The organism is Shewanella sp. MBTL60-007 (genome assembly GCF_019654915.1).
GTDB lineage: Bacteria > Pseudomonadota > Gammaproteobacteria > Enterobacterales > Shewanellaceae > Shewanella.
On the sequence record NZ_BPET01000002.1, the window covers coordinates 1 to 57671 of the forward strand.

Consider the following 57671-nt stretch of genomic DNA (forward strand, 5'->3'; position numbering starts at 1 on the left):
ATTCGGTTGCCATTCGACTAAATGAAAGAGATGAGTCCGTACAGCTTGTTTCTAGCGATTTTACAGCCAATAAAGAGCATGAGATTGTTTCATTCATCTTAACTCGGATTCATGAACTATCAAGTATTCGTGATTTACATATTACTTCTCAAGATGTACTGAAAGAACAGTTGTCAAGGCTTCCAGATATTCAAAGGACGCAAGAAGCTATAGTAAGCCAAAAGCCTAAACAGTTAATTCTGTCTCAAGGGGTCTCTGACTCTAAAAGATATGAAGAGTTATTTAGGTCTTACGAGAAATATGAAGAAGAGTTAAAAGAAGTAAATCAGAGTATTGATAACCTAAACGAAGTAAAATGCTATATTCCAAGTTACTCAGTTGCAATGAAAGACTTAAACTCAGAGGCTGAATTACAAACTACTTTACACCATAATAAATTAGAGAAAGAAACGGCTTTATCTGGGCTAAAATTATCTGTTGAACAATATAATGAAAACTTAAATACGACTAATAGCAGGAAGCTTAGCTTAGAGTCGCTTCTTAATAGTTGCGGCACTATTTATTCAGATATATCCATCAATCAAGTTACTTTAGCTTTCTTAAATAGTGAACTAGCATCCAAAACTACGACTTTAAATGTAGACCGCGCGGATCATGATAGAGTAAAAGAAGATATATCAAAAATATCAAACTTTAAGGTAGATGCTAAAACTTTACTTACTGACGATACAAGTTTTCTAAAACTTGATTCAGGAATAGTTGATAGATTTCAGGAAATAAGTGGTAGATTAAAAACTTTAGACATAAAAGATAACAATATCCGTCGAACCCAAAGTGCTTTAACTCAGCAAGCAGGGGTAATAGAGCGACTTGTTGCCTTAGGACTAGACTACCTTGGCGAGAATTTGACCAACATTTGCCCTCTCTGCCAAGCTAAACACGGCTCTCCCAAAGATTTAAATTCTGCTATAACAGAGAATGATTTAGTTTCGAGTTTGATTAAAGATAATGCATATGATTTGGAGCAATTAAACACACAGAAACGGGAGTTGGAAGGACAACTCAATTTAATATTGACGGATGTTCTTCAGTGTCAGAGGCAAAGAGTCACTAAACTTCAGCAAAAATTGAATGCTCTAGGGCTGAAAATCTCTGAATTAGAAAATGATGAAAAAACACTTCAACTTCAGATTTCTCAGACTCAAAAATACATTGAAGAGTGTAAGGTAAAGGTATGGAGCCTTGAGCAGGATGAGCTTATACGCAGAATTACAGCTGAAATAGCCACTCTTGTAACAAATCAAAGTAATACTCTTGAGCTAATTAATACTGCAAACGCCACGATCAATACTATAGCACTAGAGTTACCTAGTATTAATGTTAAGTTACAGAATTCACAGTTAAAAGTAGCAAATATATCATCACAAGCGCATTACCAAAAAGTAAAAACCTTCTTGGAAAGCAATAATTTGCAATATATTAATTTGATTACGTTTTGCACTAATGAACTTGATAGGGACAGTAAAGAACAAATAGAATTGATTAAAAGGAGAGACAAAACTGTCCTTGACTGCAATACCCTTAAGACTAAAATGATGGAAGCTGGAAATTGGATTGATTTTCCGACTTTGAATAAACAGTATGCAGAGATATCTTTGAATCTTAACAATCTTGAGCACACGGTTAATTCTTTCTATGTCTCGCTTGAGAGCTCTTTAGGTAAAACAGTATCTAGAAGTGTGGAACTTACTAGAAATACAATTTCTGAATCTATTGATATCGAAGCCCAAAAAAGTAACTATTTGTCTTCAAAAATTAGCGACTTTAACCTTCTATTAGCTCAGCTAAAAGCCTTTAAACCATACCTTCAGAGTTTAACTCTAAGAGAAACACTCGTTGATGTAGAAAGCAGACTTGCTGAACATCTGAAAGTTGAAGGTATACTGTCTAAAGAACTCGAAACTATACTAGAGAACCTTAGTGAGCGCATCAAAGCCTTCTTTTATACTGACCTCATTAACTCAATTTATAGTAAGATCGACCCGCACCCTTCTTTTAAGAACGTTGAATTTATAGCTGACTTTGATGATACGGAACGTCCAAAGTTAAATATTCTTATTACAAACGATAGTGGAGACACTATTTCGCCTAATCTGTTTTTTAGCGCAGCTCAGTTAAATATTTTGAGTCTGAGTGTTTTTCTAGCAAGAGCTCTTCATGCCAAAGATGATAAGGGAGACCCATTAGATTTGATAATGATTGATGATCCCATCCAGTCAATGGATTCAATAAATGTGTTAGCCATGATTGATCTTTTGAGAAACGTTTCAGTTAAGTTTGATAAGCAGATTATAATCTCAACTCATGATGAAAACTTCTTTGGATTACTTCAACGAAAAATACCTTCAGAGATATTCAATTCAAAATTCATGAGGTTAGAAAGTTTTGGTGTGGTTGCTGAAATGGATTCAAAAGCTATTTTTTAGAAATGTACCATTTAAAACAAGAGCAATATCTCTAAGTATTGCTCTTAGATTAAATTCAACATACTCAAATTAATCAAGTGTTAGGTTTAGTTTGAAATTTTTAAACAGCTCTCTCCTCTCCTCCTCTGAGAGCTGTTCTATCTCCTTCACTAGCTTATCCACCTTCGACTCAACCACATTCAATCCCATAAGCTCTGCGGTGGTAATACCAAGCTCTGCCCTTACCTGCTCAACATCTAAATGAGCATAGGTGCTGGCAGTAATACTGATATCGCTATGACCTAGCAGTTTACTGGTCATCTGAATGTTACCGCCGCGCATCACGCTCCAACTGGCAATGGTTCGCCGCAGATCATGAATAGTGACGTTTTGCTCCTTCTCATCACTACGCAGGCCAGCTCTTTCGGTTATGCGCCACCAAAAGCTGCCCTTACCTGATTTCTCGGTGATGTGACCTGTAAGACTGCGACTAGCAGGGAAAACGTATTTTTCGCCTCGCTCGGCTTGTGCACTTCGGCGTTTAAGAATATCCATCACCTCAACCGTTAATGGCACTGCATGAGGTCTTTTGGCCTTCATTTTACTGGTTGGAATTATCCAAACACCGCGCTCATGATCCACTTCGCGCCACTCCATACTGAATACACAGCTTTTACGTTGACCAGTCAGCAGTAGTAACTTAATCACATCTTGATAGATCTGCTCTTCATGATTGAGGGCTTCGAGCAGGTTTTTAACTTCAAGCTTGGTAAGCACACGTTCGCGTTTTACATCTGCGAGTTTTTTGATCTTGGTAAAGGGATTGGGTTCTTGTTCGTTAAACATCGATTTCATTAACGACAGGCATTTATTGCGGATTGGTACCGATTTACTAATGAGGATTTTTTTAAGTAGGTTATTGGCATCGAGTGGGCTTATATCACCAACTTGCAGCTCGGCAACTCTAGGTTGAAGATGGGCTTTCCAGAGTGACTGAATATCACGTAAGGATTTTGGTCGCCGTTCATTGGTCTTAACTTTTAACTTAAACTCGACCTCAAACACATCGAAAAGCTCTTGAACCGTCATAGACAACTCGCGTTCTAGTTCGGCTTCTCGCTTTTGTTCACGCTTAGCCTCGTTAGGATTAACGCCCTCAGAAAGCTCAACTGCAGTTTGTTTTGCTAGCTTTCTGGCGTTCTCAATCGTGAGGTTAGGAAACTCACCAAAAGTAACTGAAACGTCCCGTCCTAATCGCTTGCGGCGAAAGCGAAAAAACTTGCTGCCTGAGGGCATTATCTCAAGAATGAGCCCTTTTACAGAGTCTCTTTGGTTAGCATCTTGAATTCTATACCTTTTTTCAAGAGGCTCTAACTGCTCGAAACAACGTTTTGTGAAACTAATTTCTTTATCCATAAAGACTTAACCTCGAATCCTGTGCCGCCTATGTGCCGCCATAGGAGATAGTTTTTATCAATTTACAGTAATTTTCATTAAAGTCAAAAATCAAAATACTCATGTAAGATATTGATAAATAAAGATTCGTTAACTTTCGTCAATTTTGGTTAATGTCGCCAATCCTCGCCTGTGGGGAGACCATATACACTTCTTAGTATATGCAACTCATTAGCGTGTCATTGCCAGTAAAAACCGTTTCACCTCTGTATCCATTTATATTCGCAATATTTCATCCGTGCGATTTTCTCACCAGCTCTGAATCAAATACTGCCTAGCTTCGTTGCCACTTATCGACCACCAGCGCGGCAATAATATCGCCCTCAACGTTGACTGCGGTGCGGAAGGTATCCAGAGGCCTTTCAATAATCAGCAAGATCGCGATAGCTTCTAGTGGGATCCCTGCTGCCAGTAGAACCAGTTGCATTCCCGACATTGAGCCTGATGGCATGCCAGGTGCGCCGATTGAAGACACCATGGCCATGATAAAGATCATCACGATGCCTGTTGTGGTCAGATCCACGCCAAACAGTTGAGCTAGAAAAATTGCGGCAACGCCTTCAAACAGGGCTGTGCCGTCCATGTTCATCACAGAGCCGAGTGGCAACACCATGCTGCTTGTGCTTGGCGAAACGCCAAGCTCCTCGGCACTTTTCATCGACAGTGGTAAGGTTGCCGCACTCGATGAAGTGGCAAAGGCCATGGCTAACGGCGCGCTAATCCCTTTGAACAAGGTGATGAATTTTATTCCGGTGAGTAGCTTAGCTAAGCTAGGTAACACTATTAAACCGTGCAGCATAGTCAATGCGAAAACCAATAGAGCAAACATTGCTAATTGGCTAAATAAAGCGGTACTGCCTTTAAGGGAAAACTCCAGCACAATGGCGAAGATGGCGAGTGGAGACAATTTAATAATACCGCCCACCATAGTGTTGATGCCTTTGTTCAGGCCGGAGATCACCTCAAACAACGGATGCTTTTCAGGTAGCGCGGTTAATAACGATATCCCCATCATAAAAGAAAACACCACCACCGCCAGTAGGTTTCCGCCCGCGATGGCTGCAACCGGGTTAACGAGCGCCATATTCAATAGCTTAGTGGCAATCGCACCGCCACTTGCTGCTTGCTCACCGATTAACGTGGCCCCTTCAGCCAACGGGACGGCTTGGGTTAGCGGCTGCCAAGCTGGCAGTAATAAAGATGCCCCTAACCCCAAAGATACCGCGATCATAGTGGTAAAGGTGTAAAATGCTAATGTGCGCCCGCCTAAGCTTTTAAGCTTAGCGATTGCGCCTATGTTACTGATCCCCTCGATAAGCGATAGCATCACCATAATGCCGACGACCATCTTCAATAAACCGATATACACGGTTTTACCCAGCATTAAAAACTGATACCAAGCTTGCTGTTCAACGTCGGTTATAACGATGGTGGGAGCAACAGAGGTTAGCGAGGTAGCCAATAGCCAGGCAGCGCCTGCAGCCAAGACCAACTGCAGTGGCAAAGAGCCGCGAACTTTATTCCACATGAGGCGTTTCCAAATTAACTTAACGGGTTTGGCAGCTACGAGCTAATGCTCTATAGCGACGAGAGTTAGGGTTAAACAATTGACGAATAGCTAGTCAATCGCGATTCGATCTTTTGCGTACCTAATAGCTGAGTCTGGGGGGCGGGATTATAGGGAATAACGATAAATTGATAATTATCTGATTTGGTAATTAACTATTACCTGCTGGTAATAATTAATTTTTGAGGATAGAAGGCACCGAACGTTGGATTAAATACTTGGTAGCATCAGTATCATTGTTCGGTCACTGGTGTGTTTGATCCAATGATACTGATTTATCATCTAAGCTCTCAACTTCCTATGCTGATTAGTAGAAGCATCGCAATTAGATTTTTACGCAGGCAAATATAGCATTACCTGAGACGCCGTCCCAAGGCATTAGCCTGTCATAATCATGCTCTAAAATATGCACTTCAAAGTAAGGTTGCAGCAACAATTTAAGCTCGGAAAAACCGACGGCCACCATTGGATGTTCATCTTGCCAAGACTGAGTGACACCCGCTGTGGTTTTTTCAATACTTAGCTTCAATGCTTGCTTTTCACCGTCTCCCGAGTAATACCAACCTGAGCTAAACACAAACTTACTGTCTTCATGACTCGCGCTATGACTCACCACTGAGCTGTTATCTATTCTGCTCTTTTTTACTGCGTTAAAACAGAACATGCCGCCAGGGTTGAGCGCGGCATGAGCACTCCTAATACACTCTTTGAGCTTTTCTATACCATCACTGTAATGTATTGAGTAGAGAAAACAGGTGATAAGATCTAATGGCTCATCAACCGTAAAGTTAGCCATATCGTGGCAAATGAACTCGGCTTCAGGACAACGTAGCTTAGCGATATCCAACATCGGCTGATTGATATCGAGACCGCTACTTTGGTAGCCATTTTCAATAAAATATTGAACATGGGGTCCAGTACCACAAGCCAAGTCTAGATGGCGAATGCCTCTATTACCGAACAGTTGATGCAGGCGACGAATACAGTCACTCTGGGCTCGATAATTAATATCAGCACACATTAAATCATAATAACCTGATAGGTCGGTGTATAAGGCGTTGGTTTGCGTTGCAAGCAAGGGGGTTTACCGTGAATTTTTTGGGTGGCGCATACTATACTAATTGCCGCTATTTGCGAAGCAGATAAATTCATCATTTGAGGATTTCCTGAGCTGGGCAGCTTTATTATCCGACTCACCTTGTGTATCTATTGATTATAATTACAAAAACCTTTAGAACGGCGCTTTGTGCCCTTTTCATCCTCCTTAGTTTTATTTCCCAAAAACAAAGCGGGTACGTATAATACCGCTCACGTTTAATTAGCAGTAAATATTTCGAACACTCTGGAGATCATCGCTTGGCACATACTTATATTCCATTTGAACAGTACAAACGTAAATGGATTTTTAATCATAAAGATCTTCCGGTTAGTGATGAAGATAAGGCACTGATCCATCCCCTAGATCAGAAGTCATCGATGGAAGTTTGGAATAAGTGGATTAGCAACAAAAGTAGTCGCACAGAACAGTTTACTAAAGGTGACTGGGCAGCCAAAGACAGTGCGTGGGCGGTAACCGAACATTGGCAAAGCGCTTGGGATAGCGAAGATCCAGCTCTACCAGAAGGCTTTAGCGAGCACTTCGGTTGGGCCGATGAGGCAAGCGTTTATTTCTGCTACGAAAAATATCAAGTCATTGAGACTCGCTGGGACGTATTTGTTCGGAACTGGAAGTGCTTCCTATTCTTCGATGATGGCCCGTTGCTGATCTCACCAAAACAAAAACAAGCCGCGATCTTCCATCAAAGTGGTCAATTTCAGCTAGGTTCACGTGGGTAACTCTTACACTGTTTACTAAAGCCAAACGTGAGCTTTTTTCTATTACTATGAGGTTTTTATGAAGTCCCTCTCTACCCTACTACTCGCTTCAAGCGTCCTGTTATCATCGTCATTACAGGCTAAAGAAGTGTCTGGCGTACAACTTGCCGATTCTGTACAGCTTGAAAATCAAACACTGCAACTTAATGGCGCAGGTGTGCGCAGTAAGTTCTTTATCGATCTTTATGTTGGTAGCTTATACGTACCAACACACCTAGATACAGCACAGGCTGTTATTGATGCGCCGAGTGCGGCAGTGCGTCTGAACATCACTTCAGGCATGATCACCGCCGATAAGATGAAAGATGCCATCACCGAAGGCTTTGATGATGCAACTGACGGTAATACTGCACCGATTGCTGCAAAAATTGAGCAATTCATGGGGCTATTTAGCGCAGAGATTGTTGAAGGCGATCAATTTACCCTGCTGGCAGATAAAGCAACGGGTGTCACCGCTTATAAGAACGGCCAAGCACAAGCGACAATTGCAGGTGAAGAGTTCCGTCAAGCACTGCTTAAAATCTGGTTAGGTGCAGAGCCTGCTCAGGAAAGCTTAAAAGATGCCATGCTTGGCAAGTAAAGCATTAGCCTTTAACTAGAACCTTATCGTCACATCCAGGGCCGCAGCGCCCTGGTTATCGATATCCTCAGTTGTGTGTTGTGGATTAAGCTCTAACTCACCATTGAAGAAGTATCCCCCATAGGCGCTAAAACTCACCGACCGCGACATATCCCAACCGACTCTAACAAAACCCACCCATTCCTCTATCTCAGCCGTTACCTCGTCATCGGCAATTAAAAAGCGATTTGTACGTTTGGAAGTACCAATGCCCATATTCCAGTCAGAACTTAACTGATAACTCAGCTCTAGACCGGCCGGCCCACTAAAGCCTGCAGAGAAGGGGTTACCTAAAGATAGTTTATCGGTAATACGCCAATTGACGGCAATAAAAGGCACGGTTCTCACCTCATCGATATCGTTAAGGTAGGCCGCACCAAAGCCCAGCATATTGCCGGAATCAAATCGGTACATACCCGAAAGCACGACACCATAACTCTGCGCGTTACTCGATGATGCCGTATCTGCGTAGGCATATTGCAGCTTAGGAGCGAGAATAAACATCCAGTTTTTATTGGGCCGGTAAGAAACCGAGAGGCTAGCCCTATAGCGCTCAATCTTTTCCCATGCTTGAGTTGTATTACTTACGGTTGGCGAGCGCCAATCATAATCTAAATTATCATATCCAATTCCAGCACCTATCGACCATTGCCTATTAAGGGGCATGCTTGCTTTAGCATCAAACATCCACTGATCACGCTGTAACTCATTGCCCTCATCGCCAACGGATGCATTACCTGTCGTTATTCGAGAAACACCTAAACTAAACGGACTCGACCTGTTGGAAGGTTTTGCCTCTGGCTTGGCAATAACATTCGGCACAATAACCAAACTCGATATAGCAAGGATACTCATAAGCAAAGGCTTTTTCATCAAGCTAACTCCATTAGCAAAAGCTATAAATTAATTTTAGTTATCCCAATCAGTATAAAGATATGCTACCTCAGGTGTTGATTGGTATTTCTTTAGCTTACGTTTAAAAATTTCCTCTGGATCAATCTAGTACATAACAAATCAAAAAAGAGCCTTTAGCTTGTCTCAATTGCCTTAAACCTTATATGCCCGTAAGAACATCTCTACAGTGTCGTTAATATATTGCTCTCGAGTATCGAGAAGATCGCTGACGTCCAAACCAAGATCGAGTCGCATACGCATCTCTCCGAAAATCATCAAACAAAGTCGCACGGCGCAATGATGTGGGTTTGCGAAGTGATATACACCCAGCTCAGACACGCGGGCTAAATAATCTCTCAATAATCCTAAAATATGCTGTGGGCCGGCACTATAAAACAACTCAGAGATCTCAGGATGCGAGTCAGCTTGGGCGACGCAAGCCTTAAACACAGTTACCGCTTCGGGGCTTGTGATCACCTCTCCAAAATGTTTTGCAAATAGCATCACGCTCTCTTCAGGAAGCGAGGGATCGGAGAAAACGTCTTGATTAACACCATGAATTAAACACTTGGACTCAATCGATGCCACAAATAGGTCATCTTTACAGCCAAAATGTGAATACACGGTTTGTTTTGACACCCCAGCTAGTTTTGCCACTTCATCCATACTGGTATTAGGAAAGCCCTGCTCGCAAAATAGCTGTTTTGCAGCCTGTAGGATCTGTTCACGCTTCTGCTCACTGCGACTCAATACTGGTGAATCCATAACGGGCCCCACTCCTACCTTTTGCCAATGCCAATTACCAAGATGCTATTTAAGCATAAAAGAAACTACTCAGTCTATTTAGACTAAGTCAGACCAAATTAGACTAGACAGTCTAGTTTTACAACACTAGACTAACAAGTCTAGTTAACAATTTATTTACTCCAAAGACACTTTTGAATTAACAATACAGGCTAAACATAATGGATATTATGCGCGTCATCACTCATCGCAAACTGCTTATAGGCTTAGTGGCAGTCTCTTTTTTGCCAGCATGTCAAGACTCAGCCGTTGAGCAGCCTGTCACGATCAGTTATCAATCTGTTAATTCTGAACGGTTGATGTTTGAGGATAACTATCAATTCAACCAAGTGTTTTCAGGCACAATTCGAGCGGGTAATACCACAGGGATAGGTTTTGAATTAGCCGGAAAAATAGAGGCTCTCGCAGTCGATAGTGGTGATAACGTTAATCAAGGTCAACTGCTTGCAAAGCTCGATACGCGGTTATTGATGGCACAAAAAAATGAATTAACCGCCAGCCTCACACAGAACAAGGCCGACTTAGATTTAGCTAAGGCCACTTTAGACAGAAGCCTAGGCCTGCAAAAGCAAGGTTATGTCTCTGAGCAGCAACTTGATGAGTTAAAAGGACAACTCAATAGCTTACAAGCGGCGAAAACGCGCTTACATGCCTCGCTATTAGCCAATCAGTTAAAAATTGAAAAGTCTGATTTACTCGCCCCGTTTGACGGCATCATAAGTAAGCGTAGCCATAACTTAGGTGAGGTGATTGATGTTGGCAGCCCTGTCTACACCATTATTGAGCATAATAACGTGCAGGCTTATATCGGCGTCCCAGTACAGATAGCGAATAACCTAACATCCGGTCAGCAGGTCGACTTAAGGGTACGACAGCAGCATTATCGAGCCACTATCGCCGGCATCGGTGCCGAGCTCAACCCAGTGACTCGCACAGTAGAGCTAAGGGTGACTCTTCCTCAAAATGCTCAAGTGATAAACGGTGAGTTAAGCTATCTCTATTACAATAAGACGATTAGCAGCCAAGGTTATTGGGTGCCCCTTAGCGCCTTAACCGATGGCGTACGCGGACTGTGGAACATCTACGTGCTTAAGCAATCGGATGATACTCTTTATACACTCGAGCGCCGCGATGTCGAGATTATCTACACCGCTAAAGACAAAGCCTTCATTAATGGTGCTATCGCCCCAAATGAACAGTATGTTTCACAGGGCCTACATAAACTAGTCGCAGGTCAGCTAGTGACTAAACAGACTCAACTCGCGACGAGGTAAGAGAGATGGTTAAGTCATTAGTGGAAAACGGCCGACTGATAAGCTTAGTGATAGCCCTGCTGATCGTTGCAGGTTTTGGCGCGATTTCCAGCCTTCCACGTATGGAAGATCCTGAGATCACTAATCGCTTTGCCTCGGTGATCACTCACTACCCAGGCGCCTCGGCTGAGCGAGTCGAAGCCTTGGTCACCGAGGTGCTTGAGAGCGAGCTTAGGCGTCTCGAGGAGTTAAAGCTGGTGCAATCAACCTCTAGGCCAGGGATCTCCGTTATCCAGCTAGAGTTAAAAGATGATGTCACCGACACAGCCCCGGTGTGGTCCAGAGCCAGAGATCTGATAGCCGATGCTAAAGGCCTATTACCACCATCATCGCAAAACTCGACATTAGATGACCAACTCGGTTATGCCAACACCGCCATTCTCGCCGTTGCTTGGCGCGACGGTAGCCTTGTGCGTACCGACATGCTGAATCGCTATGCCAAAGAGTTACAGAGTCGACTTCGGCTACTCAGTGGTACTGACTTCGTTAGCCTTTACGGCCAACCTGCAGAGGAGATCTTGGTCCAGCTCGATGGCAACAAAGTCAATCAACTAGGGCTATCAGCGCAAACTATTGCACAGATCCTGCAAAATGCAGACGCTAAGGTCTCCGCCGGCGAGATCAACAACGATGACTTTCGTGCGCTAGTAGAAGTATCGGGAGAGCTCGACTCTATTAGCCGAATAAGCCAAGTTCCACTAAAAGTCACCGCCGATGGCCAGATTATTCGCCTAGCCGATATCGCTGCCATTAGCCGACAGCCAAAACAGCCGGCTAACAGCATAGCTGTTATCGATCAACAGCAAGGTGTAATGGTCGCAGCGAGAATGCTCAGTAATACCCGAGTGGATCTCTGGCTTGAGCAGGTCAGACACGCTGTCGATGAACTGCAAGCTAGCGTTCCTGCCAACATCGAAATTCAGTGGCTATTCGACCAAGAGGGTTACACCACAGAAAGGCTTAGTAATTTAATCGGCAGCTTATTACTGGGCTTTGTGATCATCTTAGCCGTATTGATGCTGACCCTAGGCCTGAGAAATGCCGTTATCGTATCGCTGTCTTTACCGCTAACCGCGCTATTCACCTTAGCCTGCATGAAATATATCGGCTTACCTATCCATCAGATGTCGGTCACAGGTCTAGTGGTTGCCTTAGGGATAATGGTCGATAACGCCATTGTTATCGTCGATGCCATTTCTCAGCGCCGTCAAAGAGGGATGAATAGACTCGATGCGGTAAAGCAGACCCTTGAACACCTTTGGCTCCCCCTAGCTGGCTCAACCATTACCACCATGCTCGCCTTTGCGCCTATTGTATTGATGCCGGGAGCTGCGGGGGAATTTGTTGGCGGCATCGCTATCTCGGTGATGTTTGCGCTATTAGGCTCATTTATCATCTCGCACACCCTCATTGCTGGGCTCGCCGGGCGCTTTGGCGTCGATGGTAAAGGCACACATTGGTACCATCACGGCATCAACTTGCCCCTAATGAGTAACGCCTTTAGAAAAACACTCGCTCTTGCCCTGTCTAGGCCACTCATTGCTGCCATTGTCATCGGCGTGTTACCTGTCATGGGCTTTATCGCTGCAGGTAAAATGACCGAGCAATTTTTCCCGCCTTCTGACAGAGACATGTTCCAAATAGAGGTCTACCTCGCGCCTCATGCCAGCATTGAGAAGACTAAGTTACAGGTCGACCTGATAGATAACCACCTACGAGCCGTAGCAGGTATAAATCGTATCGACTGGGTCGTTGGCGGCAATGCCCCCTCTTTTTACTACAACCTGCTTCAACGTCAACAAGGTGCCAGCAATTACGCTCAAGCAATGGTGAAAGTTGATGATTTTGCCACAGCCAATAGACTCATTCCCCAATTGCAGGTTGAGTTGGATAAAACCTACCCTGATGCACAAATCATCGTACGTAAGCTGGAGCAAGGCCCGCCATTTAACGCTCCGGTTGAGGTGCGGATCTTTGGTCCCAACCTTGATCAACTCAAGCTACTTGGCGAGCAGGTACGTAAGGTATTATCTGACACTCAGGATGTTATCCATACCCGCGCGACTCTTAGCGCAGGCGCTCCTAAGGTTTGGCTGCAGATAAATGAAGACGCCAGTCTGATGAGCGGGCTAAGTTTAACCGATATCGCTAAGCAGGTAGAGATGGCGACCACAGGCATTAATGGTGGTAGTGTTTTAGAGCAGACAGAATCTCTCCCCGTCCGAGTAAGGCTTAGCGATAGCACCCGCGAAGAGCAAACGAAACTGTCGGCAATTACGCTTATCTCAAGCCAAGGCAAGGGGATCCCACTATCGGCTATCTCCACCAGCGAAATAGAGGTTAGCCGCGGCGCAATTCCGAGGCGAGATGGGCAGCGCGTTAATACAATTGAAGCCTATATCACCTCAGGAGTACTACCCCAAACGGTAGTCGACAGTGCCAATGAGGCACTGGCTGGCATACAACTCCCTAGCGGTTATCGCATTGAACTTGGCGGCGAAAGCGCTAAACGCAATGAGGCTGTAGGTAACCTAATGTCTAATCTGGTGCTAGTGGTGACCCTATTACTGGCCACAGTTGTGTTGTCTTTTAACTCATTTAGGCTCACTGGCATTATTTTGTTTAGCGCATTGCAATCGGCAGGACTTGGCTTGCTTGCAGTCTATAGCTTTGGTTATCCGTTTGGCTTTACCGTAATTATCGGTTTACTTGGATTGATGGGACTTGCGATTAACGCCGCCATTGTCATTTTGGCTGAACTTGAACAGACACCAAAGACGCGTGCGGGTGATACTCAAATGATAGTGGAGTTAGTAACAAGCTGCGGCCGCCATATCGGTTCGACCACCATAACCACCATAGGTGGCTTCCTGCCTTTAATTATTGCTGGAGGCGGATTCTGGCCTCCCTTTGCAATAGCGATCGCAGGCGGAACTCTGCTCACAACCTTACTATCGCTAGTGTGGGTGCCAACCATGTATCACTTAATTATGGGTGCGAAAAAAACTAGCTCGGCAATTTCGAGTGGGCAACTAACTGCTGATACAACTGGTCTTTAAGCGCTGCCCGCTCGGCTTTTAATTCAATAAAGTGTTCATCACTGATGGGCACTTCATTGTTTTCTAAGCCTCGAATTTGATGATCGAGTTGATGATAGCGTTTTGCCATTTTACAAAATGCACTATTGGTCGATTTAAGCTCAATAATTGCGGCCAAATACTCAGGAAACTCTTGGGTTAATAAGTGGTTTTCGCCCAACATATGCCTTCTCCTTTGTGTTTTATTGCCATTATAGCTATTGTCATTGCCCTTATCTATCACAGTTTAATATTTAAAAGGTGAAGATTTCCATTAAGAGCGAACACTTCTAGACCTATATCAATTCTTTTTTTCAGTAAATCAATGAGATTGAACTTATCTAAAAAAGAGTTGAATTAAATATAAAAGTTTATTCGCTTTGCAAAGGGCAATACTGTAAAGTGTTCAAGTTAAACTTCAAACTGTTTAATAATCGAAAGCAATTACCCATGAATATAAGTATACATAAGATATATTCTCATACTGGTGAGTTTGTTTGCGAAGCAAAAAGTAACGAAACCGTTCTCAATTCATTACTTAACGCCAACATATTTCCGAACTTTTCCTGTGGTTCTGGTCGTTGCGGCCAATGTAAGATGACCATTAATAAAGGAAAGGTAGAATATAATCTTACTACACTGTAAAAGAACAAGTTTATGATAATGAGATTCTAATATGTGCGGTTTTACCTAAGTCCGATTTAGAGCTCGTATTGTCAATCTAATATACGTTAACAACATCAAAGGAATGAATATGTTTACTGTATTTAATGAAAAAAACACTAAGCTCTTTTCTTCTATAAAAGAAAATGCATCCGTGATAGCCGACAATGTTCTTCTTCTAAATTGGAAAGTCTATCCAGACAAGATTAATTATGAATCGTTTTGTATTTTCGTGAATAACCTACAACAATGGCTAGCTCCGACAGCATACAGATTATCTTTAGGTCTTAATCTGCTTCAAAATGAATCTGACCCTAAGTTTTCATCTGTAGTTGATGCTTTTGAACATAATATTGATGATGAATCTGGCGAAAGAGATATTGACCGTTCTCATGCTAAACTTTTTATTGATTCTTGCGAAACGACTTCTCAAGTTCTATACGGCAAATCGCTGCAACTCTCAAACTCACAACTCACTATTGAAACAATAAATTTACACAAACAGTCTACTTCACTTTTCAATAGCAATACATATAGAATGTTAGGTGCATCTGTTGCTCAAGAAACCCACGCATTGCCACAATTAGAAAATTTATATGCTGGACTATGTAAAGTTCGCGATAAGTTCAATGACAATGAGTGGTTTAAAGCTACAGAATTTTATGATATCCACCTAGATGGCACAGAAGCCAGACATGCCGAAGACTTAAATAAAACAATCTGGGAAATAATTGATAATGAAGAAAAAATGAATGAGTTTAAGCAAGGAAGCCAAGAATTTTTTGTTTTACTGAATAACTATTGGAACAAGCTTAACATCGCTGTTTCAGCTCAGTGTGTTTGATGTGCGTTGTAACATCATCAAGTGGTGCTATATTCAATAGAGTTCAATTAAGGATGATGTATGATTTATAGCTTTCTTTGCGCAACTTTTTGGGCATCTACTGGCATTTTCGTAAAGCTTATAGATGGATTAGATGTTGCGCAGATAATATGGGGCAGATTCATCATTGCACTTATTTGTAGCCTTATTTTGATAAAGTCCGGTCTAAGGCTAAAGCAGTTTATTCTTCATCAACATCCACTTATTGAACACTTACTTTCGGGTATGATGACAGCCTATTATTTTTTAGCTACCTTCGCATTTATTTACTGTCCTGTTGCAATGGCAGCGCTTATTATTGCATTGTCGCCTTTATTCACTTTCATCTTCCGGCTAGTTATTGAGAAAAAGTTCAGTTATTACGAAGTCTTTGGTTTTGCCGTTGCTTTTTTAGGGCTTAGCCTTTATTTCACAAGTAAAGATTATATACCCTCTGGTTATTCACTTCACCATATCTATATAGGAGCTGCATTTGCAACTGGGGCTGCATTCTTGAAAGCAATTTACTCCTACCTTTTACGTAACAAAGTGTTAAAAGGTGACGCTGTCGACTCTAGCTTCATAAATACCAATACTCTTACTCTTGGCGTCTTGCTTTTAGGTTTATACTTAACATTTACTGAGTCATCACTTAAATTATCCTTAAATAATTTTTACTACTTATTAGGCTTAGGGGTCGTAGCTACTTTTATACCTAATGTACTAAATACTATGTCGTCCATGAAATTAAACCCTACTATTCATAACATTATAGGTATGTCTACCCCTATTTCTGCTAGTTTATTGGGATGGATATTCTTAGATGAAAAACAAGATATTTTTTCTCTATGTGCCATGCTTATTACCGTTGCCGGTATCTTTCTTTCAATGCAAACTGGTAATAAAATTTTAAAAGTTCGGGTAACTCCCCAAAAATAATAGCAGCGGCTAAAAATAGAATGTTCTTGTAAGCTATACCAATCAGTATAAGAATTTGATCTACTCAGAGTGCTTTTATGCAACCTAATTCAAGGCGAATAACTGCAGTGATGGTTATTCACTTTACAAGTTATTAAACGCAGAAATAGGCAGCAAAAAACGCTCTAGAATGGGGCCAAATGTTTATACTGCTTCGTATAGGCTCAATAAGGACTGGCAAATACTCTGGAAACTCATGAGTCAATAAGTAGTTTTCGCCCAAAATATGCCTTCTCCTTTTTATTTTCATACCATTATCGCTTTTCTCATTGCCCTTATCTAGCACAGTTCAATATTTAAGCAACATGTAAAGGTGAAGATTTCTATAGAAAACGAACACTTATAGACCTATATCAATTCTTTTGTTTAGTAAATCAATTAGATTGGACTTACCCAAAGAAAGAGTTAAATGAATATGAATTATAAGAATTGGCCAATAGCCAAACAAATAGGCTTGCTCGCTTTAGTCCTCACCGTGCTCGTTTTTGGTGTCCTCGGTTGTGTATCCTACTTAACCGCCTCCGATGTCCTGAGAGATAAAGGGATCAGCGCGATGCAGGCGCAAACTGCAGGTACAGCAGATTTAATTGAGCTGCAATTTGAAAGCTTGCAATCACTCGCCGAGCGTAATGCCGATGTATTTCGCGCCATGTACCCTGGTGATTTCTATAAACCCAATAAGACCGTCAGAGTTATGGGGGTTGATACCCCAGCACTAAGGCATAATAAAGAGCAGATCAACGCCTCAAAAAGTAAGGTCGATCGCTACTCTAACCTCACTGGTGGCAACGCTACCGTATTTGTTCGCGATGGTGATAATTTCATTCGAATCGCCACCTCGCTAAAGAAAGCCGATGGCAAACGGGCGCTGAGCACCTATCTAGATAAAGATCATCCAGCTTACCGTGCTCTAATTCAAGGCAATAGCTACGAAGGCTATGCGCAGCTATTTGGTAAAGATTATATGACCATCTACCGTCCAATTAAAGACAGCGGCGGTGAGACTATCGGGATCATGTATATCGGTTTCGATATTAGCAATTCCCTCAAGCAATTACGTGAAGCGATTAATAAACTGCAACTCGAAGAGTCAGGCAGTTATCTGCTAGTGCGTAAATCAGATTTGACCATTATTGCTCATCCACAGCACCAAGCGGGAGGTAAGCTCACCTCTGAAATGCTGAATGGAATAAGTATCGAGCAAGCCCTCACCCATCAAGGCTCTTGGGAATACAGTGATAATCTTGGTAAAAAGGCGTATGCCTACAGCATCAATATTCCTGGCTGGAATTGGGCGCTTATCGGCCAAGTCGATGCCGCAGAGCTAAATGAAGAGAGCGTCACTCTGCTTAATATCAATATGGCGGTGTCTGTGATCGGCATGATAGTGATCACCTTGTTACTGTCACAGGTGTTGATACGAGCACTTAGACCACTTGGCTGTTTGCAAGGCCAGTTAGAGAAACTTGGGGCTGGCGATCTTTCTCAAACCTTCACTTCAATCGATTCGCAAAGTAAGAATGAAGTGGATCTGATCACTAATAGTACCTCAAAGATGGCCGCTAACTTAAGAGAGCTCATCTTGGCATTGCAGCAATCTGTTACTGCACTGCAAGCTCATTCTAGCCACACTCAAAAAACCGCTCGCCTTAATGGCGAAGAAGCACAATCCTTGATGGCACAGACAGACCAAATTGCAACGGCAATCGAAGAGATGTCAGCCTCTGTTCGTGACGTGGCTAACCATGCCAGTGAAGGCGCGACCATGAGCCAACGGGTAGATGATGCCGCTAAAGGAGGTCAGACGAACTTAAACGATCTGGTCAACGGTCTACAAAGCCTGAGTAGCCAACTAACTGACAGTCACAAGAGTGTCGAAATCGTCAATAAAGAGAGTCAAGCGATTAGTCAGGTCACCGAGGTGATTAACAGCATTGCCGAGCAGACCAATCTCCTCGCCCTTAACGCAGCAATTGAAGCAGCAAGAGCGGGTGAGCAAGGCCGGGGCTTTGCGGTGGTCGCCGATGAGGTACGTACGCTGGCACAGAGAACCCAGAGCTCTATCGCCGAGATCTCGCAGACCATCACTCAATTGCAATCTCAAGTAAAACTGACTGCAGCTCAGATGAACCAGAGTAATGAGCTAGGAGATGCGTCTGCAGCCCAAGGCAACGAGGCCATCTCTCAGCTAATCGAGATCAACAGCAGTATCGCAGAGCTAGCCACAACCTCCAGCAGCATTGCCAGCGCGACCGAGCAACAGAGCGCCGTTGCAGAGGAGATCACCCGTAATCTGCATCAGATCACCGAGCTTGCCAGAGATGGCGAGCAGCGTGCTGGTGAGAGTGTCGATTCAGCGGAAAGCTTAGCCGCAATCGCCAATGAGATTAACGCTAAGATCAGCGTGTTTAAGGCTTAGCCGCAACTCAATATGCTTAGACAAAAGCAACAGCCAATGGCTGTTGCTTTTTTAATTCAAAAATAAGGTATACAGCTGATTTAAGTGAATTAATACTTAAACCGCTATCCATACAACTGAACCTGATTTTATAATACGCGCCGCTTTTAACTAAACCGCACCACTTTCCATTTTCCTGTAATCAATAGAACACAGGTATAAAGAGAAAATATGTTACGTCACCTATTATTCGCGTCACTTTTTATCATCATGGCAGGCTGTGCTAGCCCACAGAATAACACTGTCGAGGGTAAGACCTTGCTTATTATCGCTGGTGAAGGCCTCAACACCGTTTACGAAGCTAGCCCTGCCGCTAATGGCTTTCTATTTGAAGTCGGTAGCACCTTTGCAACAGAGCTTGGAAAAAAGCTTGAGGAGTTTGGTTTCGAGTCTTACCTGTTTGTCAGTAAAGATTCGGGCACCTTCAATCAGCAGTATCAACGCGCCGTAAACAGCTTAATGACCGATGGTACCATCGATGGGGTTGCCGAAATTAAAGTGCTCCACACCAAAAATGACAAGGTCAATGAAATAGCACTCTATACAACTTACTTTACCACTGACCCTTTCACAAAAGGCTGCGATCTACGCACCTCTAAAAACTGCTATAGCGTCAAGCTACTCGATAAGATAGGCGTTCGAAAACACTTAATCGTTGACCAAGCCACGGAAAGCTTTAATGACACGCCTGTGTCTGAGATGGTGACCGATACCGCACTGTTTATCTATCGCGCTGAGCTGTAAATAATCTTGCGCTAGGCTTCTAAAGAGGCCTAGTCAAAGCAATCCTGTCAGCTACAGTATTTCAAATTATTACCGTCTCTTACCGTCTCTTACCGTCTGGCGTTATCATTAAAAATCTGATGGGCTAAAGCCCAACCTACAACAAACAGCAACAACTGTCCCTTAGCACTGCGATGCTTCGTTTTTAGCTTTCCATCTTTGTTTTTCCTAGAAGCGAAGCGCTCTCGAAGTGGCGAAGCCACGCCCTAGCCCCTAGCAGCGAAGCGCTCTTCTTTTCCGTAAGGCCGTAGGCCGCTCGATCGTCTTAGCTTTTCCTAGCTCCTGTTTTTCCTAGCTCCTAGTCCCTTCTTTTACCTTCTTTAAAACAAAAAGCCCCGCATTGCGGGGCTTTCATTTAGACCTATCTACTGGCTAAAGACTAATCTTCGCTATCAGCTTCACGGTCCATGTTCTCAGTTGTTTCAAGCCATAGGGCGTTGATGATACCGAAAGAACAGGCTAACAATACGCCTAAAATCCACGAGAAATACCACATAATCTAGGCTCCTTATTAGTAAAGTGAGGTCTTGTTCTTTTCGATGAAGTCGCGCGATAGACGACCAAACATCTTCAAGTAAGTCCAAACCGTGTAGCTAAGTACGATAGGTACGAAGATAATCGCAGCCCATGTCATAACTGTTAGTGACATCTGGCTAGCGGTCGAATCCCACATAGTCAAACTCACGTTTGGCTCTAGCGATGATGGCATAACGAATGGGAACATTGCCGCACCACAAGTTAGGATCACAGCTGCAATACCTAGTGAGCTAAAGAAGAACGCAAAACCAGAGCGGTTCAAACGGCTAGATAGCAATACTAGGATTGGCATTAACAGACCAAGCACAGGGAACAGCATAGTCACTGGGTACTTGTCATAGTTAGTTAACCAAGCACCTGCTGCAACTTCAACTGTCTTAAGAGTTGGGTCTGAGATACCATGAGTATCAATAGCTGAGGTAATCACGTAACCGTCAATACCATTAACCAACCATACACCCGCTGCGCCAAACAGTACGAATAGTGCAACCGCTAGCAACTGAGAGATCTTAGTTGCACGAACACGTAACTCGCCTTCTGTCTTCATCTGTAGCCAAGTCGCGCCTTGTAGCATAAACATGCTAACACACACTAGACCAGCCAATAGACCAAATGGGTTCAACAGGCCAAAGAAACCGCCGTGGTATGTCGCACGTAGATACTCGTCAAAGTTAAATGGTACACCTTGAAGCAAGTTACCAAATGCCACACCAATAATCAGCGGCGGAACGAAACCACCAACAAACAGTGCATAGTCCCAAGACTTACGCCATCTTGGATCTTCAATCTTTGAGCGGTAGTCAAATCCGACTGGACGCAAGAACAATGCAAACAGCGTTAGCATCATCGCCACATAGAAGCCAGAAAACGACACGCCGTAGACCATTGGCCATGCGGCAAACAGAGCACCACCAGCGGTGATCAACCAAACTTGGTTACCATCCCAGTGCGGTGCAATTGAGTTAATCATAATACGGCGCTCGGTGTCGTCTTTACCAATAATCGGTAATAAGGCACCTACACCCATATCGAAACCGTCAGTGACAGCGAATCCGATGAAAAGCACACCAATCAGTGCCCACCAGACAAATCTTAATATTTCGTAATCAAACATAATCAGATCTCCTGTTTAGGCATCAAGCTTTTCAAAGTGATAACGACCCGTCTTCAAACAGCTTGGGCCAATACGTGCGAACTTAATCATTAAGAACAGTTCAATCACTAGCAAGATGGTATAGAACAGCGTGATAGAAACGATACTGAACATCAGATCGCCAACCGATAGGCTAGAGGCGGACATGAATGTCGGTAACACTTCTGAAATCGTCCAAGGCTGACGACCATACTCAGCCACAAACCAACCACACTCAATCGCAATCCATGGCAATGGTAAGCTGTAAAGTGCAGCTTTAAGAACCCATGGTTTCTCTTCGATTTGATGACGTGTGCTCTGCCAAAATGCTGCAGCAAACACGAATAACATGATCATGCCCGTACCAACCATCACACGGAAGGTCCAGAACATCGGCGCTACGTTTGGAATAGAATCATTAGCTGCCGCTTTGATCTGCTCCTCTGTCGCATCTACAACTTTGTCGGTATAACGCTTCAGTAGTAGGCCATAACCTAGGTCGACTTTCGCTTCTTCGAATGCTGCACGTATTTCAGGTGTTTCTTCACCCGCACGTAGCTTTTCAAGTAAACCGTAAGCCACCATACCGTTACGGATACGTACTTCGTGCTCATCAATCAGATCTTTAATACCGGTAACTTGCTCATCGAGTGAACGAGTCGCAATAATCCCCATTGCATAAGGAATTTTCACCGCAAAGTCTGTTTCTTGTGTTTCCTGATTAGGGAAACCGACTGCAGTAAATGCCGCTGGAGCAGGCTCTGTGTGCCACTCAGCTTCAATTGCCGCTAGCTTAACGCGCTGTACTTCACCTACCTTATAGCCTGATTCGTCACCAAGAACGATTACAGACAGAATCGATGCCATACCGAAGCTTGCCGCGATCGCGAATGAACGACGAGCAAACGGTAAGTCACGCTTCTTAAGGATATAGTAAGAACTGATAGCAAGAACGAACATCGCACCGGCTACATAACCCGATGCCACAGTGTGAACAAACTTCACCTGAGCCACTGGGTTAAATAGTACGTCTGCGAAGCTTGTCATCTCCATACGCATGGTTTCGTAGTTAAATACGCTACCCACTGGGTTCTGCATCCAACCGTTCGCCACTAGGATCCACAATGCTGACATGTTAGAACCAATCGCAACTAACCAAGTCACCGCTAAATGCTGGCGCTTGCTGAAACGGTCCCAACCGAAGAAGAACATACCCACAAGAGTAGATTCTAGGAAGAATGCCATTAGGCCTTCAATAGCAAGTGGTGCACCAAAGATGTCACCTACGTAATGCGAATAGTATGACCAGTTTGTTCCGAACTGGAACTCCATTGCCAAACCTGTTGCAACGCCAAGTGCAAAGTTGATACCGAATAACTTACCCCAGAACTTGGTCATATCTTTATAGATCTGCTTATTGGTCATCACATAGAGTGATTCCATAATGGCTAGCAAGAATGCTAACCCCAAGGTCAAGGGAACAAATAGGAAGTGATACATGGCCGTCATCGCAAACTGAAAACGCGACAGCTCAACAACCTCTTCTAAAATCATTTGTAACTCCTTAGGTGGTGCGTCAAATCACTATCGTTAGATCCCCATCAACGAGAGTGATTGCCTATATAGGAATAATAATGCAGTAAATATAGTCGAATTTTGTTAACAAAAAGTCGACTTAACCGCGCTTCATTGTTTAATTCATAAATTTTGTAATTTAAAGCCTAAAACCCCAGCAAAAAACCGCTTGCCATCACGTTTTAATAAGCTTCCGTGACACCCGTCTCAAATATACAGATAAAAAACAAACAAATTAGTTAATATCAGTCACTTGCAATAAGAAACATAGCTGTCCGCCGGGATTTTATAACATTCAAAATTGATTCAAATCAATCAATCCATTCGGTTTCAATGGGTTTTGGGGGGCAGCACACAGTTCCATATGTCGCGCAATTGACAACATAATCCACCTATGGTAGGGAGGCTGCTTTTTTAGGCAAAAGCACTTTTTTAAGCTGTTAAATAAAAATATCAGCATAAAATCGGCAAAAGACCAATTGTTAACAATTTTAGCAACAGTATTCATAGTGCAAACTAATCAACATGAAAACATGGAAAAACACAAAAAGGATACCTTACAAGAACTTACATAAAGACATCTACAAGCGTAGAGGTAAAAATCTTTTTAAATGATTAGATTTACTAATGTCAAAATACAATTTTTCTCGTTTGATGAAAAACTAACACTCGCCTAAAATGTGCACCAAGTTAAGGAGATGGTCTGGCTAACCCGGTGAAGTAGCCCGGTAAAGACTCACTCCGCTTAAATCATCAATCTTTGTGGAGATACCATTATGACAAAATTATTCGAGCGTCTAGTTGTTAGCTATCAGCGTGTTTTCGTTGAACTTTATACATCTAGAGAGCTGTAAATATAGTTTCTAATGCAAGATTTATCTTGAAGTTTTGTTAGCGCAAAGCGGCCCTCCTTAGCAATAAGGAGGGCTTTTTTATAACTACACCTTTTTAAAACCACATTCATCACTTCTGCATTAAAATTAGTAATAACACTGTGTTCTCAATAAACTCTAAACATCACGGTCAAAAGGTTTTTATTTAGTATTACATGTAGCACTAAATAAAGATTAATCTATTGTTTCTTAATAGTTTTAGCGAGACTAAATTTTAAACAAAAAAAAGCCCCTACAATTTAGGAGCTTTTAATCAATGTATTTTGGTAATTTAGCGTTTAGCTAATTAGCCAACTGACTTTCTCACGTTACGGAACATTCTCATCCAAGGGCTATCTTCCCCCCAAGACTCAGGATGCCAAGAGTTAGCAACTGTTCTAAATACACGCTCAGGATGCGGCATCATAATCGTTACTCGCCCATCGGTAGAACTCAATGCTGTAATCGCATTAGGTGAACCGTTGGGATTTTGCGGGTACTGAGTCGCAATTTGACCATTACCGTCCACATAACGCAGTGCAATCGTGCCAGAGGCTTCTGCTGCGGCTAATGCTTCAGCTGATGCAAACTCAGCACGACCTTCACCATGTGATACAGCGATAGGCATACGTGAGCCTTCCATACCTTGGAAAAACAAAGATGGACTCTTCTGCACTTCTACCAAGCTGAAACGCGCTTCAAAGCGCTCAGAGCGATTACGCACAAAATGTGGCCACAACTCGGTACCTGGAATGATGTCTTTTAAGTTAGACAGCATCTGACAACCGTTACACACCCCAAGCGAGAAGCTGTCTTTACGCTCGAAGAACTGACTAAACTGCTCGCGAGCACGCTCATTAAACAGAATCGACTTCGCCCAGCCTTCACCCGCGCCCAGTACGTCACCATATGAGAAACCACCACAGGCCACTAAGCCTTGGAACTCTTCTAAGCTAATACGGCCACTTAGAATGTCGCTCATGTGAACGTCACGAGACTCAAAACCAGCACGATCAAATGCCGCAGCCATCTCGATGTGCGAGTTCACGCCCTGCTCACGCAAGATAGCCATCTTAGGCGCAGCGCCTTTTAGGATATAAGGCGCGGCCACGTCTTCACTTGGGTCAAAACTCAAGTCAACTGTCAGACCAAGATCGTTAGTGTTCTGCTTAAGCTCAAACTCTTCTTTCGCACACTCTGGGTTATCACGTAGTGCCTGCATGCGGTAGGTAGTTTCTGCCCAGATTGTACGTAGTGAGGTACGCGTCTCTGTTAGCACTTCACGCTCACCATCAAAGATGGCGATGGTATCAGCGTCAGTCAACTCGGCGACCTTGTGGCAAGGTACGCCTGCTGCAGCAAATTTGTCGCTGATCAGTGCAGCGTCTTGACGACGAACCTGAATCACCGCACCGAGCTCTTCGTTAAACAGACGCTCAACGTCAGTGCCATTTAGTGCACTCAGATCGATGTTCAAACCAGTGTGACCGGCAAACGCCATTTCAACTAATGTGGTGTATAGGCCACCGTCGCTTCTGTCGTGGTAAGCAATAATCGACTTGTCGGCAATCATTGGCTGAATGGTATCAAAGAAACCTTTCAGCGTTGCCGAGCTATCCAGATCTGGGGCTATGTCACCTAGCTCACTGTAAACCTGCGCTAAACAAGAGCCGCCTAGGCGGTTCTTACCCAAACCGAGATCGAGCAATAACAGGTCAGTGTCGCCTTTATCGCTGCGAAGCTCAGGCGTTACTGTGTTACGCACATCCTGCACCACACCAAATGCGGTGATCACAAGCGACATTGGCGAGGTCACGGTTTTCTGTACGCCGTTCTCTTCCCAAGCGGTCTTCATCGACATTGAGTCTTTGCCCACAGGGATTGTGAGCGATAAGTCAGGACATAGCTCTTCACCAATCGCTTTTACTGCTTCATAAAGACCTGCGTCTTCACCTGGATGACCCGCTGGAGACATCCAGTTTGCAGATAGCTTAATACGCTTGAATGAACCAATATCGGTACCGGCGATGTTCATGATTGACTCGGCAACCGCCATACGCGCCGATGCGCCGAAATCCAGTAATGCGAGCGGTGTACGCTCACCCATAGACATGGCTTCACCCGTGTAAGAATCGTAGCTCGATGCCGTTACTGCACAATCAGCCACTGGTACCTGCCAAGGACCAACCATTTGATCTCGGTTAACTAGGCCTGTTACCGTTCTATCACCAATAGTGATAAGGAAGGTCTTTTCAGCAATAGTAGGCAAACGGAGCAAACGGTGTGCCGCTTCTTTAACCTCAATGCCAGACTGCTCAAGTGCCGCAGAGTTAGCTTTAGCACTGACCACATCGCGGCTCATCTTAGGCGCTTTACCCAGTAATACTTCTAGAGGCAGGTCGATTGGGTGATTTTCAAAGTGCTCATCACTTAAAACCAGTTCTTTCTCTTCTGTTGCGACACCTACTACAGCAAATGGCGCGCGCTCACGCTGACAAATCTGCGTGAATAGTTCCATATTCTCTGGCGCAATCGACATTACATAACGCTCTTGCGACTCGTTACACCAGATCTCTAGCGGACTCATGCCTGGCTCATCAGACGGCACTCGACGTAGTTCAAACTTACCGCCACGGTTGCCATCGTCAACAAGCTCTGGGAAGGCGTTAGATAATCCACCCGCCCCCACATCGTGAATAAACTGAATCGGGTTAGCTTCACCCATCTGCCAGCAGCGGTCGATAACCTCTTGGCAACGGCGCTCCATTTCTGGATTTTCACGCTGCACAGAAGCAAAATCTAAGTCTTCGCTCGACTGCCCTGAGGCCATAGATGATGCCGCGCCACCGCCCAAGCCGATGTTCATTGCTGGACCACCAAGCACGACTAGCTTAGCGCCAACGGTGATCTCACCTTTTTGTACGTGTTCCTCACGGATGTTACCCAGACCACCAGCCAGCATGATTGGTTTATGATAACCGCGGACTTCGACGCCGTTGTGGCTATTCACTTCCTGCTCATAGGTACGGAAGTAACCGAGTAGTGCTGGACGACCAAATTCATTGTTGAATGCTGCGCCGCCTAATGGCCCTTCGGTCATGATATCAAGGGCGGTTACAATGCGATCGGGTTTGCCGTAATCGGCTTCCCATGGCTGAACAAAGCCCGGGATCTTAAGATTAGATACGCTAAAGCCAGTTAGACCCGCCTTTGGCTTGGAGCCGCGGCCTGTCGCACCTTCATCACGAATTTCACCACCTGACCCCGTTGCCGCACCTGGGTATGGACTAATGGCTGTCGGATGGTTATGGGTTTCAACTTTCATTAAGATATGCATTGGCTCCGTGTGGTAGCCATATACACCATCTTGTTTCGGGAAGAAGCGACCAGCTGTAGAGCCTGTCATGACCGCGGCGTTATCTTTATAAGCAGATAATACGTTGTCAGGTGTCTTCTCGAAGGTGTTCTTAATCATCTTGAACAACGACTTTGGCTGAACCTCGCCATCGATTGTCCAATCGGCGTTAAAAATCTTATGACGACAATGCTCAGAGTTCGCCTGGGCAAACATCATCAGCTCCACATCGTGTGGATTACGGCCTAAGCGGGTGAAGTTTTCAACTAGGTAGTCAATCTCATCTTCAGCCAGCGCTAAACCTAACTGAGTGTTAGCTTGTTCAAGCGCAACGCGACCTTTGCCTAATACATCAACACTGTTAAATTTCGCAGGCTCTGTACGCGCAAATAGTACCCCAGCGTCATCGAAACTCGGTAAAATCACTTCAACCATGCGATCGTGTAATAGTGCCGATAATGCTTTAGTTTGTTCGCCGCTTAACTCATCGCTAACAACATAGTAGGCAATACCACGCTCTAAACGCTTAACCTTATTCAGACCACAATTGTGGGCGATATCTGTTGCTTTTGATGACCAAGGAGAGATGGTACCAGGACGGGGTGTAACGAAGTGGAGATGACCTTCTGGCGTGTGCGCTTCGATAGCGGGGCCGTAGGTTAGGATTTTTTCAAGCTGTTGACTTTCTTTTTCATCTAGCGACTCGTTCAAATCGGCTAAATGGATAAACTCGGCATAGATTTGGCGCACTGGCAGTGCTGCCGATTCACAAGCTTGCATAAGCTTCTGTACTCTAAACGCCGAAAGTGCAGGGGCTCCGCGGATGATCTCCATCACGTCTTTTCACCTTATATATTATAATTGCAGGGTCAGATCTGGGCGCTATTATAGGGAAATGTTTGCCACAAATCATTAGCAGTCGCTGTAGAAAACAGTGTTTCCCGTATAGGAAAAAGCGCTCTAAATACTTTGCAACGACACCAAATTAATTCCAAGCAAAAATCCTATTTAGGTACATACTCAAACTAAGGCCTCTCATCTAAAAGGCAATTTTTTACGGCAACCAAGATTATGGTATAATCGACGGCTATTTCTTTATATTCTTAATAATTTAAGTTAAGCGCTAACAAAAAATAATCGATGAAAAGACTCTTACTTGTCCTATGTTGTATCACCTTGCTGGCTGCCTGCCAGAAGGTTGTCGTGGAACAAGAAAAAACCACTCCTCCGCCTGAACCGACCGAACTGAAGGTTGGCACACTATATGGCCCACAGATTTACTTTACCTCAGGTCAAGGAGACTCAGGTTATGACTTTGAGATGGCTCAGCGCTTCGCCGAGTACCTAGAGCTTGATCTCAATATGAAGCCATTCGCCAATATCAGCGATCTCTATACAGCATTACGTAAAGGAGAAATTGATATTATCGCCGCTGGGTTAGCCGATACCCCCGCTAGACGTGAACAGTTTAGACTTGGTCCACCACTTTACCGTGTTAACCAAATTTTGGTATATCGCCAAGGTACACCTATACCCAAAAATATTAATCACCTTAAAGGCGAAATTACCGTTACTACTGACTCCTCTTTTGTCGACACTCTAACTGAGCTGCAAAAGTCGAATCCGGATCTGGTGTGGAATCAAGAAAAAGACAAGGACGCCGAAGAACTGCTAACAATGATAGCAGCCGGAGAGATCCCCTATACCATTGCTGACTCAACCAGCTTAGATATCAACAGACGCTTCATGCCAGAACTGCGAGAAGGCCTTGTTTTAAAACGTAAGCAGCCGGTTGTGTGGTTATTGCCTGCCACCAACAGCGACAAGTTGATGAGTGAGTTACTCGCGTTTTGGCACATAGAGAAACGTAGCGGCACACTTGCCCACCTTAACGAAAAATACTTTGCCCACGTAGAGCGATTCGATTATGTCGATACCCGCGCCTTTATCCGCGCCATCGATAATAAATTGCCTAAGTATCAAGCTACATTTGAAAAGTACGCAGGAGATATAGACTGGCGCAAGCTTGCGGCTACCGCATACCAAGAGTCCCATTGGAACCCGAACGCACGCTCGCCAACGGGCGTGCGTGGTTTAATGATGTTGACCCTGCCAACTGCGAAACAGGTCGGCATTAAAAACCGTCTCGACCCTTATCAAAGTATCAAGGGCGGTGCTAAATATCTCAACAGTATGCTTGAACGGCTTCCAGCCTCGATCCCAGAGAGTCAACGAATGTGGTTTGCCCTCGCCTCTTACAATATAGGCTTAGGTCATGTTGAAGATGCGCGCAAACTGGCACAATCTCAGGGACTCAATCCCAGTGCTTGGCGAGATGTAAAGTCAGTATTGCCACTACTGCAAAAGCGCAAGTACTACAAGAAAACCCGCTATGGCTATGCCCGTGGCAATGAGGCTGTGCACTATGTAGATAATATTCGCCGTTACTACGACACCTTAGTGTGGATCGATAACCAGAATATACTACTTGAACTGAAGAAAAAGCCACTGCAGACAGCCGAAACTACAGAAGCAAAGAGCGAGGTTTCCCAGCCAGAACAACCTTAGATAAATGAACGCCTTACATCCAAACAATGTGTTAAGGGATAATTTTTAAGGAATTCATCAAAGATTAATCTCCCGCGCGTAGACTTTCACTGCGGGAGTTGCTAAAGGTTTTATATAAAGTCTACGTGAGGTCGATATGAGAAAAAGAACAATTAATAATGTCGCGGCGCGCCGTCGTTGCCAGTTAAAAACCCGTCATCTAAAGGTCCTTAATAGACAGAAGCAATTTTTTGTTTTTGTTAAGCCATCGGAAGACAGCCTCTTTAATCTTTAACGCCAGCATTTAGCGCTTGCTGCTTTGCCAAAGCTTTAGCAGCTTTGATCTCTTTTCTTCTGCGTTTGAAAAAAGCGCTAAGCTGCTCGCTACACTCTGTTTCAAGCACACCGGAACTGACATCAACCTGATGATTAAAAGCACTGTGTCGCACAATATCGATCACCGTGCCTGCGGCGCCGGTTTTTTCATCTTTAGCACCAAAAACCAAACGACCAATTCGAGAGTGCACTATGGCACCGGCACACATGGCACAGGGCTCAAGCGTCACATAAAGTGTGGTATCGAGTAAGCGATAGTTCTGCATTATTTGTCCTGCCTGACGCAAACACTGCATCTCGGCATGGGCGCTAGGGTCGTGTAAACCGATACTAAAATTAAAGCCAGCACTAATCACCTCACCGTCTTTAACCAGTACAGCACCTACTGGCACTTCGCCCTTTTCTTCCGCCTTGGTCGCCATATCCATCGCCATCTTCATGAAATGAAGATCCTGTTGCTCTTGTGACAATCTATGCCTCTACTCTTTAATCTAAAACCCATAATACTGCTAACAACAGGATAAAACGCCTAGGTTGTTGGCACGACAGTCGATTATATCAAGCTTTAACCCTAACGAGTCATCTATCGGGAATTTTCATTAATTCCAGTGACATTAAATACTCTCTAGCCATTTGACCTCATCGACTCGTCCACCAAAGAACATCGCGCCCGCCACCGTATGGTGGCCATAATCATAAAAATACTTCTGGTAGTCATTGTCTATGACATAACAGACTCGATCTTTCCGGTTACACACATAATCCATTCTATCGAGTAGCATCACGTCGGGATATCGGCTGGCGAGGGCCGCTAACGTGCGATTGGCCTTTTGAGTAAACGGCTTAAAACCGCGATGGGAAAACTGCTCGAAGTGCTTTTCATTGATCTTTGAGATATCTAGGCTGGAAATATTGTTAGCACCACGCTCCTGTGCCAACAGGTGAAACAGAAAGTCGGCATAGGTGCGCTGACCAAACTCCTCAAATTCATAGATATTCTTCACTAATATAAGCTTTTTATTATCGGCTAATAAGCGGGTTACTAATGTGTCGAGCTGGATGAGGTCTTGCTGTTTATATTGCGAGGCCAACATAATTGCATCGGCTAAACGGTAGTTTGGCGCGCTAAAAAATGACTCATCAATATGACCAATCTCTGTGCCAAATCGGGCTATTTGAAACTCTTTAATGGTTGCTTCACTACTAGAAAGTACATTGAATAGATCTTTTGAATGAGAGTTGCCAACAATCAATAACCTCTGCCTATGGTCCTCAATGTCGAACCATTGGATCCGATCGAATTGGTTCTTATCGACACCGTAATCTTGATCGCCGCTGAGAGTGCGTAAATATTGCCAACTATCGGCGCCCAACTCGCGATTATCGGGCTGATAAGATTTTACCATTAACTCTAGGTAAGCATCGTTAGATTTATACAGCTGATTACTATCAACCCATATACCGCCAGCGACAAATACAGCAGTCAGTGCTGCGCCACTGCTAAAGATAAATCGACGACTATAGGCCTGCTTATTCCTAAAGGGGATCTCGACATACCGCCAACTTAGGTAAGACAAACCCACGACAACGGCGCACAATGACAGCATCAGCCAGACCGAAGGCTCGGTAAAGCTGCGGTACTTAACAAATGCAAAGACTGGTTGATGCCATAAATAGGCACTGTAACTTATCAGCCCCACACCGACTAAAGGCTTGATGCTCAGACAGCGCTGAACCCAACTCCCCTCTTGGGCAAATACAATAATCAGTACCGTGCCGACTGTAGGAACTAGGGCGTAAACACTTGGAAACGGCACGCTGGCATCGAAGATGAAAATTGACAATACAATCAATAACAGCCCCAAGATACTGAGCCCGTTGTTTAATGATGGCGACATCCATTTAGGCTGTTGTTGATTTAGCAAGAATGCGGCAAACACGCCGATTAACAGCTCCCAACCTCGAGTGGGTAACAGGTAGAAATTGGCCGTCGGCGCGTTAAACGCTGCCCACTGGGCTAAGGATAAACTGACCAGAAAAATAAGCGCCAGTGCGCCAAGAATCACCCGCTTGCCTCTTCCCCAAAGCGCCATTAACAGTAGTGGGAAAAAGATATAGTACTGCTCCTCAACTGCCAAACTCCAAGTATGCAGCAGCGGCTTAAGCTCGGCTGCGGTATCGAAGTAGTCACTCTCAAGCCAAAACAGGATATTCGATGAAAAGGTAGAGACTGCAACGATACTTTGGAAGAAGTCTTGCAGATCCAGCGGCATTAGCCATAGCCAAGCGAAGGGAATACAAACGAGCATCACGAAGAAGAGAACCGGTAAGATCCGTCTTGCACGGCGCTCATAGAAGTTAATAATACTAAACTTATCTCGTTCAAGCTCGGTCAAAATGATGCTAGTGATCAGGTAACCACTAATAACAAAAAATACATCAACCCCGACAAAACCGCCGCTAAATTGGCTAAATCCGGCATGAAACAGAATCACCGGAATAACGGCTAAGGCTCTTAGTCCATCCACTTCAGCTCTATAGCGCATAGGCAAACTCCCTTTAATGCTAATAGCAATCGATATAATCCCTTTAATTATTTATAGTTGATTGAACGCTGGTCTACTAACTTACATCCATAAAAAACGCGCCCATATTGCTATGAACGCGTCTTTATTTTCAGTATCAGCTTAACGTTGATGGGTTAGGCGTAAGCCATTATTCCCATTCAATCGTTGCTGGTGGCTTACCCGAAATGTCGTAAACCACGCGTGAGATACCGTCTACTTCGTTAATGATACGGTTAGATACACGGCCTAGGAAGTCATAAGGTAGGTGTGCCCAATGCGCTGTCATAAAGTCGATAGTTTCAACTGCACGTAGAGATACAACCCAGTCGTACTTACGACCATCGCCCATTACACCAACAGAGCGCACTGGTAGGAACACGGTAAATGCTTGGCTAACCTTGTTGTAAAGGTCTGCTTTACGTAGCTCTTCGATGAAAATCGCATCGGCTAAACGTAGCAAATCACAGTATTCTTTCTTCACTTCGCCAAGAACACGTACACCAAGACCAGGTCCTGGGAACGGGTGACGGTAAAGCATGTCGTATGGTAAGCCTAACTCTAGGCCAATCTTACGTACTTCATCTTTAAACAGTTCGCGTAATGGTTCAACTAGACCCATCTCCATATCATCTGGCAAACCGCCAACGTTATGGTGTGACTTAATGCAGTGTGCCTTACCTGTTGCGCTACCTGCAGACTCGATAACGTCTGGGTAGATTGTGCCTTGAGCAAGCCATTTAGCGTTAACGCACTTCTTAGATTCTTCATCGAAGATCTCAACAAATACGCGGCCGATGATCTTACGCTTAGCTTCAGGCTCTGCTTCGCCAGCCATTGCATCTAGGAAACGGTTTTCAGCATCAACATGAACGATGTTCAAACCGAAGTGATCACCAAACATCTCCATCACTTGCTTAGCTTCATTTAGACGAAGCAAACCGTTATCAACGAATACACAGGTTAGCTTATCGCCAATCGCGCGGTGTAACAGCATGGCCACTACTGATGAATCAACGCCACCTGATAGACCTAAGATAACTTCGTCATCACCGACCTGCTCTTTAATGCGCTCAACCGCATCTTCGATAATTGATGCAGGCTTCCAGTTAGCTTCACAAGCACAAATTTCTAGTGCGAAGTGCTCAAGCATACGCTTACCTTGGCGGGTATGCGTTACTTCAGGGTGGAACTGAACACCGTAGAACTGCTTGTCTTCATTAGCCATAGCAGCGAATGGACAGGTTTCAGTTTTAGCGACTGCTACGAAACCTTCTGGGATTTCAGAAACCTTGTCACCGTGGCTCATCCATACGTCAAGCAGTGGCTTGCCAGTTTCGCTTACTGCGTCTTCAATCGCTTTGAATAGGGCTGATTCAGCTTGTAGCTCAACTTGCGCATAACCAAATTCACCTTCGCCTACACCTTGAATAACTTTACCACCAAGCTGCTCAGACATGGTCTGCATGCCGTAGCAAATACCCAGTACAGGTACGCCAGCGTTAAACACATATTCTGGAGCGCGTGGTGAGTTCTCAGCGGTAACACTCTCAGGGCCACCGGCTAAGATAATGCCGTTTGGAGCAAATTCACGAATTTGCTCTTCAGAAACATCCCAAGCCCAAAGTTCACAATACACACCGATTTCACGAATACGACGGGCGATCAGTTGAGTGTATTGCGATCCAAAATCTAAAATGAGGATCTTATGCTCATGAATGTTGCTCATGGGGTACCTTATCTCTATTTTTTCTTCATTGTGAACTAACCAAACAGTGAGTACTCTGCGAACCTTCTGCTTGGCTTAATTTAAAGGCGACTTTATCTGTCGCCTTTAATATCTAAAATACGAATTAAGAACGAGTGCTATAGTTCGGCGCTTCTTTGCTGATAGTCACATCGTGAACATGAGATTCGCCCATGCCCGCAGCAGTGATCTTCACAAATTCCGCTTTCTCGTTTAGCTCTTTAATCGTTGCACAACCTGTTAGCCCCATGCATGAACGTAGACCGCCCATATGCTGGTGAATGATCTCTTTTAGCTTACCCTTGTAAGCCACGCGACCTTCGATACCTTCAGGTACTAGCTTGTCTGCTGCGTTATCGCTTTGGAAGTAACGGTCAGAAGAACCTTGAGTCTGTGTCATCGCACCTAGTGAGCCCATACCACGGTATGACTTATAAGCACGGCCGTTATAAAGCTCAGTTTCACCTGGCGCTTCATCGGTACCCGCAAACATAGAACCAGCCATGATGCACGATGCACCCGCAGCCAATGCCTTAGCAAGATCACCAGAGAAACGGATACCACCGTCAGCGATAACTGGAATATCTAGGTGTTTAACTGCTGCCGCGGCGTCAGATACTGCTGTAATTTGCGGTACACCAACACCCGTTACGATACGAGTCGTACAGATTGAACCAGGGCCAATACCCACTTTAACTGCGTTAACGCCCGCTTCAACTAGCGCAATTGCGCCTTCAGCCGTTGCAACGTTACCACCAACAATTTGTAAGTCTGGGTACTTAGCACGAGTATCACGAATACGTTGTAAAACGCCTTCTGAGTGACCGTGTGATGAGTCGATTAGCAGTACGTCAACACCAGCAAGAACCAGTGCGTCAACACGCTCTTCGTTACCAGGACCCGCACCAACCGCTGCACCTACACGTAGACGACCTAATTCGTCTTTACATGCATTTGGCTTACGCTCTGCTTTTTGGAAATCTTTTACTGTGATCAGGCCTTTAAGCTTGAAGTTGTCGTCAACAACCAGCACTTTCTCAACACGGTGAGAGTGCATTAGCTTTTGAACTTCATCCAGTTTAGTACCTTCAAGTACTGTCACTAGGCGCTCTTTTGGCGTCATCACTTGATCAACCGTACGTGACCAATCGGTGATAAAACGTACGTCACGGCCAGTAATGATACCCACAAGTTCGTTAGCTTCGTTAACTACAGGATAACCTGCGAAACCATTTTTCTCGGTTAATACTTTAACGTCGGCTAGTGTAGTTGTTGGAGTCACAGTGACTGGCTGCTGAACGATGCCCGCTTCGTAAATTTTTACTTTACGAACTTCTTCAGCTTGTTGCTCAATCGTCATGTTTTTATGGATAAAACCAAGGCCGCCTTCTTGAGCAATAGCAATTGCCAAGCGAGCTTCGGTAACGGTATCCATAGCAGCAGAAACGATTGGAGTATTCAACTCAATCTTATTCGTCAGGCGTGTTTTTAAAACAGCTGTATTTGGGAGGACGGTGGAGTGCGCTGGAACCAGCAACACATCATCAAAAGTTAACGCTTCTTTTTTCAATCTTAACATGCAACATCTCCCCAAGAGATTAGGAATTAGAGGTGAAATATTGCGGCGAGATTATACCTTGCATATCAGGGTTGGTAAATGGAAAATAGACACTAATTCGCATTTGTGTGTAAAAAAATTATGAAAACCCCAAAAAACGATGTTTATACCGTCTCACGCCTCAATGGCGAAGTTAGACAACTTTTAGAGGGTCAGCTTGGCCGAATTTGGCTAAACGCTGAAATTTCAAACTTTGCAGCGCCAGGTTCTGGCCATTGGTACTTAACCCTCAAAGATAATTTCTCACAAATTCGCTGCGCCATGTTTAAAGGCCGCAATCAGGCGGTGACCTTTCGACCCGCGAACGGCCAACAGGTTTTAGTTAAAGGTAACATCAGTGTTTATGAGCCTCGGGGTGATTATCAATTAATCATCGAGTCGATGTTGCCCGCAGGTGACGGTCTACTCGCCCAGCAATATGAAGCACTAAAGATGAAGCTCGCCGCCGAAGGGCTATTTGCCACCGACACCAAGCGCCCGCTTCCCGCTAATATCCAAAAAATCGGTGTGGTCACCTCGCCAACCGGTGCAGCCATTCGCGATATTTTACATGTACTCGCTCGCCGTGACTCCTCAATCGAAGTCATCATCTACCCAACTCCGGTGCAAGGCACTGATGCAGCAAAAAGCATTTGCGATGCCATCAACCTTGCCAACACTCGCAGCGAGGTCGATGTACTACTGGTGACTCGTGGCGGTGGTTCGTTAGAGGATCTGTGGAGCTTTAACGATGAGGGGCTCGCCCATACCATCTATAACAGTGGTATTCCTGTGGTGTCTGCCGTTGGCCATGAAGTGGATATGACCATCAGCGATTATGTGGCAGATCTTCGTGCCCCAACCCCATCGGCAGGTGCCGAACTATTATCGAAAGATGCCGATAATAAGGCGCAAAAGCTGTTAGCGCAGCTTTCGCGCCTCAAACAAGCTTGGCAGCATTATCAATTAAAGAAACAAAACCAAGTGCAAACCGTAGAGCACCGCCTACAAAAGCAAGATCCCCAGCGCCGCCTGCAGATGTATGAGCAAAGCTTCGATGAGATGCAGCTGCGCCTGCAGCAAGCGATGCAAACTAAACTACATACTTGTACCTTAAAACAGCAAAACTTAAGTAACCGCTTGGCTAACCAGTCGCCACAGCACCGCCTAACACTTGAAGCCCAGCGTTTGAACTACTTAAGTGCCAAACTTAACGATGCTATGGATGATAAATTAAAGATGAGTGAGCAGCGCCTTGCTCACCGTGCACAACAATTAGAAACCGTAAGCCCGCTGGCCACACTGAGTCGTGGTTACAGCATTACCTTAACAGGTGATGGCAAAGTGGTGCAGTCACCCGTTGATACTAAGATTGGCGATACGCTCACAACACGCCTACGTGATGGCAGCGTGACCTCTACTGTAGTTGAGGTGAGTTAACTTTTTTAAAGTAAGATGCCACTTGTCTCCCAATAAATAATGACATTCCATGCAAGAATGCACGCATCCTCAGACGGCTGTTAAACACAGTCGTCAAATTATGCTATTGATAAGTCACAAATAAGAACAACTAATTACATGCAAATAAATAAGAGCAAAACGATTACAATATCACTTGGCCTAATAGTGGCAGTACTAAACCTAAATGTATTTGCTGCGACACAGAGCGAAGTTGTCATCTCAGACACATTTACCGCTGCGGCAACAAAGTATGGCTTTAAAGCTGAGTTGGTAAAGCGCTTATGCGAGCCTCTGCCTGATATTGTCAGTATTACTTGTCACCATTCAGGTGAAGATAGCCCCTTTGAAAACTTAATTGTGCAGTATCGCTACAATACTCGTACTACCAATAACGATATGTATAAGCATATAGAGTTAGACGACATTCTAATCGATTTGAAAAATAGGCAAATTAACTTCTGGAGCGGCCATCAAATAATCACCCAAGATGGTATAGGCATAAACCGAATTGAAGGTACCAGCCACTCTTATATTGAAACCGGTGGTAAGAAAGGCTTTGTCAGTCGCACAGATAGACGTTTTCAACAACAAAGAGACACTGAATATGAGTTATCTCATACTTCTGAGTTCACCTACAAAGACCTTGATCGAAAAACAGCCATTTATGCGATAACACATTACCAAAAGATGGTGAGCGACAATGACTATGTTGTGGCTTACAAGGAAGATCAGGTTATTGAGCCCGTAGAAATTATGCAAGGTGCCAGCTTTACGTTTCCCATGAGCGAGCCATTGAGGCAACGACTTATAAATGTAATAGAGCAAAGTACTAAGTGATTTTAACAGCTGTATGATCCATGAAATAAACGCAATAAAAAAGGAACCCTGAGGTTCCTTTTTTAATGTCGCTTTACTATTTTACTGACAGGCATTAAGCCCATCGCGAACAGTAAACTGTTACTTATTCTTATCGCGAATATGACCAACCATACGCTTACGGCGACGCTCTTGGCTCACAGTCAGTTTCTTGGTGTTCATGCCCTCGAACGGGTTCCCCCCCTCTTGGAAGCGTAGCTGGATTGGGGTACCAATCACCTTCAGTGAACGACGGAAGTAGTTCATCATATAACGCTTGTAAGAATCCGGAAGCTTCTTAACCTGGTTACCGTGTACAACCACGATGGGTGGATTGTAACCACCAGCGTGAGCATACTTAAGCTTAACGCGGCGACCGTTAACCAATGGTGGTTGGTGATCGTCTTGTGACATCTGCATGATACGAGTCAGCATAGAAGTGCTCACGCGGCGCGTTGCACTGTCATAAGCTTCTTCGATTGACTCAAACAGATGACCCACACCTGTACCGTGCAAAGCTGAGATAAAGTGAATACGGGCGAAATCGATAAAGCCTAAACGACGATCAAGCTCGCTCTTCACTCGGTCTTTAACGTCTTGGTCGATACCGTCCCACTTGTTGACGGCGATAACCAATGCTCGGCCCGCGTTTAACACGAAACCTAATAGACCTAAGTCTTGTTCAGCAATACCTTCACGGGCATCGATCACCAGCAATACCACATTACTGTCTTCAACCGCTTTAAGAGTCTTAATAACAGAGAACTTCTCAACAGTTTCGTGCACCTTGCTACGACGACGTACACCCGCAGTGTCAATCAATACGTATTCACGGCCTTGACGCTCCATTGGGATATAAATACTGTCACGAGTAGTACCTGGCTCGTCATAAACCACAACGCGCTCTTCACCTAAGATGCGGTTAGTTAGCGTCGACTTACCGACATTAGGCTTACCGATAATAGCAAGTTTGATTGGCAGGTCTTGCAGACGTTTTTGCTCTGCTTCCGCTTCCTCTTCGGTGTACTCGCGCTCCTCTTCGTCATCATCACCGTCTTCATTTTTGGTGATTCCCATCGCTTCTGCGTATGGGGCTAAAGAGTATTCGATCATGTTGGTCACGCCACGACCTTGGGCTGCAGCCATCTGGTAAACTTCGCCCAGCCCTAGCGACCAGAACTCTGCACAAGCCGAGTCGGCATCGATACCGTCAACCTTATTCGCAACAACAAAAGTCGTCTTTTCACGGCTACGTAGGTGTTGAGCAATCGCCAGATCGGCAGCGGTTAAGCCTGCACGAGCATCGGTCATGAATAGCACAACGTCTGCTTCTTCAATCGCCGCGAGAGATTGCTCAGCCATGCGAGTTTCAATGCCCTCTTCAGTGCCATCAATACCGCCAGTATCGACTACGATGAACTCATAACCTGCAAGATGTGCTCGGCCGTATTTACGATCCCGAGTTAGCCCAGGAAAGTCAGCGACAAGCGCGTCTCTGGTACGGGTAAGTCGGTTAAAAAGGGTCGACTTACCAACGTTTGGTCGCCCAACTAGGGCCACAACAGGAATCATTTAATTGCCTCTATTACTCAATTTCTAATAACTAAAAAGCCCCCGGCATACACATCCAGGGGCCTTATCATCTCTAACGACTAGGCTTACGGAAGTGTGACTCGAACCACTTTTCCATTACGAGTCTGCACATATAGGTTGTCATTAACCACCAATGGCTGACTGTATAAACCTGAGCTATCTACCTGTACACGTCCAACGATTTGACCATCAGACTTGCTTAAGAAGTGTAAATAACCCTCAAAATCACCGACAACCACGTAATCTTTAAATGATACTGGGGCGGTTAAACTACGGTTAACTAACTCTGCATTACTCCATAACTCTAGACCATTTCGTCTATCAACAGAGTAAATACGGCTGTGATCATCGACCACAAACAGACTAATCCCCGAATACGCTAACTCATTGAAGCTAGAGTAACTGCGTGACCATACGATACGACCAGTGCGCATCTCCATAGACACTAAGTTACCGTTGTAGCTCACGGCGTATAGGTTTTCGCCCACTAGTAATGGCTTCATATCCACATCGGCCATGCGAGAGAACTCATTGCCTCCCTTAGGCGTGTAGATAGCTTGCTCCCATGCCGCCTGACCATTGTTTTTAATCACGACAGCAATTTTACCATCGGCAGTACCAACAAAGAAGCCGCCAGCTTCATATGAAGCAGAACCTGTACCACGTAGAGTTAGGGTCGGTAGTTGGTTTTCATATACCCACTGTTGAGTTCCGTCTTCCACGTCAAACGCTTCTAACGTACCCGCACCAGTGTTAACAACAACCACATCTTCCCCAACGGTCGGTGCCGATAACAGTTCACCGCCGGCAATAACATGCCAAACCGCTTCACCTGTCGCTTCATCGAAAGCGGCTAATAGGCCACTTTCTCCACCCACAAATACCTTGTTACGTGCAGCCGTTACACCGCCTGCTAAACGTGCGCCCTTGTTCTTAGCAAGCGCATTATCTCTAAATGCCGAGCTAAAATCATTTTGCCAAACACGCTCACCGGTCGCTTCGTTAAACGCTTCAACCTTACCGTAGCGGTCAGCAACAAAGAGTTTGTCGTAGCGAGCCGCTGGACGTAAGCGAGAGTAGTAATCACCTACACCATCACCGATGTTAGCGCTCCAAGTCACCTCTGGAAAAACGCTAGCTTGGATCTCGGTAAGTGGTGTAACCGGATCTTCCTCTACATCATTTGAAGAGCAAGCAGACAACATGCCTATACTTAATCCACATGCGAGTAGTGTTTTGCACCAAGACTTCATGGGCAGATTCCTTATGCCTTATTCAGATTATCAAGCTTCATTTGTAATGTTGGACTAGTCATAGTGCCACCATTTTCTACCGCAGTTTGATAGGCAATCTTTGCCTTCTGAGTTTCACCTTGGCGTACTAAGAAATCACCTTTTAGCTCATCTCTTTGCGCCGCGGAGGCTGGATCTGTAATTTGTTCAAGTGTCGCAATCGCTGTTGCGTATTGACCTTGCTCAGCCTGTACACGTGCTAAACGCATGGTGGCAATAAGCACAATGCTGTCATCAACATTGGTGGCAATCACATTCTTTAATGTGGCTTGTGCTTTATCTAAATCGCCAGTTTCAACCGCTGACTTAGCGACTAGCAATTCAAGCAGAGACTGGTAGCCCTTTTGACCGTGCTCTTTAGCAAAGTTATCGGCCGCAGCTAACATAGCTGCGTCTGCAGTGTTTTGACTGCTTAAGGCTTGAAATGACTCTGAAGCGGCTTCAGCTTGCGCGACTTGGTGGTCAGAATAATAATTCCAACCAAATAATCCACCTAAACCGACAACGGCGCCCACAACTACTGAAGTGCCGTAATCTTTCCAGAACTGTTTGATAGCATCTACTTGTTGCTCTTCTGTGCTATAGATTTCCACTTACTCTTCCCCTTTTAAATCAGCTCTGCAATATATGTCGCCAATGCATCACGGGCAACCAATTCTTGTGCTTTATCTTCGCGAAGGTGTTTCACTGCAACTTGGTTATTGGCAAGTTCATCTTCACCAATCACCAATGCAACAGTGGCACCGCTCTTATCGGCTCGCTTCATCTGCTTCTTAAAGTTACCGCCACCACAATGGCTCATCACTTTAGCAGTTGGCAAGCTTGCTCTTAGCTCTTGTGCAATCTTAATTGCTTCGACTCGGCTGCTATCTCCCATCGCTGTCACGTATACGTCAACAGCAGGACCGATATCTTTGTCCAGCTCTAGAGTTTGCAGTAGTAATACGATGCGCTCAAGGCCCATAGCAAAACCCACTGCTGGTGTTGGCTTACCGCCTAATTGACCCACAAGACCGTCGTAACGACCACCTGCCAATACCGTACCTTGCGAACCAAGGCTAGATGTCACCCACTCAAAAACCGTGCGATTATAATAATCTAAACCGCGCACTAGGCGAGGATTGATTGTGTATTGGATGCCGACAGCCTCTAAGAGTTCACATAAATGTGAAAAATGTGAACGAGTGTCTTCACCAAAGTAGTCCATTAACACTGGCGCATCGGCTAAAAGCGCCTGTACATCGGCATTCTTAGAGTCCAGTACGCGCAATGGATTAGTGTACATGCGGCGCTGACTGTCTTCGTCCAACACCTCTTTATGCTGCTCTAAGAACGCAATCAAGGCGTCTCGGTATGCTGCGCGCTCTTCCACGTCACCTAAGGTATTTAGCTCTAGGGTCACATGCTCGGTAATACCCAGCTTTTCCCATAGCTTGGCAGACAGCATTAATACTTCTGCATCGATATCGGCAGTTGGAATGCCGTAAACTTCAACACCAAACTGGTGGAATTGGCGGTAACGGCCTTTTTGTGGGCGTTCGTGGCGGAACATTGGGCCCATATACCAAAGACGTTGTTCTTGGTTATATAGCAAACCATGCTCGTTACCCGCACGCACAGTTGAGGCTGTACCTTCTGGACGAAGGGTTAAGCTATCACCATTTCTGTCGTCGAAGGTGTACATCTCTTTTTCTACGATATCAGTCACTTCACCGATAGAACGCTTGAAAAGATCGGTACTTTCAACGATAGGAGTACGAATTTCGCTATAACCGTATGCACTCACAGTTTCTCTCAATACGGTTTCTAGTTTTTGCCATAAAGGACTTTGTGTTGGCAGAATGTCGTTCATTCCGCGAATCGCTTGGATCTGTTTTGCCACTATTCGACTCGTTAAATTTGCTATATAAAAATTAAAAAACGCCTCGCATTATAGGCGTTTCAACACTAAACGTACACTAGGGTGTCGCCACCTAAAAAATCACCGCCTAACCCTCTTGGTTTAACGGTGACTCAGTTATTACTTACTAAGATCTTTCGCTTGGATTCGACCAGCAACGATTGACGCTTTAGCGCGGATCTTCGCTTCTAGCGAATCGACGATGTTGGTGTTATCGAAACGCTCTTTTTGGCGTACACCATCATCATAATAACCACTCATACGGTTACCGCCCGTCAGGCCGATATCGGATACCAGTGCTTCACCTGGGCCATTGACCACACAGCCAATAATCGATACATCCATAGGGGTAACGATATCTTCGAGACGCTGCTCTAGCTCGTTTACGGTTGCAATCACATCAAATTCTTGGCGCGAGCATGATGGGCAAGCGATAAAGTTAATGCCGCGAGAACGAATACGCAACGATTTAAGAATATCAAAACCGACCTTAATCTCTTCAACTGGATCAGCCGCCAGTGAAATGCGTAAGGTGTCACCGATACCATCCGCAAGCAACATGCCTAAGCCCACTGCTGATTTCACTGAACCTGCACGCGCGCCGCCCGCCTCAGTAATGCCAAGATGAAGTGGCTGCACAATTTGCTTAGCCAGTAAACGGTATGACTCGACTGCCAAGAACACGTCTGACGCTTTCACGCTGACCTTGAATTGATCGAAATTTAAACGATCTAAAATATCCACGTGACGCATCGCCGACTCTAGCAGAGCTTCTGGTGTCGGCTCTTTATACTTATCCATTAGATCTTTCTCTAATGAACCACCATTAACACCGATACGAATTGGGATATTCTTATCACGAGCGCATTCGACTACGCTACGAATACGCTGCTCGTTACCGATATTACCTGGATTAATACGCAAACAATCCACGCCGTATTCAGCCACTTTTAGCGCGATACGGTAGTCAAAATGAATATCGGCGACCAAAGGCACGCGAGTCTGCTGTTTAATCAGTTTAAACGCCTCTGCAGCGTCCATTGTCGGTACAGAAACACGCACTATGTCGGCACCTACATTCTCTAACGCCTTAATTTGCGCAACGGTCGCCTCAACATCTGTTGTGCGAGTATTGGTCATCGACTGCACCGCAATTGGGGCACCATCACCAATAGGAACATCACCGACATAGATTCGGCTTGATTTGCGTCTGATAATAGGAGATTCGTTATACATCGTCTTTGTGCTCTGTGATCCGTTATTGTGCTGCGCGTGGCAATGTCAATTTTGCCACCTTACCGTGAGGATATTGCTCTAGGCTAACGGGCATCCCGTTTAGCTCTATGGTAACAACTTGTGGAGCGCCTAAGGTCACCGCAAACGGTTCTGCTCCACTCAAGTTAATTTCGTTACCCGCTTTTTTGAGGTCGCTAACTAAGGTCTTGCCCGTTGCGTCGGTGACTTTAATCCAGCAGTCACCACTGAGGCTTAGCTTAAGCGTTGAAGCCGTGATTGCATCTGTGCTTGATTCAGCTTGTTCGGTTTGCGCTGCCGCAACCGTTTCTGAAGGCTGGCTCATTTGCACTTCTGAAGACTCAGAACCTTGTTGACTGTTTATCTCTGGGGCTGTTTCATCCGTTGTCTCTGAACTCGGCTCAACCGCTAAGTCAGCGCCTTCAATCAACAGCGCTCCTAGAACGTCCGAACCGGGAGCTTCAGCCGAGGCTGCAACCTCCTCTGCAGTCGGTTGAGAGTAATCAACCGCAGTCTCCATCGATGACTTTTGGAACCACCACCAGACCATGAGCCCTAGCAACACGAATACGATCAGATAGGTCAATGCCATCAATCGACCATCGCGAGCTTGGCGAGTCGTTTTACGAGAAAAACTCTGCATCGACGGTTTATCGTCATTTGCCAACTGCTTATCTAGGCACTCTTGTACGGTAAATGGATCAGCTTGGACTGCACGGGCATAGTTTTTAACATAGCCACGTACGTATGTTGCTGCGCCTACTTCAGTTAAATTATCGGCCTCAATCTCTTGCACTATGGTAGGGCGTAAATGCAATTGTGATGCGATAGCCTCTACCGACAGCCCCTTGCTTTCGCGGGCTGCTTTTAGCAAAACGCCCAGTGTGAGCGTAGGCTCATCCACTAGGCTTTCGTTGTCTAAATTGGGCTCTTGAGTATGTTCTTTTTTCATTAATGCATGCTAGCCCGATATTCTTTGGCTTGAACAGACTGCGGAAACTTTGCCAGCAGTAAGATACCGAACCGTTTTACCGCTTCTTCGTCTTTCAAACCTTGCTCAATTTTAATCCCTAGTGCCAAACTGCCTGCAGACTCTGCCGCAACTCTATGGTAACGAGAAAGCTGCTCTCTCGCTTCGGCGAATCGCCCCTGCTCATAATCGATCTCTGTTAGCTCAATTAATGAGGTGCGTCTCCTAGGATCGTACTTTAGCGCCATCGCAAAATACTTTTGCGCTTTACTGACCTGCCCAGCTTTTCGACTACAAATCCCTAAGTTTTCATAGGTCGATGCCGAGCGGGTGTATAGGGGTTGTTCAACTGCTTTTAGGAACATCTTTTCTGATTCAGCATATTTGCCCTGCTGACACAAAAATGCCCCGAAGTTGTTATAAGAATCACCCGTTGCGTCACTGGAATTGATAGCTTCTCTGTACGCTTGCTCTGTTTTGTCTAATTCACCCACAGACTGGTAATAATAGGCAAAGGCAATATGAACTTCTTCCAAATTAGGCGCAAAAGCCAAGGCGCGATCAAGATTGGCTTTTGCTTGCTCACTATTGCCCTTTTGTAGATAGGTTAGCCCTAACTGCACACGTTGGCGCGCAGCAGAAACTTTATCAACTTTTCGTTCAGAGACAGGAATATCAGTCCCGGCATAGGTATCTTGGGTGACGCACCCAGTTGTCATCATAGATGACAGAATTAATACCAGTGGAAACACCACCTTACTCTGATTCATTGTTACGCCCATCTACCAGTAGATACAAAGAGTTAGTTCATTGTGACTGAAATCTGGCTCTGTTGCATTTGTTTTTTCGCTAAACGTTTAGTTCTATCGCGAATATCGCCTGCTAGCTGACCACAAGCCGCGTCAATATCATCGCCACGAGTCTTACGCACGATAACGGTAAGGCCATACTCCATCAATACTTTCGAGAATCTATCGATACGAGAGTTAGATGAACGCCCATAAGGTGAGCCCGGGTATGGGTTAAACGGAATAAGGTTAACCTTACATGGCGTGTCTTTCATCAACTTAGCAAGCTCATGAGCCTGATCTGTGCTGTCATTAATATGATCCAGCATCACGTACTCAAGCGTAACACGGCCGCGGTTAGCATTCGACTTTGCAATATAGCGACGAATTCCGGCTAAGAACTCTTCTAATGGGTACTTCTTGTTGATCGGTACTAATACGTCACGTAGCTCATCGTTTGGTGCGTGAATACTCACCGCTAGGGCAACATCCAGTGCATCGCCTAACTTATCTAGCGCTGGCACCACGCCAGAAGTCGATACAGTGACACGGCGCTTAGAAAGGCTGAAACCGAAATCATCGAGCATGATGTCCATCGCAGGAATGACGTTCTTAAGGTTTAGTAACGGCTCACCCATCCCCATCATCACGACGTTCGTGATTGGGCGCTCACCAGTGTCTTTTACGAAACCGATAAAATCGGCAACACGCCAAATTTGGCCGACAATTTCGGCAACGGTAAGGTTACGGTTAAAACCTTGCTGCGCTGTTGAGCAGAAAGTACATTCAAGGGCACAACCTACTTGAGAAGAGACACATAAGGTCGCACGGTCATCTTCAGGAATATAAACCGTTTCAACTTCTTGGCCATCGCCGACGTTGATAGCAAACTTAATGGTGCCATCTGATGACTTTTGGTAACTTGAGATAGCAGGCGCTACGATTTCGCATCTTGCGGCAAGTTTTGCACGCAATGCTTTGTTAATGTTCGTCATTTCTTCGAAGTCACTAACGCCAAAATGATAAATCCATTTCATCAATTGATCGGCACGGAATGGCTTTTCACCCATCTCGGTAAATAGCGCTCTTAATGCCTTACGATCAAGATCCAATAAATTGATCTTCTTTTCACTCATTTAGTCTAACCTCAAAAAAACCTAAAACCTGCTTGCGGGCGGCGAATTATACAGATCTTAACAAATATTAGCCAGCAGGCTATCACCAAAGATCAAAACCTGTGCTAGAATCCGCGCAGACTACTTTTGGTCTGCCATTTGGAGGTGTAATTTCACCTTTATGATAACCCTTATCATTATAATATTTGTCGCGATTACAGTCTCTTTTCTTTGTAGTGTGTTTGAAGCCGTTTTGCTTTCAGTCACGCCGAGCTACATAGCCTCATTATCTAAAACCAACCCAGGTGCAGCTAACAGGTTAACTAAGCAGAAAGAGAATGTTGAATCTCCACTCGTTTCTATCCTTACGCTAAACACTATCGCACACACCGTTGGTGCTGCTGTTGCTGGTGCGCAAGCGGCAAAGGTATTTGGCGACGAGATGCTAGGCGTATTTTCTGGTGTTCTTACCTTCTTAATTCTCTTCTTCTCAGAGATCATCCCTAAAACTCTAGGTGCAAACTACTGGCGCTCTCTTGCTCCTGCAGTTTCTATCGCATTGGTTTGGATGGAGCGTAGTACGTTACCGCTTATTTGGATGTCGAAACAGGTTACTCAATTAATGGGTAAAGGTGACGAAGGTCAGTACATTCGCCAAGAGATGAGCGCGATGGCAGAGATTGGTCGTGCATCGGGGGAGCTTGATGAGCAAGAGTCTAAGATTCTAACTCAGATGCTGTCGGTTAAAGAGATGCCTGTAACGGCTATCATGACACCAAGAACTGTACTCTTTAGATTGCCTAACGACTTGACTCAAGATGAGTTTACCCGCCAATTTATGGCGAAGCCTTTTACTCGAATTCCTGTCTATGACGAAGACCCAGATAATATTATTGGCTACGTTAATAGAAACGATATTTTGTTGGCCGAGCGTACGACACCAAAAGAGTCGATCGCCGTACTGACTAAGAATCTATTAGTTATCCCCGAGACAGCTAAAATTCTGCCTCTGTTCGAGCTAATGATTAAGCGAAATACCAAAATCGCGATGGTTGTCGATGAATACGGATCTCACGAAGGTATTGTTACCTTAGAAGATATTGTTGAATCACTACTTGGCCTTGAGATTGTTGACTCGAACGACCCTGTAACCGACATGCAGCAATTTGCACGTAAGTTATGGAGCCGCCGCATGAAACACAAAGGTATCGTGTTGTCTGATGATGGTGATTTCGAAAAAGAGAAAAATTAAACCAGATCAGAACGAAAAAGGGAGCTTAGCTCCCTTTTTTAATGCCTAATACTAATACAATCAATATAACGCTAACAGATTCAGCTCCTCAGAGTTCTGCGCGCAATTCAACTTGAAAAAGAGTCAATTCAAAAAGTAGTTAACTCCCAAAGAGTTAAATTAAAACTTGTTCATCCTGCCGCTAGCATGCAACATCGGCATGTTAATTTTTGTACTTGCCGTGTTATACTCCTTGTTTGGTCCAGAGGAATAAGATGACAACGCAACAAACTAAATTAGAGCAGTACAAGTTAAAACTTGCCCACATCAATGACACTCACTCTCACTTCGATGCTAGCCGTATTCAATTTACGATTGATACCCAGCCAAAAGAGCTGACTCTTTATAGTCACACCGGTGGATATGCCCGTATCGCCTATCAGCTCAAGCAGGCAAGAGCTGCCGCCAAGGACAATCAACAGAGCTTTCTATTTCTGCATGGCGGAGACAGTTTCCAAGGCACTCTCTATTTCAATGAGTTTAAAGGTAAGGCCAATTCAGACCTGTTAAATATGCTCCAGCCAGATGCGATGGTACTTGGCAATCACGAGATTGATGCCGGTAGCGAGCCAGTTGTAGACTTTCTGAATGATATCCGTTTTCCGCTGATGGCGGGCAACATGGATTTGAGCCAAGAATGCCAACAGAAGAAAGTACGTCTTGGTGGTCATCGGAATCTGCTGGACTTCGACCCAGTTTCTCAAACGGCCAAAGTACTGTTAAAGCCGCTACAAGACAGACAAGTTGCAATTATCGGCATCACCTTAGATCAGATGAAAGAGATCGCCCGTCCCGATGAAGATACTCATTTTGTCAGCGCAATCCAAACCACTCGACGCACGGTCACTCAGCTAAAAGCTCAGGGGATCGACCATATTATCGTGTTGAGCCATCTTGGACTGGATCAAGATAAAGTGCTGGCCGCAGAAGTCGATGGGATCAGCCTTATAGTTGGTGGCCACTCACATACGCTACAAGGCGACTTTAGCGCACTTGGGTTATCGAATATGCCCTATGGTGAACGGGTTAACGATACCGCCATTGTGCACGCTGGCAAATATGCCGAGACCTTAGGCATTGCCGACATCCTCTTCGATGGGAAAGGTAAGGTATTGGAGCTGACAGGGGGTAATTACTTCATGTTAGATCAGCAGTTTATTCTGCAAGCATCTGACGATGTCAGCCCACAAGATTACCAAGATGTGCGCTTAACGCTCGAGTCTCACCCACTTATTCTATGGGATGGTGAGGACAGCCGCGTTCAGAACCAAATTTTACAGAAATATCGTCCGAGTTTAGATGCACTCAACAACAAGATATTGGGCTTCGTACCCAAGAGCCTTGTACATACCAGACTCCCAAGCAAAGCCCTGCCTCACGGCAGTGAAATTGCACCTTGGGTGAGCCGTAGCATGTATCAAGAAACCCGAGAATTAGGTATAGATGTTGACTTTGCACTGCATAACGCTGGCGGAGTCCGCCAATCGTTAGATAAAGGCGAACTTAGCTTAGCTGAGGTGATAGGTCGGATTCTGCCCTTTGATATTCCTCTGGTGACCTATGAGATCCAGGGCCAGTATCTATTTCAGATGCTTGAATCAGCGATTAACGCCGCAACCAATAATAGTGTCATAGGCACTGGCGCCGGCAGTTTTCCTTATACATATGGCTTAAAATACTTCTATGACGGTAGGCAAGCGCTTGGGCAACGTATCATTAAACTTGAGCTATTACGTGTAGTAGCAGGTAAACCATTATGGCAACGCGTTGATGCAGCCGCCTACTACACAGGGGTATCTTCGTCCTATACGACCTCAGGCAAAGAAGGTTACTTTCCCATCTTACAAGCTATTTGGCAGCGAGATGTTGAAGGCTTAACCCTCCCAGGTGCTTTTACTCGCTTTATCAGCAAGACGCAAATATTAGATGAAGTGCTTGAGCCCCAGGTTCACTACACTAGCCATCATCAATTGTGATAGCTAAATCAATTTAAAGGGTAATCGTTAACTATGAGTTTTAACGCTTACCCTTATATTAACTCTTTAAACATACTGAAGTTAACTAATTGTTGGCCATCACGAGGATGACTATTTTTACACTTAACTTGAAACGCAAACTGCTCAAAAAAGGGCTTGGCTAAGTATGAAGCTTCAACGGTGAGGCTATTGAGTCTTAACAGCTTAGCGTGCTCCTCAACTGCTCGGTACAGCTCACTTGCAACCCCAATTCCAGTGTAATCTGGGTGGGTAAACAAACAATCCACTTCCGCTGTTTTCAAGTCTGCAGCTCTCAAATCATCTGTTATCGAGCCATCTGCTTTCAAATTGATAAAGCCCACAATGCACAAATCGCACTCGGCAACCCAAGTTTTAGTCCCTGACAAGCGGGTTAACCAGTAATCATTGCTTCGAAGGTTGGGTGACCATACGGCTCTTTCTGCTTCACTGTAGTGGGAGCTAGCGCCTTGATTGATACTAAGGTGGAACACTTGGGCGAGTTGCCCAACATCACTGCGGGTAAAGGGACGTACAATAAAACGCTTTTTTTCCATAGTTAAAATCCTTTTATACAGGCTAGCCACTTACGACTGAGGAACAGCGGCTAACGCCTTGCTCATGTAATATCCCATAATCACTATGCCACGTTTTTCTTGATAGCTCCGATGGCGAAGCCTAAAGCCCTGAGACTCAAACAGTGGCTTAGATAATTTAGATGCATCGACAAAGAGCTCTGGCAGTGCATTGTTAACTGCCCATTGAGCTAATACCTCATATAGCCGCCCAGCCACTCCTTGTTGCTGGTACTGAGGATGAACATACAAGCTATCGATATAGCCGCGACTTTTAAAGTGCGTTTCCAAGTTGATAAAACCACAGCAAAAAGCGCGCCCCGACTCTATGCGTTGCTCGTCTACGACCAACCAGCTTTTTGAGCGTAACAAACGCTTATGCCAGTGATAACTCGATCGCGGCGCATAGGACCAAGCCGACTTTTCCTGCTGCGTATAAATGTCATCACTTATCTTGCTGATGGCCATATGTGCCAATACAGATACATCAGGTGCATAACATTTTTGATACGGAATGATTTTTAACATGGGCGAAAACAGAGTGAAAAGGCTATTGTGCGGCAGTTTAGCAAAAAAGAAAATGGCGTAGACTCAGTCTACGCCATTTCAAGTTGACTCTCTAAAGCCAAGCTTACTTAGCTTAAGGTGTCAAAGTAACAATTACTTCTTATCGATGCGACCAACAAACAGTAACTTATCGAAAGTACGGTTTAGGGTTTTGCTGCTAAAGTCGCTCATCCACATCTGCTCTTGAACAACAACAGTATCGCCTTTCTTTACTTCAACCTGTGGACCCGCTGCCCAAAAAGTCTTATCGGCTTCTTTGATCTGAACGTAGGTATAACCGCCGCCATTCATAGTGTCCATGACAGTACCTTCATGCATAACGCCTTGTGCCCATGCGCTTGAGATACCCAGTGCTAGAGTTGCTGCTGCAGCCAATTTCACTAATTTAGCTATCATCGGAGATTTCCTTTAAATAAGTTATCAATTCATCAATATTAAAGCATGCAATAGATTATAAATCTCTAATTAATCACAACTAAATTGGCCTAAAAACTCAACTATTAGATCCAACTCTCATAACCAGATATTTTAGTTTCTACCACGGAACTTTCTTTGTTGCAGCCAACCTATAGTCGAATAGTGGCAAACTCTTTAAGAGCGTTTGGCCTCATCTAATATAGGTTGCAGCATCCCTTCTAAGCCGTTGAGCTTAACCTCATACATTAAGGCTAACTGCTGACCTAGTTTTCCCTCAGGAAAACCTTTTGAATGGAACCAAACCAGATAAGGTTCCGGCAGTTCGAGTAGACGCCTTCCCGCATATTTTCCAAAAGGCATTTTCTGGGTAATGGCTTCGAGTAACAGCTTTTCATCCATCTTAAATGAGTCTCTGTGTTCAATCATAGGAACGATTCTATTTTCAAATCGTATTCTATCAAAGCTAGATAAAATTACAGATTTATCGGTACCGACAAAAAGTAGACGACTTTTCGCCGATTTTAGTCCTCAAACAACTATATTATTTATGCATATAAAATCAGGTATCTATAACTTATATAAGATTAACTGACTTGATATAAGCTTGTTAGCGCAGCAAAGTCTATAAGTAAGAGTTGCTAATTTCCGTCCTACACAGCTAAGCAGTTAATTAATTTAACAAATAACCACAGATTTCAACACCTGGCGAGCAGCGCCAAAAAACCATCAAAAACACCCTGAACGTCAAAAAATAATCACGAGTCAAAGAAAATAAATACGTCAAAAATCATACGGTTGACGAAGTTAGCTATGCAACCTAGATTAATCTGACAGGTGAGAGATAAGGTGAGTTAAATACCTAGGTTAACAAGCTCAACACATTTAACCGTACGCAAACTATCACCCATTTCATTTTATGAAGATCAGTCAATAAAATTCATCGCGTACAAAGAGGATATAAATATGATCATACTCGTTGGTGGCGAAAAAGGTGGCAGTGGCAAGAGTTGCCTAGCCCAAAATATCGCTGTATTTCTAGCAGCTGAATGCCGAGCCTCTGTTATTATGGTCGATTGCGATCCTCAACGCACAACGTCAGACTGGATCCACGCCCGCAATAATAACCCTGAGCTCCCCAGCATCAACTGCGTGCAGCTCTATGGTAAAATTCGCAACGATCTTCTCAGTCTAGAGCAGCATTACGACTATGTAATTGTCGATTGTGGTGGTCAAGATAACTTAGCATTACGTGCAACCATGTCGGTGGCCTCACACGTGCTAATGCCTCTTCGACCAAAGCGTCGCGACCTAAAAACGGTCAGCCACATGGATGATATCGTCGCCACCTGTATGATGATTAATCCCAAGATGCGTGCCACTTTTGTTATTACTCAATGTCCAAGCTTACCGAATCAAGCCAACCGCATCTTCGAAGCAAAAGATGTTTGTAAGACTTACGACATCAATGTTTTAGATTCCATTACCTACAGCCGAAATATCTACGATGACAGTGAAGAGTCTGGCCTATCGGTACTCGAGATCGAGCCTAAGGGTAAGGCTGCCGGAGAAATACGAGGCATTGCCTGTGAGATGCTTGAGGTTGCAAACGCCACCGAAGTTCGTAATCAGCTTGCTGAAAAGCAAATGAATAAGATGAGAGGTAATTATGGGTCTGGCAGATCTCAAGAAAAACTCTACGCCGTCTAGCATCACCCATAGGCAGATCCAAACGAGCCAATTAGCGCTCGAAGATCTCATCGATGATTTCATCAATGATGCTAGCCGATATGCTCTTGGACAAGAAGAGCAAGCTCCCAAGCAAAGTGAATTGGTGGACTTAGAACGCTATTCTCAGCGAGAGGGTCTAGCTAACTTAAGAAATGCTGATAGCTATAAGGTTGAGCGCCTAGCTGAAAAGGTATTAACGGTTAAAAAAGGCGATTTCCCAGTAAGAAAGGCCACGTTCACCCTAACTGAATCTGCCATTGCCCACTTAGCCGAGCTAGCCGATGACTGTGATGTCGCTAAGTCTAAACTCATTCGCTTTCTAATCGAACACCACTTTAATTTGAGCCCAGAACAAAGAAGAGCAAAAGAGAAAAGCATTATCGTTGAATAACAGTTGTTGAATAATCGATGATAAAACCAAGGATATAAGAGTAACTCTCCCTTCCCTTCGCTGGCAGTTGACGAACAGTTTTGAAGTACTGTATTGCCAGCATTTTTTTCTAATCGCTAAATATTAATACCAACAGATATAACTCCCAGCATCCACCTGAAAAACTCACCATGCTTGAATTTTAGTCATAAGCACCATATATCGTAAGTAACGCAACCTTACTCAATGGCTAGGAAATTTATGTTGGCAATTTCTGTTGTTATTCTGCTTAGTATTGCCGCCATCGGCTGGATTGCAAGCAGCTCATGGCGTGACAGACGTCGACGTAAAGTCATCACCAAGCAGCCCTTCCCTCGAGAATGGCGCGACATATTAAAAAAACGCATTCCATTTTTTCGCGTCTTACCCACAGATCTCCAGTTACAGCTCAAGAAACATATTCAGGTCTTTATCGCAGAGAAACGTTTTGTCGGCTGTGATGGCCTACAAATTGATGATGATATTCGAGTGACAGTTGCCGCTCAAGCCTGCCTTTTACTGCTTAATCGACAAACTAATTTCTATCCCACACTAAAAGAGATCCTTATCTACCCATCCCCTTTCATTGTTGAAGGAGAACAACAAAACGGTGATGGCCTAGTATCAAATCACCGCCGGGTGCTCTCAGGGGAGTCATGGCAACACGGCAGGGTGATCTTATCGTGGCAAACCACCAAGTTCGATGCAGCGGTTCCCGATGATGGAAGTAACGTTGTGATCCATGAGTTTGCGCATCAACTCGATCAAGAAGATGGCAGAGCCAATGGTGCCCCTCCCCTCAAACATCGCCAAGACTACGCTTCTTGGTCTGAAGTCTTGATGAGGGAATATCAAACTCTGGTCAGAGCGAGTCAAACCGGTGAGCAGTCCCTGTTTAACTACTATGGTGCCACCAATCCTGCAGAGTTTTTTGCGGTGATCAGCGAAGTATTCTTCGAACGTCCCCATGAGTTTATCGCCTTGCACCCCGATCTATACCGAGAACTCAGCGGTTTTTATCAGCTCGATCCGGTTAATTGGCACTAAAATCTTAACCACGATAAAATCGATAGACGACAAATAATACAAGAATTCAGAACAAGGATACTTATGTTCACTCTGCCCTCTTCAAAAGCATGGGGCTTAGCCCTACTGTTATTAATCCCCTTTTCAATGAACCTATCGGCTAACGACACGCCAAACAGCGATAAGCAGCAAGCTGCTGCAGTTTTGGACGCCTTAAACCAATACTCTTCGGCTGCAGACTGGGATAACTACTTTGCCCTGTATGATGATAAAGGCATTTTTATTGGTACAGATGTAAATGAACATTGGGATAAAGCGGAGTTTGAAAAATATGCGAGACCAACTCAAGGTTGGCGTTATGACTTGATAAGCAGACAGATGACCCTGCACGGTGATGTCATTTGGTTTGATGAGATTTTATCAAGCCCCTCTTATGGCGTGAGCCGTGGCACCGGCACCTTAATCAAAACCCCACAAGGCTGGAAAATTGCCCAATACCATTTGAGCTTTCCAATCCCCAATGGCATCGCTAAGTCTATTACAGAGCAGATAAAAGCAGCGGACAAGCATTAAGTGAAGTTCAATTAACTTCTTCACCAAAAACCATATAAAACAATTCACACAAGCTTTGCTAGGTTAGATAAGTAGCGCTTTATACCATTATATAGGCGCTACTTTGCTACTGCAGAGAAGCAAACATTCGCCATGTTAACCACATGAGTAAAGTTTGCAAAATCCTCCGCCATTAAACGTCGACCAGAGACGTCTCTATCGGCATAGATCACTCCAATCACAGTATGCTCCATGATGAGTGGTGCTAACATAAACCCTGTAGCGCCAGTAATGGCTTTAACATCATCATCCATATACAAGCGCCACTTGGCAGAGTGTGGGTTATCAACAAACAAAGGCTCTTTCAAAGAGATACAGTCTTGAAAAACATTCTGGCCACTCTCTAGCCTTATATTAAATGAAGCCTTTACCTTTTCTGCCTCATCGCCGAGTACAATTCTTGGCTGCAACAACTTACGATTAGGGCTCAGTAACAACACACAGCAACGATCGACTCCAACGCCAGTCAAAATGCCTTTAAGCGCAATAGAAAGTACCTGATTAAAGTCCTCCCTATTTAACGCACATTGCGTTAGTTCGCGTAAGCACTCCAGCTGATGGTTAACATTGGGGGCATAAATAACGGGTTCAGGCTCTTGTTTCTCAAATTTTTCGTTTAAGTGCTTAGGGCTAGGCAAGTACTCAAGTAAAATTCGAGCACCATAGGCATCGGCCATGGTTTTCGTTGCTTTATGGCAACGCAGCATACGTCCCTTTAGCTCATCGACCTCAATACCTAGCATATCCGCCGTTTGCTTTAATCGCTTCGACAGCTCGGCCATATTGGGACTATCTTGGCATAATAGCTCACTGAGCTTATTGGCGAGGAAGATACTACGCACCTCAGGGGTGCGTTCATCTGGTAAACTGAGTGATTTTATCAGTAAACTGCCTAAGCCCCAGTTACGCGCAAGCCCCACTGATAACTGCTCAAAGCTTGCCCCTAGCACATCACGAATAGCCTTATTCGCTTCCGCCACCGTGTCGCAACGGCTTAACTTACTATCTAATACTAAGGTTTCTCCACAACCTGTACTCCAAAATGCACTTTCACCTAAGTGATAGAGTAAAGAGGCAATAAACACCTCCTCTTGAAGCTCCTCGTCATAATCCTTAAGCAATGTTTTAGTCAGCATTGCCGCCAAAAATGCTTGTGCCATCAGCTTAATCATTCGATTGTAGACGTTCTCTGACAGTCCCTCAGCCTCTAGTAAACTGCTGAGTAACTTAGCGGTGATGCAAATATTCTTAATAGTATCAAAACCTAAAACCACAGCTGCTCGACTCACCGTGGTGACTTGGCTTATACCTTTACTATAGGTGACACTATTTGCCACTCGTAGAATTCTGGAGGTCAACGCATTATCGTGCATCACACTCTTACCCAGAATCGACAATGAAGACACATCATCCTTTGCAAGCTTTTCTAATGTTTTAACCGTTGAGCAAAGTGCTGGCATCTCTTGGTCGCTGATGCGATTAGTCCAATACTCAACCCCTTTGAACTTATTGTTTTCAAAATTAGTTGTTTTCACGTGTCTTTCACCTTTTACCGCGACACCATCTAGCCTCAAACTAACGTGGGGTTATAATTTCACTTTATTCCCGTCGCCAGAAACACAGCTTCATTTTGGTAAATCACCTAATAGCTGCAAAAACCTATATTCACAGTGTAGTGGTTAAACTGTTTAGCGGTTAATAGATAACACCGAATAATTACATGCCATTAACCTTATACCTTTGCCTGAG

Annotated in this window: 46 protein-coding genes; 19 read left to right on the forward strand and 27 right to left on the reverse strand. The window is 44.5% G+C overall.

Going from position 1 to position 57671, the window contains the following annotated elements; genetic code table 11:
* Positions 1–2486: hypothetical protein (locus tag K5Q92_RS00680; RefSeq protein WP_220767133.1), on the forward strand; the 2486-nt coding region annotated here is incomplete at its 5' end.
* 69 nt (positions 2487–2555) lie between these two features.
* Here K5Q92_RS00680 and K5Q92_RS00685 read toward each other — a convergent pair.
* The 3 genes from K5Q92_RS00685 to K5Q92_RS00695 form a co-directional block, all read right to left on the reverse strand.
* Positions 2556–3881, reverse strand: a complete 1326-nt coding sequence (locus K5Q92_RS00685) for a site-specific integrase (RefSeq protein ID WP_220767134.1) — start codon at positions 3879–3881, stop codon at positions 2556–2558.
* Between the two features lie 313 nt (positions 3882–4194).
* On the reverse strand, positions 4195–5448 hold the full coding sequence (locus K5Q92_RS00690; protein WP_220767135.1) for a dicarboxylate/amino acid:cation symporter: 1254 nt from the start codon (positions 5446–5448) through the stop codon (positions 4195–4197).
* A gap of 364 nt (positions 5449–5812) precedes the next feature.
* Entirely contained in the window at positions 5813–6508 is a 696-nt protein-coding gene (locus K5Q92_RS00695) for a class I SAM-dependent methyltransferase (RefSeq protein WP_220767260.1), read from the reverse strand.
* 335 nt (positions 6509–6843) lie between these two features.
* Between K5Q92_RS00695 and K5Q92_RS00700 the strand changes: the two genes are divergently transcribed.
* Entirely contained in the window at positions 6844–7323 is a 480-nt protein-coding gene (locus K5Q92_RS00700; protein WP_220767136.1) for a DUF2947 domain-containing protein, read from the forward strand.
* Positions 7324–7381: 58 nt separating this feature from the next.
* Positions 7382–7942: a chalcone isomerase family protein gene (locus K5Q92_RS00705; RefSeq protein ID WP_220767137.1), complete on the forward strand. Its 561-nt coding sequence runs from the start codon at positions 7382–7384 to the stop codon at positions 7940–7942.
* Positions 7943–7957: 15 nt separating this feature from the next.
* Here the strand turns inward: K5Q92_RS00705 and K5Q92_RS00710 are convergent, their stop codons facing one another.
* Both K5Q92_RS00710 and K5Q92_RS00715 read right to left on the reverse strand, forming a co-directional pair.
* A complete protein-coding gene (locus K5Q92_RS00710) occupies positions 7958–8854 on the reverse strand; it encodes a DUF6268 family outer membrane beta-barrel protein (protein ID WP_220767138.1) in 897 nt (298 codons plus the stop codon).
* Between the two features lie 174 nt (positions 8855–9028).
* Positions 9029–9640: a TetR/AcrR family transcriptional regulator gene (locus K5Q92_RS00715; RefSeq protein ID WP_220767139.1), complete on the reverse strand. Its 612-nt coding sequence runs from the start codon at positions 9638–9640 to the stop codon at positions 9029–9031.
* Positions 9641–9840: 200 nt separating this feature from the next.
* Between K5Q92_RS00715 and K5Q92_RS00720 the strand changes: the two genes are divergently transcribed.
* On the forward strand, positions 9841–10953 hold the full coding sequence (locus tag K5Q92_RS00720) for an efflux RND transporter periplasmic adaptor subunit (RefSeq protein ID WP_220767140.1): 1113 nt from the start codon (positions 9841–9843) through the stop codon (positions 10951–10953).
* Between the two features lie 5 nt (positions 10954–10958).
* Positions 10959–14051 (forward strand): efflux RND transporter permease subunit, encoded by a 3093-nt coding sequence (locus K5Q92_RS00725; protein ID WP_220767141.1) that lies wholly within the window; start codon positions 10959–10961, stop codon positions 14049–14051.
* Here K5Q92_RS00725 and K5Q92_RS00730 read toward each other — a convergent pair.
* Positions 13999–14253 carry a YdcH family protein gene (locus K5Q92_RS00730; RefSeq protein WP_220767142.1) on the reverse strand — a complete coding sequence of 85 codons (255 nt, stop codon included), beginning with the start codon at positions 14251–14253 and terminating at the stop codon, positions 13999–14001. The genes K5Q92_RS00725 and K5Q92_RS00730 overlap by 53 nt on opposite strands.
* Before the next feature lie 266 nt (positions 14254–14519).
* Between K5Q92_RS00730 and K5Q92_RS24515 the strand changes: the two genes are divergently transcribed.
* The 5 genes from K5Q92_RS24515 to K5Q92_RS00755 all read left to right on the forward strand — a co-directional run bounded on the left by K5Q92_RS24515 (position 14520) and on the right by K5Q92_RS00755 (position 19774).
* Positions 14520–14714: a 2Fe-2S iron-sulfur cluster binding domain-containing protein gene (locus K5Q92_RS24515; protein ID WP_220767143.1), complete on the forward strand. Its 195-nt coding sequence runs from the start codon at positions 14520–14522 to the stop codon at positions 14712–14714.
* Between the two features lie 109 nt (positions 14715–14823).
* Entirely contained in the window at positions 14824–15576 is a 753-nt protein-coding gene (locus K5Q92_RS00740) for a DUF3865 domain-containing protein (protein WP_220767144.1), read from the forward strand.
* A 60-nt stretch (positions 15577–15636) separates the two neighbouring features.
* On the forward strand, positions 15637–16533 hold the full coding sequence (locus K5Q92_RS00745; RefSeq protein WP_220767145.1) for a DMT family transporter: 897 nt from the start codon (positions 15637–15639) through the stop codon (positions 16531–16533).
* Positions 16534–16987: 454 nt separating this feature from the next.
* Positions 16988–18991, forward strand: a complete 2004-nt coding sequence (locus tag K5Q92_RS00750; protein ID WP_220767146.1) for a methyl-accepting chemotaxis protein — start codon at positions 16988–16990, stop codon at positions 18989–18991.
* Between the two features lie 210 nt (positions 18992–19201).
* Positions 19202–19774: a hypothetical protein gene (locus tag K5Q92_RS00755; protein ID WP_220767147.1), complete on the forward strand. Its 573-nt coding sequence runs from the start codon at positions 19202–19204 to the stop codon at positions 19772–19774.
* Between the two features lie 418 nt (positions 19775–20192).
* Here K5Q92_RS00755 and cydX read toward each other — a convergent pair whose 3' ends face one another.
* From cydX to purL, 4 genes are all read right to left on the reverse strand, one after another.
* Positions 20193–20309 (reverse strand): cytochrome bd-I oxidase subunit CydX, encoded by a 117-nt coding sequence (gene cydX, locus K5Q92_RS00760; RefSeq protein WP_220767148.1) that lies wholly within the window; start codon positions 20307–20309, stop codon positions 20193–20195.
* Positions 20310–20324: 15 nt separating this feature from the next.
* Positions 20325–21464 carry a cytochrome d ubiquinol oxidase subunit II gene (cydB, locus tag K5Q92_RS00765; RefSeq protein ID WP_220767149.1) on the reverse strand — a complete coding sequence of 380 codons (1140 nt, stop codon included), beginning with the start codon at positions 21462–21464 and terminating at the stop codon, positions 20325–20327.
* 15 nt (positions 21465–21479) lie between these two features.
* Positions 21480–23036 carry a cytochrome ubiquinol oxidase subunit I gene (locus K5Q92_RS00770; RefSeq protein WP_220767150.1) on the reverse strand — a complete coding sequence of 519 codons (1557 nt, stop codon included), beginning with the start codon at positions 23034–23036 and terminating at the stop codon, positions 21480–21482.
* A gap of 1200 nt (positions 23037–24236) precedes the next feature.
* Positions 24237–28118, reverse strand: coding sequence for a phosphoribosylformylglycinamidine synthase (gene purL / locus K5Q92_RS00775; RefSeq protein ID WP_220767261.1), 3882 nt, complete (start codon positions 28116–28118; stop codon positions 24237–24239).
* Positions 28119–28424: 306 nt separating this feature from the next.
* Here purL and mltF point away from each other — a divergent pair, with 306 nt between their 5' ends.
* Complete coding sequence (gene mltF / locus K5Q92_RS00780; protein WP_220767151.1) at positions 28425–29852, forward strand: membrane-bound lytic murein transglycosylase MltF; 1428 nt, start codon at positions 28425–28427, stop codon at positions 29850–29852.
* Between the two features lie 263 nt (positions 29853–30115).
* On the opposite strand, the gene tadA is transcribed toward mltF, so the two are convergent.
* The 4 genes from tadA to guaB all read right to left on the reverse strand — a co-directional run bounded on the left by tadA (position 30116) and on the right by guaB (position 36057).
* Positions 30116–30637: a tRNA adenosine(34) deaminase TadA gene (gene tadA / locus K5Q92_RS00785; protein ID WP_220767152.1), complete on the reverse strand. Its 522-nt coding sequence runs from the start codon at positions 30635–30637 to the stop codon at positions 30116–30118.
* Positions 30638–30781: 144 nt separating this feature from the next.
* A complete protein-coding gene (locus K5Q92_RS00790; protein WP_220767153.1) occupies positions 30782–32713 on the reverse strand; it encodes an acyltransferase family protein in 1932 nt (643 codons plus the stop codon).
* Positions 32714–32882: 169 nt separating this feature from the next.
* Positions 32883–34460, reverse strand: coding sequence for a glutamine-hydrolyzing GMP synthase (gene guaA, locus K5Q92_RS00795; protein WP_220767154.1), 1578 nt, complete (start codon positions 34458–34460; stop codon positions 32883–32885).
* Positions 34461–34584: 124 nt separating this feature from the next.
* A complete protein-coding gene (guaB, locus tag K5Q92_RS00800; RefSeq protein ID WP_220767155.1) occupies positions 34585–36057 on the reverse strand; it encodes an IMP dehydrogenase in 1473 nt (490 codons plus the stop codon).
* A 120-nt stretch (positions 36058–36177) separates the two neighbouring features.
* Here guaB and xseA point away from each other — a divergent pair, with 120 nt between their 5' ends.
* Both xseA and K5Q92_RS00810 read left to right on the forward strand, forming a co-directional pair.
* Positions 36178–37515 carry an exodeoxyribonuclease VII large subunit gene (gene xseA, locus K5Q92_RS00805; protein ID WP_220767156.1) on the forward strand — a complete coding sequence of 446 codons (1338 nt, stop codon included), beginning with the start codon at positions 36178–36180 and terminating at the stop codon, positions 37513–37515.
* Positions 37516–37701: 186 nt separating this feature from the next.
* Entirely contained in the window at positions 37702–38373 is a 672-nt protein-coding gene (locus K5Q92_RS00810; protein WP_220767157.1) for a hypothetical protein, read from the forward strand.
* Positions 38374–38493: 120 nt separating this feature from the next.
* Here the strand turns inward: K5Q92_RS00810 and der are convergent, their stop codons facing one another.
* The 8 genes from der to K5Q92_RS00850 all read right to left on the reverse strand — a co-directional run bounded on the left by der (position 38494) and on the right by K5Q92_RS00850 (position 47324).
* On the reverse strand, positions 38494–39963 hold the full coding sequence (gene der, locus K5Q92_RS00815) for a ribosome biogenesis GTPase Der (RefSeq protein WP_220767158.1): 1470 nt from the start codon (positions 39961–39963) through the stop codon (positions 38494–38496).
* 86 nt (positions 39964–40049) lie between these two features.
* A complete protein-coding gene (bamB, locus tag K5Q92_RS00820) occupies positions 40050–41237 on the reverse strand; it encodes an outer membrane protein assembly factor BamB (protein ID WP_220767159.1) in 1188 nt (395 codons plus the stop codon).
* An 11-nt stretch (positions 41238–41248) separates the two neighbouring features.
* On the reverse strand, positions 41249–41869 hold the full coding sequence (locus tag K5Q92_RS00825) for a tetratricopeptide repeat protein (RefSeq protein ID WP_220767160.1): 621 nt from the start codon (positions 41867–41869) through the stop codon (positions 41249–41251).
* Between the two features lie 14 nt (positions 41870–41883).
* The gene (gene hisS, locus K5Q92_RS00830; protein ID WP_220767161.1) at positions 41884–43158 is read right to left on the reverse strand and encodes a histidine--tRNA ligase; all 1275 of its coding nucleotides are present in this window, start codon (positions 43156–43158) and stop codon (positions 41884–41886) included.
* Between the two features lie 138 nt (positions 43159–43296).
* Positions 43297–44412, reverse strand: a complete 1116-nt coding sequence (gene ispG / locus K5Q92_RS00835; RefSeq protein ID WP_220767162.1) for a flavodoxin-dependent (E)-4-hydroxy-3-methylbut-2-enyl-diphosphate synthase — start codon at positions 44410–44412, stop codon at positions 43297–43299.
* Positions 44413–44434: 22 nt separating this feature from the next.
* Complete coding sequence (locus K5Q92_RS00840; protein ID WP_220767163.1) at positions 44435–45382, reverse strand: RodZ domain-containing protein; 948 nt, start codon at positions 45380–45382, stop codon at positions 44435–44437.
* Positions 45382–46170 (reverse strand): type IV pilus biogenesis/stability protein PilW, encoded by a 789-nt coding sequence (pilW, locus tag K5Q92_RS00845; protein WP_239889075.1) that lies wholly within the window; start codon positions 46168–46170, stop codon positions 45382–45384. Before pilW ends, K5Q92_RS00840 begins: the two co-directional genes overlap by 1 nt.
* A gap of 32 nt (positions 46171–46202) precedes the next feature.
* A complete protein-coding gene (locus tag K5Q92_RS00850; RefSeq protein WP_220767165.1) occupies positions 46203–47324 on the reverse strand; it encodes a bifunctional tRNA (adenosine(37)-C2)-methyltransferase TrmG/ribosomal RNA large subunit methyltransferase RlmN in 1122 nt (373 codons plus the stop codon).
* Between the two features lie 160 nt (positions 47325–47484).
* Here K5Q92_RS00850 and K5Q92_RS00855 point away from each other — a divergent pair, with 160 nt between their 5' ends.
* Together K5Q92_RS00855 and K5Q92_RS00860 are read left to right on the forward strand one after the other, a co-directional pair.
* Entirely contained in the window at positions 47485–48555 is a 1071-nt protein-coding gene (locus tag K5Q92_RS00855) for a CNNM domain-containing protein (RefSeq protein ID WP_220767166.1), read from the forward strand.
* Positions 48556–48809: 254 nt separating this feature from the next.
* The gene (locus tag K5Q92_RS00860) at positions 48810–50570 is read left to right on the forward strand and encodes a bifunctional UDP-sugar hydrolase/5'-nucleotidase (RefSeq protein WP_220767167.1); all 1761 of its coding nucleotides are present in this window, start codon (positions 48810–48812) and stop codon (positions 50568–50570) included.
* A gap of 53 nt (positions 50571–50623) precedes the next feature.
* Here K5Q92_RS00860 and K5Q92_RS00865 read toward each other — a convergent pair whose 3' ends face one another.
* The 4 genes from K5Q92_RS00865 to K5Q92_RS00880 form a co-directional block, all read right to left on the reverse strand.
* Complete coding sequence (locus K5Q92_RS00865) at positions 50624–51145, reverse strand: GNAT family N-acetyltransferase (protein WP_220767168.1); 522 nt, start codon at positions 51143–51145, stop codon at positions 50624–50626.
* 30 nt (positions 51146–51175) lie between these two features.
* Positions 51176–51691 (reverse strand): GNAT family N-acetyltransferase, encoded by a 516-nt coding sequence (locus tag K5Q92_RS00870; RefSeq protein ID WP_220767169.1) that lies wholly within the window; start codon positions 51689–51691, stop codon positions 51176–51178.
* A 132-nt stretch (positions 51692–51823) separates the two neighbouring features.
* Entirely contained in the window at positions 51824–52126 is a 303-nt protein-coding gene (locus K5Q92_RS00875; RefSeq protein WP_220767170.1) for an NrfJ, read from the reverse strand.
* A 195-nt stretch (positions 52127–52321) separates the two neighbouring features.
* Positions 52322–52546, reverse strand: a complete 225-nt coding sequence (locus tag K5Q92_RS00880; RefSeq protein WP_108944029.1) for a DUF3820 family protein — start codon at positions 52544–52546, stop codon at positions 52322–52324.
* 564 nt (positions 52547–53110) lie between these two features.
* Here K5Q92_RS00880 and K5Q92_RS00885 point away from each other — a divergent pair.
* From K5Q92_RS00885 to K5Q92_RS00900, 4 genes are all read left to right on the forward strand, one after another.
* Positions 53111–53854: an AAA family ATPase gene (locus tag K5Q92_RS00885; protein WP_220767171.1), complete on the forward strand. Its 744-nt coding sequence runs from the start codon at positions 53111–53113 to the stop codon at positions 53852–53854.
* On the forward strand, positions 53814–54266 hold the full coding sequence (locus K5Q92_RS00890; protein WP_220767172.1) for a CopG family transcriptional regulator: 453 nt from the start codon (positions 53814–53816) through the stop codon (positions 54264–54266). The genes K5Q92_RS00885 and K5Q92_RS00890 overlap by 41 nt, the downstream gene beginning before the upstream one ends.
* Before the next feature lie 240 nt (positions 54267–54506).
* A complete protein-coding gene (locus K5Q92_RS00895; protein WP_220767173.1) occupies positions 54507–55331 on the forward strand; it encodes a zinc-dependent peptidase in 825 nt (274 codons plus the stop codon).
* Positions 55332–55457: 126 nt separating this feature from the next.
* Positions 55458–55883, forward strand: a complete 426-nt coding sequence (locus K5Q92_RS00900; RefSeq protein WP_374758425.1) for a nuclear transport factor 2 family protein — start codon at positions 55458–55460, stop codon at positions 55881–55883.
* 98 nt (positions 55884–55981) lie between these two features.
* On the opposite strand, the gene K5Q92_RS00905 is transcribed toward K5Q92_RS00900, so the two are convergent.
* The gene (locus K5Q92_RS00905; protein WP_220767175.1) at positions 55982–57457 is read right to left on the reverse strand and encodes an HDOD domain-containing protein; all 1476 of its coding nucleotides are present in this window, start codon (positions 57455–57457) and stop codon (positions 55982–55984) included.
* Positions 57458–57671 lie beyond the last annotated feature (214 nt).

Coding starts and splice junctions, on each gene's coding strand:
- mltF (WP_220767151.1), top strand. CDS start 28,425: ATGAAAAGACTCTTACTTGTCCTATGTTGTATCACCTTGCTGGCTGCC.
- K5Q92_RS00855 (WP_220767166.1), top strand. CDS start 47,485: ATGATAACCCTTATCATTATAATATTTGTCGCGATTACAGTCTCTTTT.
- K5Q92_RS24515 (WP_220767143.1), top strand. CDS start 14,520: ATGAATATAAGTATACATAAGATATATTCTCATACTGGTGAGTTTGTT.
- ispG (WP_220767162.1), bottom strand. CDS start 44,412: ATGTATAACGAATCTCCTATTATCAGACGCAAATCAAGCCGAATCTAT.
- K5Q92_RS00885 (WP_220767171.1), top strand. CDS start 53,111: ATGATCATACTCGTTGGTGGCGAAAAAGGTGGCAGTGGCAAGAGTTGC.
- der (WP_220767158.1), bottom strand. CDS start 39,963: ATGATTCCTGTTGTGGCCCTAGTTGGGCGACCAAACGTTGGTAAGTCG.
- K5Q92_RS00685 (WP_220767134.1), bottom strand. CDS start 3,881: ATGGATAAAGAAATTAGTTTCACAAAACGTTGTTTCGAGCAGTTAGAG.
- K5Q92_RS00865 (WP_220767168.1), bottom strand. CDS start 51,145: ATGGAAAAAAAGCGTTTTATTGTACGTCCCTTTACCCGCAGTGATGTT.
- K5Q92_RS00690 (WP_220767135.1), bottom strand. CDS start 5,448: ATGTGGAATAAAGTTCGCGGCTCTTTGCCACTGCAGTTGGTCTTGGCT.
- K5Q92_RS00870 (WP_220767169.1), bottom strand. CDS start 51,691: ATGTTAAAAATCATTCCGTATCAAAAATGTTATGCACCTGATGTATCT.
- K5Q92_RS00770 (WP_220767150.1), bottom strand. CDS start 23,036: ATGATTTTAGAAGAGGTTGTTGAGCTGTCGCGTTTTCAGTTTGCGATG.
- K5Q92_RS00850 (WP_220767165.1), bottom strand. CDS start 47,324: ATGAGTGAAAAGAAGATCAATTTATTGGATCTTGATCGTAAGGCATTA.
- K5Q92_RS00725 (WP_220767141.1), top strand. CDS start 10,959: ATGGTTAAGTCATTAGTGGAAAACGGCCGACTGATAAGCTTAGTGATA.
- K5Q92_RS00695 (WP_220767260.1), bottom strand. CDS start 6,508: ATGTGTGCTGATATTAATTATCGAGCCCAGAGTGACTGTATTCGTCGC.
- cydB (WP_220767149.1), bottom strand. CDS start 21,464: ATGTTTGATTACGAAATATTAAGATTTGTCTGGTGGGCACTGATTGGT.
- K5Q92_RS00860 (WP_220767167.1), top strand. CDS start 48,810: ATGACAACGCAACAAACTAAATTAGAGCAGTACAAGTTAAAACTTGCC.
- K5Q92_RS00790 (WP_220767153.1), bottom strand. CDS start 32,713: ATGCGCTATAGAGCTGAAGTGGATGGACTAAGAGCCTTAGCCGTTATT.
- K5Q92_RS00750 (WP_220767146.1), top strand. CDS start 16,988: ATGAATTATAAGAATTGGCCAATAGCCAAACAAATAGGCTTGCTCGCT.
- cydX (WP_220767148.1), bottom strand. CDS start 20,309: ATGTGGTATTTCTCGTGGATTTTAGGCGTATTGTTAGCCTGTTCTTTC.
- K5Q92_RS00755 (WP_220767147.1), top strand. CDS start 19,202: ATGTTACGTCACCTATTATTCGCGTCACTTTTTATCATCATGGCAGGC.
- K5Q92_RS00710 (WP_220767138.1), bottom strand. CDS start 8,854: ATGAAAAAGCCTTTGCTTATGAGTATCCTTGCTATATCGAGTTTGGTT.
- K5Q92_RS00720 (WP_220767140.1), top strand. CDS start 9,841: ATGGATATTATGCGCGTCATCACTCATCGCAAACTGCTTATAGGCTTA.
- K5Q92_RS00715 (WP_220767139.1), bottom strand. CDS start 9,640: ATGGATTCACCAGTATTGAGTCGCAGTGAGCAGAAGCGTGAACAGATC.
- K5Q92_RS00705 (WP_220767137.1), top strand. CDS start 7,382: ATGAAGTCCCTCTCTACCCTACTACTCGCTTCAAGCGTCCTGTTATCA.
- K5Q92_RS00875 (WP_220767170.1), bottom strand. CDS start 52,126: ATGATAGCTAAATTAGTGAAATTGGCTGCAGCAGCAACTCTAGCACTG.
- xseA (WP_220767156.1), top strand. CDS start 36,178: ATGAAAACCCCAAAAAACGATGTTTATACCGTCTCACGCCTCAATGGC.
- K5Q92_RS00740 (WP_220767144.1), top strand. CDS start 14,824: ATGTTTACTGTATTTAATGAAAAAAACACTAAGCTCTTTTCTTCTATA.
- purL (WP_220767261.1), bottom strand. CDS start 28,118: ATGGAGATCATCCGCGGAGCCCCTGCACTTTCGGCGTTTAGAGTACAG.
- K5Q92_RS00900 (WP_374758425.1), top strand. CDS start 55,458: ATGAACCTATCGGCTAACGACACGCCAAACAGCGATAAGCAGCAAGCT.
- pilW (WP_239889075.1), bottom strand. CDS start 46,170: ATGAATCAGAGTAAGGTGGTGTTTCCACTGGTATTAATTCTGTCATCT.
- K5Q92_RS00840 (WP_220767163.1), bottom strand. CDS start 45,382: ATGAAAAAAGAACATACTCAAGAGCCCAATTTAGACAACGAAAGCCTA.
- bamB (WP_220767159.1), bottom strand. CDS start 41,237: ATGAAGTCTTGGTGCAAAACACTACTCGCATGTGGATTAAGTATAGGC.
- guaA (WP_220767154.1), bottom strand. CDS start 34,460: ATGAGCAACATTCATGAGCATAAGATCCTCATTTTAGATTTTGGATCG.
- K5Q92_RS00880 (WP_108944029.1), bottom strand. CDS start 52,546: ATGGATGAAAAGCTGTTACTCGAAGCCATTACCCAGAAAATGCCTTTT.
- K5Q92_RS00890 (WP_220767172.1), top strand. CDS start 53,814: ATGGGTCTGGCAGATCTCAAGAAAAACTCTACGCCGTCTAGCATCACC.
- K5Q92_RS00895 (WP_220767173.1), top strand. CDS start 54,507: ATGTTGGCAATTTCTGTTGTTATTCTGCTTAGTATTGCCGCCATCGGC.
- K5Q92_RS00745 (WP_220767145.1), top strand. CDS start 15,637: ATGATTTATAGCTTTCTTTGCGCAACTTTTTGGGCATCTACTGGCATT.
- K5Q92_RS00730 (WP_220767142.1), bottom strand. CDS start 14,253: ATGTTGGGCGAAAACCACTTATTAACCCAAGAGTTTCCTGAGTATTTG.
- guaB (WP_220767155.1), bottom strand. CDS start 36,057: ATGTTAAGATTGAAAAAAGAAGCGTTAACTTTTGATGATGTGTTGCTG.